Origin of the sequence: Polaromonas sp. SP1, from assembly GCF_003711205.1 — a bacterium.
GTDB lineage: Bacteria > Pseudomonadota > Gammaproteobacteria > Burkholderiales > Burkholderiaceae_C > Polaromonas.
On record NZ_CP031013.1, the window covers coordinates 1,902,501 to 1,959,642 of the forward strand.

General features: G+C 63.1%; 47 protein-coding genes and 2 rRNA genes (1 of these 49 running past the window's edge). 36 read left to right on the forward strand and 13 right to left on the reverse strand.

All coding sequences use genetic code 11. The features are described 5' to 3' along the window. Both DT070_RS09030 and rrf read left to right on the forward strand, forming a co-directional pair. Positions 1-1,886: ribosomal RNA gene (locus DT070_RS09030) — 23S ribosomal RNA — on the forward strand (it extends 994 nt beyond the left edge of the window). 143 nt (positions 1,887-2,029) lie between these two features. Then, positions 2,030-2,142, forward strand: a 5S ribosomal RNA gene (rrf, locus tag DT070_RS09035). A 226-nt stretch (positions 2,143-2,368) separates the two neighbouring features. Here the strand turns inward: rrf and DT070_RS09040 are convergent. The 3 genes from DT070_RS09040 to DT070_RS09050 all read right to left on the reverse strand — a co-directional run bounded on the left by DT070_RS09040 (position 2,369) and on the right by DT070_RS09050 (position 5,814). Continuing rightward, positions 2,369-3,289 carry an MBL fold metallo-hydrolase gene (locus tag DT070_RS09040; protein ID WP_194965940.1) on the reverse strand — a complete coding sequence of 307 codons (921 nt, stop codon included), beginning with the start codon at positions 3,287-3,289 and terminating at the stop codon, positions 2,369-2,371. A 24-nt stretch (positions 3,290-3,313) separates the two neighbouring features. Then, positions 3,314-4,999: an AMP-binding protein gene (locus DT070_RS09045; protein WP_122955085.1), complete on the reverse strand. Its 1,686-nt coding sequence runs from the start codon at positions 4,997-4,999 to the stop codon at positions 3,314-3,316. A gap of 68 nt (positions 5,000-5,067) precedes the next feature. Beyond that, complete coding sequence (locus tag DT070_RS09050) at positions 5,068-5,814, reverse strand: hypothetical protein (protein WP_122955086.1); 747 nt, start codon at positions 5,812-5,814, stop codon at positions 5,068-5,070. A gap of 67 nt (positions 5,815-5,881) precedes the next feature. On the opposite strand from DT070_RS09050, the gene DT070_RS09055 reads away from it, so the two are divergent. The 5 genes from DT070_RS09055 (at position 5,882) to DT070_RS09075 (ending at position 10,478) form a co-directional block, all read left to right on the forward strand. After that, positions 5,882-6,388: a hypothetical protein gene (locus DT070_RS09055; protein WP_122955087.1), complete on the forward strand. Its 507-nt coding sequence runs from the start codon at positions 5,882-5,884 to the stop codon at positions 6,386-6,388. A gap of 16 nt (positions 6,389-6,404) precedes the next feature. Next, positions 6,405-8,039 (forward strand): GMC family oxidoreductase, encoded by a 1,635-nt coding sequence (locus tag DT070_RS09060; protein WP_122955088.1) that lies wholly within the window; start codon positions 6,405-6,407, stop codon positions 8,037-8,039. Positions 8,040-8,077: 38 nt separating this feature from the next. Then, positions 8,078-8,983: a triacylglycerol lipase gene (locus DT070_RS09065; RefSeq protein WP_122955089.1), complete on the forward strand. Its 906-nt coding sequence runs from the start codon at positions 8,078-8,080 to the stop codon at positions 8,981-8,983. Between the two features lie 113 nt (positions 8,984-9,096). After that, entirely contained in the window at positions 9,097-9,765 is a 669-nt protein-coding gene (locus tag DT070_RS09070; protein WP_122957335.1) for a helix-turn-helix transcriptional regulator, read from the forward strand. Between the two features lie 53 nt (positions 9,766-9,818). Beyond that, a complete protein-coding gene (locus DT070_RS09075) occupies positions 9,819-10,478 on the forward strand; it encodes a Crp/Fnr family transcriptional regulator (protein WP_164483736.1) in 660 nt (219 codons plus the stop codon). A gap of 33 nt (positions 10,479-10,511) precedes the next feature. Here DT070_RS09075 and DT070_RS09080 read toward each other — a convergent pair whose 3' ends face one another. From DT070_RS09080 to DT070_RS09090, 3 genes are read right to left on the reverse strand one after another with little or no spacing between them, the layout of a single operon-like run. Beyond that, positions 10,512-12,461, reverse strand: coding sequence for a S8 family serine peptidase (locus DT070_RS09080; RefSeq protein ID WP_122955091.1), 1,950 nt, complete (start codon positions 12,459-12,461; stop codon positions 10,512-10,514). Then, entirely contained in the window at positions 12,458-13,615 is a 1,158-nt protein-coding gene (locus tag DT070_RS09085; protein WP_122955092.1) for a phosphatase PAP2 family protein, read from the reverse strand. Before DT070_RS09085 ends, DT070_RS09080 begins: the two co-directional genes overlap by 4 nt. Positions 13,616-13,634: 19 nt before the next feature. Next, complete coding sequence (locus tag DT070_RS09090; RefSeq protein WP_228778533.1) at positions 13,635-15,386, reverse strand: adenylate/guanylate cyclase domain-containing protein; 1,752 nt, start codon at positions 15,384-15,386, stop codon at positions 13,635-13,637. A gap of 376 nt (positions 15,387-15,762) precedes the next feature. Here DT070_RS09090 and DT070_RS09095 point away from each other — a divergent pair, with 376 nt between their 5' ends. Together DT070_RS09095 and DT070_RS09100 are read left to right on the forward strand one after the other, a co-directional pair. After that, positions 15,763-16,875 carry a response regulator gene (locus DT070_RS09095; RefSeq protein WP_122955094.1) on the forward strand — a complete coding sequence of 371 codons (1,113 nt, stop codon included), beginning with the start codon at positions 15,763-15,765 and terminating at the stop codon, positions 16,873-16,875. Beyond that, positions 16,872-20,249, forward strand: coding sequence for a response regulator (locus DT070_RS09100; RefSeq protein ID WP_122955095.1), 3,378 nt, complete (start codon positions 16,872-16,874; stop codon positions 20,247-20,249). The genes DT070_RS09095 and DT070_RS09100 overlap by 4 nt, the downstream gene beginning before the upstream one ends. Here DT070_RS09100 and phhA read toward each other — a convergent pair. From phhA to hppD, 3 genes are read right to left on the reverse strand one after another with little or no spacing between them, the layout of a single operon-like run. Next, entirely contained in the window at positions 20,246-21,154 is a 909-nt protein-coding gene (gene phhA, locus DT070_RS09105; protein ID WP_122955096.1) for a phenylalanine 4-monooxygenase, read from the reverse strand. The two genes, DT070_RS09100 and phhA, sit on opposite strands and share 4 nt — an antisense overlap. Continuing rightward, positions 21,142-21,945 carry a transporter substrate-binding domain-containing protein gene (locus DT070_RS09110; RefSeq protein WP_122955097.1) on the reverse strand — a complete coding sequence of 268 codons (804 nt, stop codon included), beginning with the start codon at positions 21,943-21,945 and terminating at the stop codon, positions 21,142-21,144. Before DT070_RS09110 ends, phhA begins: the two co-directional genes overlap by 13 nt. A gap of 53 nt (positions 21,946-21,998) precedes the next feature. Beyond that, on the reverse strand, positions 21,999-23,150 hold the full coding sequence (gene hppD, locus DT070_RS09115; protein WP_122955098.1) for a 4-hydroxyphenylpyruvate dioxygenase: 1,152 nt from the start codon (positions 23,148-23,150) through the stop codon (positions 21,999-22,001). Positions 23,151-23,268: 118 nt separating this feature from the next. Between hppD and DT070_RS09120 the strand changes: the two genes are divergently transcribed. The 4 genes from DT070_RS09120 to lnt all read left to right on the forward strand — a co-directional run bounded on the left by DT070_RS09120 (position 23,269) and on the right by lnt (position 28,004). Further along, a complete protein-coding gene (locus DT070_RS09120) occupies positions 23,269-23,742 on the forward strand; it encodes an Lrp/AsnC family transcriptional regulator (RefSeq protein ID WP_122955099.1) in 474 nt (157 codons plus the stop codon). 310 nt (positions 23,743-24,052) lie between these two features. Then, positions 24,053-24,790 carry a GNAT family N-acetyltransferase gene (locus tag DT070_RS09125; protein WP_122955100.1) on the forward strand — a complete coding sequence of 246 codons (738 nt, stop codon included), beginning with the start codon at positions 24,053-24,055 and terminating at the stop codon, positions 24,788-24,790. Between the two features lie 746 nt (positions 24,791-25,536). Then, a complete protein-coding gene (locus tag DT070_RS09130; protein ID WP_369973950.1) occupies positions 25,537-26,319 on the forward strand; it encodes an HlyC/CorC family transporter in 783 nt (260 codons plus the stop codon). Between the two features lie 32 nt (positions 26,320-26,351). Further along, complete coding sequence (lnt, locus tag DT070_RS09135) at positions 26,352-28,004, forward strand: apolipoprotein N-acyltransferase (protein WP_122955102.1); 1,653 nt, start codon at positions 26,352-26,354, stop codon at positions 28,002-28,004. Between the two features lie 117 nt (positions 28,005-28,121). On the opposite strand, the gene DT070_RS09140 is transcribed toward lnt, so the two are convergent. After that, positions 28,122-29,030 (reverse strand): LysR family transcriptional regulator, encoded by a 909-nt coding sequence (locus DT070_RS09140; RefSeq protein WP_122955103.1) that lies wholly within the window; start codon positions 29,028-29,030, stop codon positions 28,122-28,124. Between the two features lie 235 nt (positions 29,031-29,265). Between DT070_RS09140 and DT070_RS09145 the strand changes: the two genes are divergently transcribed. After that, positions 29,266-30,348: an asparaginase gene (locus tag DT070_RS09145; protein WP_122955104.1), complete on the forward strand. Its 1,083-nt coding sequence runs from the start codon at positions 29,266-29,268 to the stop codon at positions 30,346-30,348. A 79-nt stretch (positions 30,349-30,427) separates the two neighbouring features. Here the strand turns inward: DT070_RS09145 and DT070_RS09150 are convergent, their stop codons facing one another. After that, complete coding sequence (locus DT070_RS09150; RefSeq protein WP_122955105.1) at positions 30,428-31,204, reverse strand: SDR family oxidoreductase; 777 nt, start codon at positions 31,202-31,204, stop codon at positions 30,428-30,430. A gap of 152 nt (positions 31,205-31,356) precedes the next feature. On the opposite strand from DT070_RS09150, the gene DT070_RS09155 reads away from it, so the two are divergent. The 9 genes from DT070_RS09155 (at position 31,357) to DT070_RS09195 (ending at position 43,682) form a co-directional block, all read left to right on the forward strand. Then, a complete protein-coding gene (locus DT070_RS09155; protein WP_122955106.1) occupies positions 31,357-32,334 on the forward strand; it encodes a LysR family transcriptional regulator in 978 nt (325 codons plus the stop codon). A gap of 82 nt (positions 32,335-32,416) precedes the next feature. Then, positions 32,417-33,337, forward strand: coding sequence for a glycine--tRNA ligase subunit alpha (gene glyQ / locus DT070_RS09160; RefSeq protein ID WP_122955107.1), 921 nt, complete (start codon positions 32,417-32,419; stop codon positions 33,335-33,337). A 4-nt stretch (positions 33,338-33,341) separates the two neighbouring features. Next, positions 33,342-35,447 carry a glycine--tRNA ligase subunit beta gene (glyS, locus tag DT070_RS09165; protein WP_122955108.1) on the forward strand — a complete coding sequence of 702 codons (2,106 nt, stop codon included), beginning with the start codon at positions 33,342-33,344 and terminating at the stop codon, positions 35,445-35,447. Between the two features lie 27 nt (positions 35,448-35,474). Further along, on the forward strand, positions 35,475-36,035 hold the full coding sequence (gene gmhB, locus DT070_RS09170; protein ID WP_122955109.1) for a D-glycero-beta-D-manno-heptose 1,7-bisphosphate 7-phosphatase: 561 nt from the start codon (positions 35,475-35,477) through the stop codon (positions 36,033-36,035). Between the two features lie 124 nt (positions 36,036-36,159). Continuing rightward, on the forward strand, positions 36,160-36,921 hold the full coding sequence (locus DT070_RS09175) for a 1-acyl-sn-glycerol-3-phosphate acyltransferase (RefSeq protein WP_122955110.1): 762 nt from the start codon (positions 36,160-36,162) through the stop codon (positions 36,919-36,921). A 37-nt stretch (positions 36,922-36,958) separates the two neighbouring features. Then, positions 36,959-37,981 carry a M48 family metallopeptidase gene (locus DT070_RS09180; RefSeq protein ID WP_122955111.1) on the forward strand — a complete coding sequence of 341 codons (1,023 nt, stop codon included), beginning with the start codon at positions 36,959-36,961 and terminating at the stop codon, positions 37,979-37,981. A 179-nt stretch (positions 37,982-38,160) separates the two neighbouring features. Beyond that, positions 38,161-38,604: a response regulator gene (locus DT070_RS09185; protein ID WP_122955112.1), complete on the forward strand. Its 444-nt coding sequence runs from the start codon at positions 38,161-38,163 to the stop codon at positions 38,602-38,604. A 68-nt stretch (positions 38,605-38,672) separates the two neighbouring features. Then, the gene (locus DT070_RS09190; RefSeq protein ID WP_122955113.1) at positions 38,673-42,968 is read left to right on the forward strand and encodes a PAS domain S-box protein; all 4,296 of its coding nucleotides are present in this window, start codon (positions 38,673-38,675) and stop codon (positions 42,966-42,968) included. 126 nt (positions 42,969-43,094) lie between these two features. Continuing rightward, a complete protein-coding gene (locus tag DT070_RS09195) occupies positions 43,095-43,682 on the forward strand; it encodes a helix-turn-helix domain-containing protein (RefSeq protein WP_228778532.1) in 588 nt (195 codons plus the stop codon). A 242-nt stretch (positions 43,683-43,924) separates the two neighbouring features. Here the strand turns inward: DT070_RS09195 and DT070_RS09200 are convergent, their stop codons facing one another. Beyond that, on the reverse strand, positions 43,925-45,043 hold the full coding sequence (locus tag DT070_RS09200; RefSeq protein WP_122957336.1) for an MBL fold metallo-hydrolase: 1,119 nt from the start codon (positions 45,041-45,043) through the stop codon (positions 43,925-43,927). A 112-nt stretch (positions 45,044-45,155) separates the two neighbouring features. Here DT070_RS09200 and DT070_RS09205 point away from each other — a divergent pair, with 112 nt between their 5' ends. From DT070_RS09205 to DT070_RS09245, 8 genes are all read left to right on the forward strand, one after another. Then, positions 45,156-45,563 carry a MerR family DNA-binding transcriptional regulator gene (locus DT070_RS09205; protein ID WP_122957337.1) on the forward strand — a complete coding sequence of 136 codons (408 nt, stop codon included), beginning with the start codon at positions 45,156-45,158 and terminating at the stop codon, positions 45,561-45,563. A 159-nt stretch (positions 45,564-45,722) separates the two neighbouring features. Beyond that, complete coding sequence (locus DT070_RS09210) at positions 45,723-46,166, forward strand: PaaI family thioesterase (RefSeq protein WP_122955114.1); 444 nt, start codon at positions 45,723-45,725, stop codon at positions 46,164-46,166. Positions 46,167-46,184: 18 nt separating this feature from the next. Continuing rightward, positions 46,185-47,366 carry an isovaleryl-CoA dehydrogenase gene (locus tag DT070_RS09215; protein ID WP_122955115.1) on the forward strand — a complete coding sequence of 394 codons (1,182 nt, stop codon included), beginning with the start codon at positions 46,185-46,187 and terminating at the stop codon, positions 47,364-47,366. 23 nt (positions 47,367-47,389) lie between these two features. Beyond that, positions 47,390-48,082: a carbonate dehydratase gene (can, locus tag DT070_RS09220; RefSeq protein WP_122955116.1), complete on the forward strand. Its 693-nt coding sequence runs from the start codon at positions 47,390-47,392 to the stop codon at positions 48,080-48,082. 5 nt (positions 48,083-48,087) lie between these two features. Next, the gene (aceK, locus tag DT070_RS09225; RefSeq protein ID WP_122955117.1) at positions 48,088-49,965 is read left to right on the forward strand and encodes a bifunctional isocitrate dehydrogenase kinase/phosphatase; all 1,878 of its coding nucleotides are present in this window, start codon (positions 48,088-48,090) and stop codon (positions 49,963-49,965) included. 141 nt (positions 49,966-50,106) lie between these two features. Beyond that, positions 50,107-51,291 (forward strand): acetyl-CoA C-acyltransferase, encoded by a 1,185-nt coding sequence (locus DT070_RS09235; RefSeq protein ID WP_122955118.1) that lies wholly within the window; start codon positions 50,107-50,109, stop codon positions 51,289-51,291. 6 nt (positions 51,292-51,297) lie between these two features. After that, positions 51,298-51,981, forward strand: coding sequence for an SDR family oxidoreductase (locus DT070_RS09240; protein WP_122955119.1), 684 nt, complete (start codon positions 51,298-51,300; stop codon positions 51,979-51,981). Positions 51,982-51,997: 16 nt separating this feature from the next. Then, positions 51,998-53,128 (forward strand): acyl-CoA dehydrogenase family protein, encoded by a 1,131-nt coding sequence (locus tag DT070_RS09245; RefSeq protein WP_122955120.1) that lies wholly within the window; start codon positions 51,998-52,000, stop codon positions 53,126-53,128. A 36-nt stretch (positions 53,129-53,164) separates the two neighbouring features. Here the strand turns inward: DT070_RS09245 and DT070_RS09250 are convergent, their stop codons facing one another. Continuing rightward, positions 53,165-53,332 (reverse strand): DUF2256 domain-containing protein, encoded by a 168-nt coding sequence (locus tag DT070_RS09250; RefSeq protein WP_122955121.1) that lies wholly within the window; start codon positions 53,330-53,332, stop codon positions 53,165-53,167. Positions 53,333-53,413: 81 nt separating this feature from the next. Between DT070_RS09250 and DT070_RS09255 the strand changes: the two genes are divergently transcribed. From DT070_RS09255 to DT070_RS09275, 5 genes are all read left to right on the forward strand, one after another. Continuing rightward, positions 53,414-53,836 carry a rhodanese-like domain-containing protein gene (locus DT070_RS09255; protein ID WP_122955122.1) on the forward strand — a complete coding sequence of 141 codons (423 nt, stop codon included), beginning with the start codon at positions 53,414-53,416 and terminating at the stop codon, positions 53,834-53,836. Beyond that, positions 53,836-54,249, forward strand: a complete 414-nt coding sequence (locus DT070_RS09260) for a YchJ family protein (protein ID WP_194965939.1) — start codon at positions 53,836-53,838, stop codon at positions 54,247-54,249. The genes DT070_RS09255 and DT070_RS09260 overlap by 1 nt, the downstream gene beginning before the upstream one ends. A gap of 204 nt (positions 54,250-54,453) precedes the next feature. Further along, positions 54,454-55,125, forward strand: a complete 672-nt coding sequence (locus DT070_RS09265) for an HAD family phosphatase (protein ID WP_122955124.1) — start codon at positions 54,454-54,456, stop codon at positions 55,123-55,125. 101 nt (positions 55,126-55,226) lie between these two features. After that, a complete protein-coding gene (locus tag DT070_RS09270) occupies positions 55,227-55,601 on the forward strand; it encodes a YciI family protein (RefSeq protein ID WP_122955125.1) in 375 nt (124 codons plus the stop codon). 308 nt (positions 55,602-55,909) lie between these two features. Beyond that, positions 55,910-57,070: an aminotransferase class V-fold PLP-dependent enzyme gene (locus DT070_RS09275; protein ID WP_122955126.1), complete on the forward strand. Its 1,161-nt coding sequence runs from the start codon at positions 55,910-55,912 to the stop codon at positions 57,068-57,070. Positions 57,071-57,142: the final 72 nt, after the last annotated feature.

The window sequence follows — 57,142 nt, forward strand, 5'->3', positions numbered from 1 at the left end:
GTCCCTAAAATTGGCTAAGTGGGAAACGAAGTGGGAAGGCTATAACAGTCAGGATGTTGGCTTAGAAGCAGCCATCATTTAAAGAAAGCGTAATAGCTCACTGATCGAGTCGTCCTGCGCGGAAGATGTAACGGGGCTAAGCCAGTTACCGAAGCTGCGGATTTGCAATTTATTGCAAGTGGTAGGAGAGCGTTCTGTAAGCCTGTGAAGGTGGTGGTGTAAACCCTGCTGGAGGTATCAGAAGTGCGAATGCTGACATGAGTAGCGTTAAAGGGGGTGAAAAGCCCCCTCGCCGTAAGCGCAAGGTTTTCTACGCAACGTTCATCGGCGTAGAGTGAGTCGGCCCCTAAGGCGAGGCAGAGATGCGTAGCTGATGGGAAACAGGTCAATATTCCTGTACCGATGTGTAGTGCGATGTGGGGACGGAGAAGGTTAACTCAGCCAACTGTTGGATATGTTGGTTCAAGCCTGTAGTCGTGCCTGGTAGGTAAATCCGCCGGGCTTAGATGAGGGGTGATAACGAGTCTGCTTGCAGACGAAGTGAGTGATACCCTGCTTCCAGGAAAAGCCACTAAGCTTCAGCTACACACGACCGTACCGCAAACCGACACTGGTGCGCGAGATGAGTATTCTAAGGCGCTTGAGAGAACTCAGGAGAAGGAACTCGGCAAATTGACACCGTAACTTCGGAAGAAGGTGTGCCTTTAGTAGGTGAACCATTTACTTGGGGAGCCCAATGAGGCTGCAAAAAATCGGTGGCTGCAACTGTTTATTAAAAACACAGCACTCTGCTAAGACGAAAGTCGACGTATAGGGTGTGACGCCTGCCCGGTGCTGGAAGATTAAATGATGGGGTGCAAGCTCTTGATTGAAGTCCCAGTAAACGGCGGCCGTAACTATAACGGTCCTAAGGTAGCGAAATTCCTTGTCGGGTAAGTTCCGACCTGCACGAATGGCGTAATGATGGCCACACTGTCTCCTCCTGAGACTCAGCGAAGTTGAAATGTTTGTGATGATGCAATCTCCCCGCGGAAAGACGGAAAGACCCCATGAACCTTTACTGTAGCTTTGTATTGGACTTTGAACAGATCTGTGTAGGATAGGTGGGAGGCTTTGAAGTGCGGTCGCTAGATCGCATGGAGCCAACGTTGAAATACCACCCTGGTGTGTTTGAGGTTCTAACCTAGGTCCATTATCTGGATCGGGGACAGTGCATGGTAGGCAGTTTGACTGGGGCGGTCTCCTCCCAAAGTGTAACGGAGGAGTTCGAAGGTACGCTAGGTACGGTCGGACATCGTGCTAATAGTGCAATGGCATAAGCGTGCTTAACTGCGAGACTGACAAGTCGAGCAGATGCGAAAGCAGGACATAGTGATCCGGTGGTTCTGTATGGAAGGGCCATCGCTCAACGGATAAAAGGTACTCTGGGGATAACAGGCTGATACCGCCCAAGAGTTCATATCGACGGCGGTGTTTGGCACCTCGATGTCGGCTCATCTCATCCTGGGGCTGTAGCCGGTCCCAAGGGTATGGCTGTTCGCCATTTAAAGAGGTACGTGAGCTGGGTTTAAAACGTCGTGAGACAGTTTGGTCCCTATCTTCCGTGGGCGCTGCAGATTTGAGGAAGCCTGCTCCTAGTACGAGAGGACCGGAGTGGACGAACCTCTGGTGTATCGGTTGTCACGCCAGTGGCATTGCCGAGTAGCTAAGTTCGGAAGAGATAACCGCTGAAAGCATCTAAGCGGGAAACTCGTTTCAAGATTAGATCTGCCGGGGCCTTGAGCCCCCTAAAGAGTCGTTCAAGACCAGGACGTTGATAGGTCAGGTGTGGAAGCGCAGTAATGCGTTAAGCTAACTGATACTAATTGCTCGTGCGGCTTGACCCTATAACTTTGATTAATTCGAAGTTGTTATGCCAAGTTGACGCATTCAAAAGGCACAGCTCAGCAGCTGTGCGAATCTAAATAAAAGCTGATTTACTCTATGAATTCGATGGATTGTTCTTTGGACAATCTGTCAACAAGTTATGCCTGATGACCATAGCAAGTTGGTACCACTCCTTCCCATCCCGAACAGGACAGTGAAACGACTTAGCGCCGATGATAGTGCGGATTCCCGTGTGAAAGTAGGACATCGTCAGGCTCTTACAGCAAGGAACGCCCGGTTGATTTTTGATCAACCGGGCGTTTTCTTTTGTGCTTCCGGTATTTGATTGGCTCACAAAATGCAAAAAGCCCGCATGGATTCATGCGGGCTTTCTACTTTGTGCGGAGCAGAATATTTGTGACCCTTGCAGGCGCCAGATCGGAGGGTTTGGTAGTGGTAAGAACGAGATAAGGGTCTGAATTTCGACCGAGTGGGCGTTAATTTAAGCGTTCACGATCTGCGCACCTTCCCTTTTGGCTGCGCCGGCGCCGACCAGTTCGCTACTCAGTTGCTCAATCCATGTGCGGGCAGGAATATTCGTAAAAAACTTGGTTTTGATTTGCATGAAATATGGCGTTTCAATGGCCCACTGTGCAAACTCATCGTAATCCTGCCGCTGTGTTTCGAGTAGTTTGAATTTAAGCAGCACCTTTGCTGCATGGTGCGCGTGTCTGGGCGGGTTGTTGATAAATGAGGTCAGCCGTTGGCGTGCTCGCGCAAGCACTTCGGGGCTGTATAAGAACACGCGGCCGTGTCCTGGAATGACAGTCTTCGGATTCAAACGCTCAATCAGATCGAGGGTTGCAGCAACTTCCGAGAACGCATCCGCTCCTTCGAGCTCTGGAAAAACGACGCCGAACCCGTTTTCCCACAAGGCATCAGCAGAAATCAACAACCGGTGCCTGGGCTCGAAGAAAATCAGTGAATGTGGATCATGCCCGGGTGCGGCATGCACTTCCCAGGTCTGCGACCCAAATTGCATGGATGCACCAGATTGAAGGACGTCCGCAAAGCTGAACTGCGGGCAAAGCTGCCCTGTCGGCAGATAAGTCAGCGCCACCGGGTCCCAATTGGCGACCTGGTTTGCATGGCCGGGAGGAATGAGCGTGCGCAAAACTGGGTAACGCGCCTGTAAAACTGCGTTGCCGCCGCAATGATCACTGTGCAAGTGCGTATTGACGAGGATGTCGAGAGGCCGGGAGCCCAAAACAGACTCGACCAATGACAGCGTCTGGGGTGCGTGCGTGCAATAACCGCTGTCTACCAGGAGGGTTTCATCCCCGTCAGTGAAGAGAATATTGTTTGCAGAGAGCCAGCCGCGCTCGAAAACATGCAGCCCGGCGGGTAAGTCCGGCGCTGCCATCAGCAGTTGCCGGCGAAAAATCGCTCAGGCCGCTGTGCGCAGCTCACGCCTGAGGATTTTTCCGACATTGGTTTTGGGTAGGTCATCGCGGAATTCAATGTATTTAGGTCGTTTGTAGCCCGTCAGATGCTGCTTGCAGTAGGCGCTGACGTCGTCTTCAGTCAGTGTAGGGTCGTTTTTGACCACAAAAACCTTGATTGCTTCACCTTGCTTTTCGTCGGCAATGCCGATGGCGGCGCATTCAATGACGCCGGGGCACAGGGAAATGACGTTCTCAAGCTCATTGGGAAATACGTTAAAGCCCGAAACAATGATCATGTCTTTCTTGCGATCGATGATTTTGGTGTAACCACGTTCGTCCATGATGCCGATATCGCCGGTTCGCATGAAGCCGTCTGACGTAAAGGCCTTCTTGTTTTCTTCGGCTTGCCGGTAATAGCCCGTCATGACCTGTGGGCCCTTGATGCAGATTTCGCCGGATTCACCGAGCGCCAGCGACTTTCCATCGTCATCCTTGATGGCCACCTCAATGCTCGGCAACGGCAGGCCGATCGTTCCGGTGAACTCCTTGTTGGTCACGGGATTGTTGGTGCCGATGGCGCATGTCTCGCTCATGCCCCAGCCTTCGATCATGGGGCAACCCGTCACTTCCAGCCAGTGTTTTGCCGTCCCTTCAGACGCGGCCATGCCGCCTGCCTGAGAAACGCAGAGGTTTGAAAAGTCCACGGTCTTGAATTGCGGATGTTGAAGCAGCGCATTGAAGAGGGTATTGACCGCCGGCAACATGTGAAAGGGCCGTTTTTTCAGAACCTCGATGAACTTGCCGAAGTCCCGCGGATTCGGAATGAGCGTCAGGTGAGCGCCCCAGCGTATGGTGAGCAGGCATAGCGTGAGCGCGAAGATGTGATACAGCGGCAACGCCGCGATGTTATTGGTCTTGCTGACGTCGCCGACACGTTTGAGCGCGGGGGTGAACCATTCTTCTGCCTGCAAAATGGCCGCCACGATGTTGCGATGTGTGAGCACGGCACCTTTTGACAACCCGGTGGTTCCGCCGGTGTATTGCAGGAACGCAATCGAATCCAGCGTGGTCTGCGCGGGCCGCAGTGTCAGGCGGCTGCCTTCCGCAACCGCGCGATTAAAGGCCGTCACGGTGCGCCCTTCGCCCAGCGGCAACTTGTAGGCAGGCACCAGCTTGGCGAGATGGCGGACCGCAAAAGTGATCCATTGCCCATACCAAAAGCCGAGCAAATCGCCCATGGCGGCCATCACAACATTTTTCACCTGTGTTCGCTCAATCACTTCGGCCAGTGTGGCCGCAAAGTTTTCAAGGATGACGATGGTCGTTGCCCCGGAATCCCGGAGCTGGTGCTCCAGCTCGCGCGCCGTGTAGAGCGGGTTGACATTCACGCAGGTGTAACCCGCGCGCAAGATGGCGGCCATGGTGACGGCGAACTGCGGCACATTCGGCAACATGATCGCCACGCGGGCGCCAGGCTCGAGCCCCAGGCTTTGCAGCCAGGCCCCGAAGGCCGAGGACAGCTCGTCGAGCTGACCGTAGCTCATCCAGCGGTCCATGCAAACCGAAAACGGTTTGGCTGCGTTCTTCTTGAACGAGTCTTCAAGCAGGTGCGAGAGCGAGTGGAACTGCTCGGTGTTGATCTCGTGCGAGACGCCTTCTGGATAACTCTTGAGCCAATGCTTGTTCATACAAACTCCTTGCGGCCATTGTGAAAGCCGAGCGGCGCAATTCGTATGGGGCTTGTCCTAATGCAGACTCAATATGAGGGGCCGGTGGCCAGCAAATGGCCCAATCTGGTCTCGCAGGTGACAGCATCGTCCTCGAACAGCGAGTGGATCCACGCTGTCTCACGGTCCCTGATCAATCGGAGAAACTCGTCAGCCCCGCGCATGTCGGCAAAGGCGTCGAAGCCGGTCTCCAGAAAATGCTGCAATGAATTCAGGCCGGCGGCTGAGGCCGGCCCGCGCATCATCTTGAGCAGGGTGCGCAGCCCGAACATCCGCGTCAGGCGATTGAGCTCATGCCCCAGATGCAGCACGACTTCAAGCTGCCGGGTTCTTGCCGCGATGTCTCCGACCCGGCGCCAGCAGCGGATATAGCGTGCGCAGTCATCGCTGTCCGGCGTGGCGGCCTGGTCTGCCAACCATTCCCGCGCCATCAGGTCATCAAGCTTCTCGGTGAGGGCATGTACCTCCGCCAGGGCGGCTGCGGTATTGACAACCGGCTGCGGAAAAATTTTGGCGATGGTGCTGGCAATACGTGCGAATTGCTGGTCACGCTCGGCGTAGTCCTTGTCGCTGTACAGCTCCTGCAGAAAGAAGGTAGCCGCTGTTTTGTAGCGCGGACTGTGCAGCAGGTCGGAGTAGGTGACCTGGAAGCGGCGCGCCTGAAAGCGCTTGATCGCCGCGCCGGCTTGCGCCATCGGCGGGTCCGCCGCGTGCTGCTGCCGAAGCAGCGCGACGGCTTGCAGCGCATCGTGAATTTGTTGTGCAGAGGCGTCCATACAAACCCGGAGTTTATCTAGGTACGGTCCCCTATAGAAACTTAAATGCCCATGAGAAACTTCCAGCATGCAAAGAAGAACGCTTCTCAAACTCGGCGCTGCCTCCGCGGCTGTGCTGATTGTTGCCGGGGGCGCGGCGGCTTTGTTGCGGCCGGGCCTCGAAGGCGGCGTGTTGAGCGACTCGGGCCGCGAAGTTTTTTCCGCGATAGGCCGTGCCGTGCTGGATAAAACGCTGCCGGCCGAAGACGGGGCGCGGCAGATCGCGTTGCAAGGCCTGCTCAGCCGCATCGACGTCCTGGTGCTGTCCTTGCCGTCCCACGCGCAAGCCGAGCTTTCGCAGCTGCTGGCCCTGCTTGCAAGCGCTGCGGGGCGGCGCACCCTGGCCGGATTAAGCCAGCCGTGGCCCGACGCCTCCATCGCCGACATCCAGCATTCGCTCCAGGACATGCGCCTGTCTGCGCTCGCATTGCGCCAGCAGGCCTATGCCGCGCTGCATGACATCACCGCGGGCGCCTACTTCTCGGACCCATCCAGCTGGCCTCTGCTGGGTTACCCCGGCCCCCTGAAAATCTGAAGGCACTGAACGCAGCATGAGTCAACTGAAAGACCCGATCCGCGAAGGCCTGGCGCGCGGCTGGAAAGTCATGGGCGGCCCGCATGCCCCTGTGCCTGAAAAAATCACGTGCGACGTGGCCATCATCGGCAGCGGCGCCGGCGCCGGCATCACGGCCGAACTGCTGACCAAGGCCGGCCTGCAGGTGGTGATCATTGAAGAGGGGCCGCTCAAGAGCAGCAGCGACTTCAACCAGAAAGAATCAGAAGCCTATCCTTCGCTCTACCAGGAAAGCGCTGCGCGCAAAACCGAAGACAAGGCCATCAACATCCTGCAAGGCCGCTGTGTCGGCGGCTCCACCACGGTGAACTGGACCAGCTCATTTCGCACGCCGGCCTCCACGCTGCAGTTCTGGCAAGACCGGTTCGGGTTGGGCGGCTACACCGTCGACGCGCTCGCGCCGTATTTTGCGCAAGCCGAACAGCGACTGAATATCACGCCGTGGCTGGTGCCTCCCAACGAGAACAACGACCTCCTGCGCCGGGGCGCGGCCAAGCTGGGGATTCCTGCGTCGGCCATCTCGCGCAACGTCAAGGGTTGCTGGAACCTGGGCTCTTGCGGCCTTGGTTGCCCGACCAACGCCAAGCAGTCCATGCTGGTCACGACCATCCCGGCGGCGCTGGATCTCGGGGCGATGCTGCTGGTCGAAACCCGCGCAGACAGCTTCGAGCTGGCCAACGGAAAAGTCACGGCATTGCTCTGCAGGCGTGTTCAAGGTTTAGAGAAAAAAACGGCTCTAGCCCAGGTACAGCATGGGCGGGTAGCTATAAAAATAGTAGCAAAACACTACGTGCTTGCCGGTGGCGCCATCAACTCGCCCGCGGTGCTCTTGCGTTCGCAGGCGCCCGATCCTCACGGCGTGCTGGGCGCCAGGACTTTTCTCCATCCGGTGGTGATGTCCTCCAGCGTCTTTGACCACAAAGTCGAGGCCTGGAGCGGCGCGCCCCAGACGATTTACTCCGACCATTTTCTGGAAACGCAGGCCATCGACGGCCCCATCGGCTACAAGCTCGAGGCGCCGCCGCTGCACCCGGTGATCTTTGCGTCCACCGTGCCGGGCTTCGGCCAGGGCCAGCATGACCTGCTCAAATCCTTTCCGTACAACCACACGCTGCTGGCCCTGCTGCGGGACGGTTTTCACGATGAGTCTCCGGGCGGTGCGGTCAAACTGCGGGGCGATGGTTCTGCCGTGCTGGACTATCCGCTGACACCTTACGTCATGGAGGGCGGGCGCAAGGCGCTGCTGTCGATGATGGAAATCCAGTTTGCCGCCGGCGCCAAACAGGTGTTACCGCTGCATGAGATGGCTCAGCCTTATACCTCGTGGGAGCAGGCGCGTGACGCCGTCAATGCGCTGCCCATGAAGCCCATGCTGACCCGCGTGGTCAGTGCGCACGTCATGGGCGGTTGCGGCCTGGCGGGCACTGAGCGCCAGGGCGTCACCCGCCCGGACGGCGTGCACTGGCAGCTGGAGAACCTGTCGATCCACGACGGGTCGTTGTTTCCCACCAGCATCGGCGCCAACCCGCAGCTGTCGATCTACGGCGCCGTCAACCGGCTGGCGCAGGGCCTGGCCAAAAAGCTGTCCGGCCGCGATGTCACACTGGCCTGAGATACTGCGGGTTTGACACTCGCCTTTCCCGCTGATCCATGCTGGCCCACCTGCAACGCCTCATCACACTCACGTTGATTGCCGCGGCCTTTGGCTGGCTGGTTTACTTTCGCGGCAGTTCCCCGGCCCTGGCCGTCACCGGTTTTTTTGTCATCGCGCTGGGCTATACGGCTTTCCTGGCGCTTGAATTCCTGCTTCTTCATCACATCAACAAGGCGGATCCGGCGCCCCAGCCGACCTGGAAAGAGCTGCTGCGCGCCTGGGTGGGCGAGACATTGACGGCGCCCCGCGTGTTTTGCTGGCGCCAGCCCTTTCGCACCAACGCGGTCCCGGACCAGCTGGCGCCCGCAGCCGGCCAGGGGCGCCGCGGCGTGGTGTTTGTGCACGGTTTTTTCTGCAACCGCGGCCTGTGGACACCCTGGCTTCAGCGCGTGCGGGCCGATGGGCGCGTATTTGTCGCCGTCAACCTCGAACCCCTGTTCGGCTCCATCGACGACTACGCGCCCCAGATCGACGAGGCGGTCCGGCAAGTCACCGAAGCCACGGGCCTGCCGCCGCTGCTGGTGTGCCACAGCATGGGCGGGCTGGCGGCGCGGGCCTGGCTCAAACGCATGAAGGCGGAAGCCCGTGTGCATCATGTGGTCACCATCGGAACGCCTCACGGCGGGACCTGGCTGGCGCGATTCGGGCACGGCCACAATGGCCGCCAGATGCGGCTGCAGTCCGACTGGCAGTCGCAGCTGGACCATGAAATGCCGGTCGACCGCCACGCGCTGTTCACCTGCTGGTACTCCAACTGCGACAACATCGTGTTCCCGACATCTACCGCCACCCTCGTGGGGGCTGACAACCGGCTGGTTCGCGGCGCCGCCCATGTGCAGATGGCGTTTTTGCCGGAGGTCATGAACGCCACACTGGCCATGCTGGACGGCAAGCCGGCCTGAGCCGGCGCGTGGGGCTTATTCCTGTGAATTTCTCACAGGAATCTTGGGTCATATTTACTATTCAGATGGTCCCGAGTTTCCTATGCTCATCCATTTGTAGGATGGAGCGCCCCGTGACACTGTACGCAATGCAAAACGCCAGCATTCTGGAAGCTGGCCGGCCCATGCCTCTTGGCGAGGCCGAGCCGGACTCCACGCACGCCTTGCTGGCCTTGCTGGTGGATGAGTTGGCTCACGGCGTGCTTGTCGTCACGGCGCAAGGCCGGATCCTGCACGCCAACCAGGCCGCACGCCGCGAGCTTGAGCACGCCGCCGTCCTCAGTGCAGACCGGGGGGAACTGAAAGTCCTCATGCCGGCAGACGCCAAGGCCTTTCAAAATGCCATGGCCAAAGCCGTTGCCGGCAAGCGCAGTCTGATACGGCTGGCCACCGAAAGCGTGGGTTTTTCGCTGGCCGTCATGCCTTTGCAGCGCCAGCCGGGCATCCCCTGCGAGCGGATGGCCCTCGTGTTGTCGCGGCTGGGGGTGAGCGAATCCGGCGTGTTCAGCGCTTTCGCCCGCAACCACAGCCTTACCCAGACGGAGGAGCAGGTGCTGGTTTACCTGTGCCGCTGCCTCAGCACGCCGGAAATAGCCGTGCAGATGCAAGTCGCCGTGTCCACCGTTCGCAGCCATGTGCGCAGCCTGTGCGCCAAGACGGCCTCCAGCGGTGTCCGCGAGCTGGTAAATCGCGTGGCCATCCTGCCACCCATCGCACCCCTGCCACTCGGGCAAATTCACTGAGATTCACCCGGAGATGCCGGCGCGCCCGGCGACGTGCTAGATTACGGGTGATCATGAGTTCGCCTACACCTCCCGACGAGGGCCTATACGCCCATTTGACTCCCGAATTGCGTACGCTGGCCTTGCGCGGCGCCGTGCGAAGTTACCCCAAAAAAACGGTGGTCATCAATGAGGGCGAGATCGGCGACAACCTCTTTGTGCTCCTCAAAGGCAGCGTCAAGGTGTTTTCCATGGACGAAAACGGGCGCGAAATCACTTATGGGCGCATTCATTCCGGCGACTATTTCGGTGAAATGTCCCTGGATGGCGGGCCTCGCTCGGCGTCCGTCATTACCCTGGAGCCCTGCACCTGCGCCGTGCTGAGCCGTTCGGATGTGAGTGAACACTTGGTCGATGAGCCAGGATTTGCCATCAATCTTGTGGTGCAGGTCATTCGCCGCGCCCGCTCGGCCACAGAGGCCGCACGCAATATGGCCCTGCTCGACGTCTACGGCCGGCTGATCGCCGTGCTGGAAGAGCACGATGACGTGACCACCCGCGATACAGGCACGGGCCTTACGCTTGAATCCATTACCCACCAGGACATTGCAAGCCGTGTCGGCGCTTCCCGCGAAATGGTCAGCCGCCTGCTCAAGGATCTGGAAAAGGGCGGGTACATCGAAATGGGTACAAAGCGGATCACCCTGCTCAAGAAACTGCCCAGCCGCTGGTAGGCGCTGAGGGCAGGCAGGCCTGCCGCGTCAGGCTTACAGCGGCAACAATCCATTTCCCGACAGCTGGACATCGTGATCCGGGCCTGGCGTTGGCCCAGGTGGCGGCCGGCCATCTGCGGCCCAGCGTGCCAGTTGAGGTGCCGCCGTGCTGGTGCCAACCAGCCTGACCACGCTGGCGCCCCGCGTGCCCGCCGCCAGCAGACCACGCAGGCTGCGGCTCTGGTCGGTCACCGCCGCGCAATACGGTCCCTGCGCTGCGCCGCGGGTCGGCCCCGCAGATGAATAACGCACGTGTCCGAGATCGCTGTGCCGGTAGCCGGCCGCTGCGAGCGCGCCGCTGCTGGTCGCGATGCCGGTCAGCGTGCCGCGTCGCCGGACCAGCGCCGCGCTGCCCGGCGTATCGTCGGTGGCTGACTTGAGCCAGCGCAGCGGATCGTAGAGCGGATCGACAAAGTGCGACTGCCGACCCCGCACCATCGTGCCAAGGTTGAAGTCGTCGCGGTCTATCCACAGATGTACCGGCCGTGTCAACGCACTGTCCGAATTGTTCCGTACTTCTATCTGCCACAGGCCATGCGGCGCGAGCGCTGTGGTGGGGCGAAACGACGCACACGGCGCCAGCGCCACAAGCGCCATCGCGCCGACGCTGCCGCGCGACGTATGCGGCATGTAGACGATGCCGCACGAAGGTTTCGCCGCATTGGGGCTCACCTGCGCATCGCCGGGGCTCATCCACGGGCTCTCGGCCATTCCGGGTGGCGTCACCCGCAGTTCTACGCCGGTGGCGCCGGCAGGCATCCAGAGCTGGACAAAAGTCGGCGTCTCGTCGCCGGGCATGACATGCCAGTGCAGGGTCTTGGTCGCGTTGGCTTTGAGCTTGAAGCGCGCATGACCGCGCTCCGAGAAGCTGTTGCCGGCTGCCACGGTCAAGGTCAGCTCCGGGTGCTCGGCGCCGAGTTCGTCGAAGGCTTTTTCGAGCATCGCCGTGCCGTCGTTCGGGCCGCGCTGCGGGCCGAAACTCAGGTTGATGATGATCTGTTCGGTCTGCGCATCAGCGCAACTCAGGATGTAGCGCATGGCATCCAGCACGTGCACGTCCAGCCAGGCACCCGAAGGGTCCTGCAGGCAGGCACGCGGCAGCTGCACAAAAACAATGCCGGCATCGTCGCTGGCGGCCGTATCGTCCGCATCCTCAAAAGTCGGCGGCATGGTGCGGCTGCCGACCCTCGAACGCACTGCCATCGCACCAGCCAGCACGTCTGTCACGTGCGCGCCGTGGGTGCGCGCCCGGCTCAACCGGTCATAGGTCGCCGTTGCATAAAGCGCGTCCTCGTTGACGGCGTTGTGGCGGGTCATGCTGTCGATCAGCGACTGCAATTGCTCGCCGTCCACTTCATGCCCGCGGCCGAAGTCCGGCGGTACCTGACCCTGGGCCACAAAAGCGCCCTGGTCTTCCTGGTCCCAGAGGCGGCAGACGCGGGTGTTGCCCGCCGAATCCTGCAGGTGGTATTGCGCGAACGCACAGCCGTCGTCGATCACGCCTATCAAGGTCTTTCTGGCAATACCGCGCGCGACGGCCGGGCCGCAGGCCGGCGCCGAAGGCGGCCTGTATTTGGGGCGTTGTGGCACGACCGGCAGGCTGATCTCTGCACGTGCGACGATGCCCGAGAGCGTGGTCTTCAGGCGCCTGAAAAAAGCGGCTTGCGGCCATGCCGTCAGAAAGCGCGGCTGTGCACCAGGGCCGCGATAGGCGCCGGGTATGTCCGAGAGTTGCAGGCCGCCGCCGGAGTGGCTGACAAGCTCTGCAACGGTTCTGCCGGGCTGCAGTTCTATCAGTGTCGCGATCTTGCCGTTGGCCGGCAGGCCGCCATAGGGCGCAAAAGCCGTGCCGTCGGCCCAGACCAGATAGGGATCGAGGCCGTCCAGCGGATCAGGCTGCGACCAGTTCACGTGCGCCCCATGCGCGATGGCTTGCCAGCTCATTGGAACCTCACGTGTTCCCACTCCTTGAGTGCGCGGTCCCACATGTAGCGCAGCACACCCGTAGCGGCAGCCGAGCTCTTGGCGCCGAAGGGCTTGTAGAAGTCCGGCGCATTGGGACCATCGAGGGGCTGTGTCGGCGGCATCAGGTCTTCCTGGCCAGTCATCACCGGGCCGTCAAAGTCGCGCGGCGTCCATTTTTTACCGGCCTTGTAGCGCGCCACGAAATATTCACCCAGCGTGGTGCCAAGCAGACGTCCCGAGATGCTGTCGACCGGGAAATGCACGCCAGAGACCACGCGGTTGGTTGCGATGCGCGCCGCCTGGCGCTGCAACTGGATGCTGACCGGGTGCGAGTCGGGCAGGTCCAGCAGCGCCTGCAGCACGTGCGCCACGATATAGGCCTGCGTCGCATGGCCGCTGGGCAGGCTGCCGTGGCCGGGCGTTGTGATGATCGGCTGCACCTGGGGCGAGTATTCAATAGGGCGCCAGCAGGCCAGCGCGTGTTTGAACTGCATCTCCACATTCACTGCCAGCAGCATGCACATGTTGATGAGTTCGAGCGTGCGCGGCGTGCGTGACGGATGCAGGTACACAACCGAACCCCAGAAGGCGAACTGGGGGTCGATCTGGGCAATGATTTCGGCGGTTCGCTCTTCGCGCAGGTCGGCCCACGAAAGCACCTTTTTGAGCTGTTCCTTGAAGGCCGGAATCGTTGGGCGGCTCAGCCGGGCGATCGGTTTTGGCGTCACGGTCAGCGCGGGGGGCGCATCAGGCGGCGAGCCTGGGTGAGATTCGACATGCCATATCGCCGCACCTTGCGAGCCGACCTTGTGAAAAGACAGCGGCTCCAGCATCGCTGCCTGGCAGACATAGGCGCGTACCCACGGTTCCCAGCGCTGCATGTTTTCAGGATCATCGAGCGCCGCCGCCACCACCGGGTAAGACCCCAGGTCCAGCGGCACCATCGTTGCGTCGCGGCTCGAGACCAGGGTGTAGGGGTCGGTGGCGAAAATCTGCGGGTTGGTCAGCGGCAAGGTGCCGAACACTCCGGCCACACCACCGGCGCCCCCTGCGCCTCCTGCTCCACCCGCACCGCCGGCGCCACCTGCACCGCCTGCGCCGCCCGCCCCACCCAGAATTGAAAGTATGCTCATTGAAGGTTCTCCGTAAAAATCATTCGGGCAAGCCCGCCTCGCGCAGTGCGGCCACCCATTCCTGGCCGGTTGCGTACAGCATGCTGGGGTTGCGGTTGCGATAGCTCGTTGCCGTCAGTGCCGGATCGAGCAGCAGCAACTTTTGCAGTGTCTGGCTTGCGCTGGCTATCTGCCCGGTCTGGACCTGGGCGATGGTCAGCACGCGCAAGGTTGAGGAATGCAGGCGGTTCGCCTTGAGCGAGCGGTTCGCCAGTTCTATCGCGAGGTCGTAGCGCCGCGCCGACAGTGCCGCCGTCGCGGCCAGCGAATCGTAAAAGTAACGCAGGGGGTCCAGCGGCGAGAGCTGCAGCGCTTTTTCTGCACTGGCGAGTGCGTGCTCGCCCTCGTCGCGAAAGGCGTGCAGCACGCCGTCGAACAGCCATGCCAGCGAATCGTTGGGGTTGACCGCGAGCGCCGCGTCATAGCGCCGCGCCGCGCCGTCGAGGTCCTTGAGCATGTGGCAATGCACAAAGCCCTCGACCGCCAGCGCGAGCGAGCAGGACGGGTCGACATCGAGTGCGCGCTGGGTCTGCTCGAGCGCGCGTTTGGTTTCGTCCTTGCCGCCCGACGACAAGCCCCTCGTCACCTGCAGCACATGCCATTTGGCCAGCCAGGCGCGGGGCGTTGGCAGGCGGCGGTGCCGGTCTATCAGGTACTCGAGCATCTCGCGTACGCGGTCAAACTCACTGCGGGTGGACCGGTGCATCAGCGAGATCGCGCCCAGCAGCAAGGTCGAGCTCTCCAGATTGGGTAGTGGCCGGCTGGCGGCGCGCTGCATTTCCGTGTGAACGATATGGGCGCCGAGTTGCGATACTACTTCCGCGGTGATCCGGTCTTCGCCCTGCAGCACCTCCTGCACAGTGCTTTTCAGGCTGTCGCCCCACACGGCGCGGCCCGAGCGTGCCTCGATCAGCTCAGCGACCAGAATCACCTGGCCCCCTGCGACACGATAGGCGCCCGACAGCACGTAGTTGGCGTTCAGGTGGCTTTGCAGCATGGGCAGGCTGGTGTCCCGCCCGCGCAGTGCCGTTGTCGACAGGCGCGATATGACATTCAGGTCCGGCGCACGAGACAGGGCGGCGATGATTTCTTCGGCGAGTATTTCGCCCAGCACGGCGTCGTCCGGGCCTGAAGTGCGCGCTGTAAACGGGATCACGGCCACCGTGGGCCGCAGCTCGGTCGGGTCAGCCGGCAGCGCCATGAGGACCGCCGCCTTGCCGGGCGGCAACACACGGTAGGCGTGAACCGGTTTTTCAACATGCTTGAGGTAGCACTCGCCCATGTCCTCAACGTCGGCGTCCAGCGCAGGAATCAGCCGGTCGCGCAGCTCCGCGGAAATCACGATGTCGTTAGGGCCGGCCAGCGTGCAAAAGCGTGCCGTGAGGTTGACATCGGTGCCGTAGATATCGTGCTCGTCGGTAACAAAACTGGCGATGTGCCCGCCCATGCGCAAATGCATTTGCGCGTCAGACGGAATGTGGGAGTTGGTGTGTTCACTGAAATGCTGGAGCGCAAATGCGGCCTTCACGCAGCCCTGTGCGTCGGCAAATTCCAGCATCAGGCCATCACCCAGGCTTTTGACAATGCGGCCGCCATGCAGGGGCAGGATTTGCTGCTCTGCATGCTGTACCAGTTGTTGCCACCGCCGTACGAAGTCATCTTGGTCCTGCTCCATGATCCTGACCGACTCCACCACGTCCATTACCAGCAGCACTTTGGTGCTTCTGTTCATGTGGTTGGGCAATTCAATCAGGGAGTGCATCGTAAGCGGTGTAACAAATTTTTACCTCCTCATTTTGTAGGAGGAACTGCGCGGCATAAACACTTGCTGTGCTAAGGGTGGCTCTTGAGCGAAGCACTGTTGTATCAGTGTTGAATTGTGGGTGATTCGCAGGAAGGCGCGCCAATCTTAAGTTCGCCTGGGGGGGGCGGGGACTGCAAACGCGAGCCTCCCCCGGCAGGCACCCAGCGGGCCAACATTCGTGTCAAATGGGCGCTATTGTCGTGTGGCGACAATAGCGGGTGGCGGTTTTCCGTGCGTGCCCGCAGGTAGCCCACGCCGCGCCAGTCGTCGATCTATTTTCTTTTAAAGCAGCGAGAGTTCCGGTATGCCATTGATCGTGGTGATTGAAGATGACGCGGGTACCCGCATGCTCGTGACGCAGGTCCTGAAAAAAGAAGGCCATGAGGTCAAGGCGGCCGAAGACGGCCTCAAGGGCCTCGAACTGATTCGTGAATTCAGGCCCGATGTGGTGGTCAGCGACATCCAGATGCCCAACATGGACGGCTTCGAGGTGCTGGACAAGGTGCGCAACGACGACGCGCTGGCCACCACGGCCGTGATCCTGCTCACATCGTTGCAGGACCGCACCCACATGCGCCAGGGCATGACGACCGGCGCCGACGACTACCTGACCAAGCCCTTTGCCCCGCAGGAACTGCTGGAAGCCGTCAATGCGCAGCTCAACAAGCTCAACCGGGCGAACGCCATGCGCACGCAGGTCATCGACAAGGCCATCCAGCTGGCCCTCTCGGAGCAGGCCCAGAAAATCAGCGACCTGTACGAGTCGCGCCTGGCCAGCTCACTGAGCCAGCAGTGGCCCGAGAGCGGCCCCGTGCGCGACAACGACCGGTTTACCAGCGCCACGGTGCTGTTTGCCGACATGCGCGACTACGGCCTGTGGACCCAGCGCCTTTCGGGGGCGGAGATCAGCGACATCGTCAGGCGGCTTTACAGCAGCGTGGGCGACACGGTTTACCTGTTCGGCGCGCACTACATGCAGTTTGTGGGCGACGGCATGCTGTGCGTGTTTGTGGACGCCAACGACACGCACTCGGTCAACCACGGCCTGCGCGCCATGCGCGCCGCCCTGGGGCTGGCGGACGCCACCAAGCGCATCGATGCCTATGTGCAGCAGCATTTCGGCAGCCAGGACTTGCCCAGCTTTTCGCTGGGCGTGGCGCTGCACAGCGGCCCCGTGGCTTTTGCCGGCCTGGACGGCCTGGTGGGCCGCTCCGGCCAGACCACGCCGATCGGCGACACCGTGGCGGTGGCGCTCAAGCTGTTCCAGGGTGAGCCCCGGCTCGACTGGACGATTGCCGCCAGCGTGCAGGCCTCCCGCCTGGTGACCGGCGCCGTGCGCACCGGCCGGCGCGCGCTGGTGCAGGTGGCGGGCCGCGGCCGGCCGCTGGACACCGTGGAAATCGTGGGCCTGGCATGACGGCGCGCACCTGGTCGCTGCGCACGGTGCTGGTGACCAGCCTGCTGGTGTTTTCCATCGTTCCGGCCGCCACCGTGGGCTGGTTTTTGTACCGTAGCAACCTGCAAAGCGTGCAGACCCTGGCCGAAAAAACCGTGGAGGCCACGGCGCAGCGCATGCAGATCGTCACCGAAGAGCACCTGTCGCAAGCGCACATCGTGCTCAACGGCCTGATCCATGAGCAGCCGGGCGAGGCGGGTGTTGCCCGCGCGCGCCTGCTGATGCAAAAGCCCGAGCTGTTTGAGCAGACCGCGTTTGCCATGACACGCATGACGCCCCGCGTGCCGCAGATGGCCCTGGCCACGCACCGCGGCGAATACCTGGCGGTCGAGGCGCCGGCCCAGGGCGGCAACGGCGCGACGCAGGTCGCCGTGCGCAAAGAGGGCGGCGTGGGCCGCAGCTTTTACGCGGCCGAATACCCCGGCGACCGCCGCCAGAAAACCTCTACCGAAGAAGCGAACCATGAGCCCCGCACCCGCGCGTGGTACCAGGGCGCGATGGAAAACAAGGGCCGCAGCTTCACCGCCGTGTCGCCTTCGGCGGCCCACAACCAGTTGCTCGTCACGCTGGCGCAGCCGGTGTACGGCGCCGACGGCGGCGCGCTGGGCGTGTTCGCGGTCGAGCTGCACCTGGCGCGTCTCAAAGAGCTGCTGCAGACCATGGTCTTCAGCGCCCGCGGCACCGCTTTCCTGCTGGATGAAAACGGCCTGCTCGTCGCCAACTCCACCATAGACCCGCTGTTTGCCGGCGAGGGCGGCAAGCTGGAACGCAAGCGGCCCATGGACAGCCGAAACGCCGTCATTCGCAGCGCCTACAACGAAGTCGCGTCCAGCCTGGGCCGCACGCTGCCCGACAGCGTGCAGCGCATCGCCTTCCTGCACCGCGTGCCCCTGCAGGACGACACCCTGATCGTCGTACTCAGGCCTTTCGGTGAAAGCCTGGGGCTGCGCTGGAGCCTGGTGGTGGCCGCCCCTGAAAGCGATTTCGCCGCGGCCAGCCAGGCTGCCCTCAAAAAGACGCTGGCCGTGATGGCCCTGGCCTTGGTGCTGGGTGCCTTGCTGGCCACCTGGCTGGCGTACCGCCTGAGCCGGCGCTTCAAAGCATTGAGCGTGGCCGCCACGCAGCTGGCGCGGGCCGAGGTGCCCGAGGTGCAGCAAAACGCCCGTATCACCGAGGTGCGCCAGCTCTCGCAGGCCATGCACGACAGCGCCGAAGAAATCGTGCGCAACCGGGCCGCCATCGAAGCGCAAACCCTGGCCCTGCAGGACGCCAACGAAACGCTCGAAGCCCGCGTTGCCAGCCGCACCGCCGAGCTGGCCGCCTCGCGTGAGGAAGCGCTTGCCGCGGCCCGCGCCAAGGCCGCCTTCCTGGCCACCATGAGCCACGAGATCCGCACGCCGCTCAATGGCGTGGTGGGCATGACCACGTTGCTGGCCGACACCACGCTGGACCACGAGCAGCGTGACTACCTGCACACCATGCGCGTCTCCAGCGACCAGCTGCTGGGCGTGATCAACGACATCCTGGACTTCTCGAAAATCGAGTCCGGCAAGCTGGAGCTGGAAAACGAGCCGCTCAACCTCATGGCCACCATCGAGGAAGCCTGCGACATCGGCGCGCCCCGCGCCCGCGAGAAAGGCCTGGAACTGCTGGTCGACCTGGGCGACGAGCTGCCCACCTGGGTGCGCGGCGACGTCACCCGGCTGCGCCAGGTGCTGCTCAACTTCGTCAACAACGCCGTCAAGTTCACCGACAAGGGCCAGGTCATCGTCTCGGCCCATGTGCTGGAAAACGCCACGGCGCAGCAGGGCGGGCTGATTGAGTTTCGCGTCAAGGATTCCGGCATCGGCATCCCGAAAGACCGGCAGTCGGCGCTGTTTCAGTCCTTCACCCAGGTCGACGCCAGCACCACCCGCAAATACGGCGGCACCGGGCTGGGGCTGGCCATCTGCAAGCGCCTGGCCGGCCTGATGGGCGGCAGCGTTGGGCTGGAGTCGATGCCGGGCCAGGGCTCCACCTTCTGGTTCACCGCGCGCCTGGGTTATGCCGACGCGCCTGAAATTGCCCAGCTGTCGTCGCTGCACATGGTGAGCCTGGCCGGCAAGCGCGTGGCGGTGGTCGACGACACGCCCGTCAACCTGCGCATCCTTGACAAGCAGCTGCGCCGCTGGGGCATGGAGCCCGCGCTGTTCGAGCGCGCCGGCGAGGCGCTGGCCTGGCTGCAAACCCACCCGGTCGATGTGGTGGTGACCGACATGCACATGCCCGAGATGGACGGCCAGACTTTTGCCCAGACGCTGCGCGAACGCCACCCCGGCGTCTGCATCGTGCTGCTTACCTCGGGCACCATGCCCACCGGCGAGCAGGCCCGGGTGTTTGACGCGCGTTTGCTCAAGCCCTACCGCCAGTCACAGCTTTTTGAGGCCATAGCCCGCGTCACGTCTGATCCGGTAGCTATTAAAAACATAGCAGAAGCCGGCAAACCCGCGCTGCGCAACCAGTTCATCCTGGTGGCCGACGACAACGCCGTGAATTTGAAAGTGGCGCTCGCCATGCTGGCCAAGCTCGGTTATGAGGCCGCCACCGCGCTCAATGGCCGCGAGGCCGCCGACAGGGTGGCCGCATCGCTGGGCACCGGCGCCGGCACGCGTGACGGCCCGCGGCCCTACGCCGCCGTCCTGATGGACGCCAACATGCCGGTGATGGACGGCTTTGCCTCCTCGCGCGAGATCATCGCCACGCACGGCGAGGCCGCGCCGCCCATCATTGCGCTGACCGCCTCGGTGCTGGAAGAAGACCGCCAGCGTTGCCTGGCCGCCGGCATGGTCGGCTTTTTGCCCAAGCCGCTGCGCATTGACGAGTTGTCCGAAGCGCTGGCCCGTTACGCCCGCCAGCCGGACGGCGAGGGCGCTACAAAAATCATAGCTAAAAGCCAAGACGCTGCCTGGGCTGGAGCCCAAAAAGACCAAAAAACGCCGGTCATCCTGATGGACTGGAGCCGGCTCGAGCAGTTCAAGGAATTTGACGACGACGAGCGCACCATGACGCGCGAAGTGATTGCGCTGTTTACCAGCGACGCGCCGAACCGCATCGACAGCATCCGCGAGGCGCTGGAGGCCTCCGACAGCGCCGAGCTCTCGCGCGCGGCGCACGCCCTCAAGGGCGCGGCATCGAACGTGGGCGCCGAGGCGCTGAGCGACGCCTGCTTTGTGCTGGAGCAATCCTGCCTGCAGGGCCAGTGGCCGGCCGATGCGGCCCAGCAGGTGGCGCGTGTCTGTGAGCTGGCCGACCGGACGCGCCAGGCGCTCAATGACTGGATGGCCGCACCGGGTTAGGCCGGTGCGCCTGTTTTTGCCTGGGCCAGCGTTTTGTAAAACGGCGTGAAGTCCGGCTCCGTCAGCCGCAGCAGCGCCTCAAAGCTGTCGATCACAAAATATTGCTGCTGGAAGGTGTCTATCTTGTAGGTCGACGACATGCAGCGCAGCAGGTCGGCGTTGTTCTGCATCGCAATGCGTTGCGGCTCGGCAGACTCCACGCTCCAGGCCAGCTCGCCGGGGCTGCTCAAAATGCCGGCGCCATAGGCCCGCACTTCGTCGCCGCCCTTTTTGTCGCGCATCAAACCAAACTCAATCGTGTACCAGTACAGGCGCGAGAGCATCTCCACCGCGCCGGGAATCGGCGCTGCGCCGCTCGTGCCGTGCTCCAGCGCATGCGCCTTCAGCGCGCCCTTGCCGTAGGCCTGGATGTGGTCGGCGTAGCTCGGATCGAACAGCAGCGGCACGTGGCCGAAGAGGTCGTGAAAGATGTCGGGCTCGACGATGTAGTCGAACTCCGCCGGCGTGCGAATCCAGTCGGTCACCGGAAACTTGCGGTTGGCCAGCAGCGTAAAAAACGGCACCTCGGGGATCAGCCCCGGCACGCCCACCAGCTCCCAGCCGGTGGCTTTGAAGAGGCGCGCGTTGACGTCTTCAAAACGCGGGATCGCATCGCTCACGCCCAGGCTGGGCAGGGCCTCAATAAAGGCGCTGCAGGCACGCCCGGCCAGCAGGGCCGATTGGCGTGTGTACAGGCGCCGGTAGGTGTCGTGGTCTTGCGCCGTGTAGGCCGCGTAGTTTTGCGGGCAGGTGTAGTCGGCGTTGACTTTGCCGCCGCGCGCGTAGTCGCCCCGCGGCGGCCGGTCGGACTGGCCGTACACCGCCGGCGGCGGCGTGTTGCTCTTGCTGTCTGCTACTTCAGCCATTGGCTCTCCACACGCTGGTAATCACCGCCGGCCCTGGCCAGGTGCAGCCATTGGTCGACGTAAGCCTTGAAAGGCACGTCGCCGCGCGGCAGCAGCCAGGCCATTTCGCCGTACTGCAGCGGTTTGTCGGGGTTGACGGCGCACAGGCCCGGTTTGAGCCTCTGCTGGGTGATGGCCTCGGCCGATTCGGTGACGAAGACGTCGGCGCGGTTGGCCAGGATTTCGTCAAAGATCGTCAGGTTCTCGGGGTTCAGCCGCATCTGTGCCTGCTTGAAGTTGGCGCGTGCAAAACGCTCGTTGCTGCCGCCCGGGTTGAAGATCACGCGCGTCGTCGGTTTGTCGATGTCGGCCACGGTCTGGTACTTGGCGACGTCGGCGCAGCGCGCAATCGGCGTCTTGCCGTTGACCATGTAAGGGGCGCTGAAGAAGGCCTTCTTTTGCCGCTCCGTCGTCACCGAGATGCCGCCGACGGCGATGTCGCATTTGCCGGCCACCATGTCGGGCATCAGGTTGGCCCAGCTGGTCTTGATCCACTCGGGTTTGACGCCCAGGCTGGCCGAGAAAGAGGCCATCAAATCCACGTCGATGCCTTCAAACGCGCCGTCGGGCCGCTGAAAGCTGAAGGGCTTGTAGTCGCCCGGGGTGCAGATGCGCAGCACGCCGGCTTTTTGCACCGCGTCCAGGCTGGAGGCGGGCAGCACGCTGACGACGGTCTGGGCCGAGGCCAGCAAGGAAGCCGAAGCAAGGCCAAGCGCGGCCAGCGCGCGTTGCGATTTCAGGCGAAGGGACATGGCAATCTCCGTAGGGGGTTGATCGGTGGGGCTTTATTGTGCGCCCGCCTGTCTCAGCCCTTTGCCGCCTCTTTGCCTGCCAGCACGCCGCGGCGCATCTGGTCCAGCTCGATGCTTTCAAACAGCGCCTTGAAGTTGCCCTCGCCGAAGCCGTCGTCGCCCTTGCGCTGGATGAACTCGAAGAAGATCGGACCCAGCTGGTTCTCGCTGAAGATCTGCAGCAGCAGCGCGCCCTTTTTGCCGTCCACCAGGATCTTGCGTTTCTTCAAATCGGCCACGCTTTCGCCATGACCGGGGATGCGCTTGTCGACAAGCTCGTAGTAGGTGTCGATGGTGTCCAGCAGCTTCACGCCGCTGGCGCGCAGTGCGTCGACCGTGGCAAACAGCTCGTTGCTGCCCATGGCGATGTGCTGGATGCCCTCGCCCTGGTAGCGGTCCAGGTACTCCTGGATCTGGCCGGCCTTTTCATTGCCCTCTTCATTGATCGGGATGCGAATCTTGCCGCAGGGGCTGGTCATGGCCTTGCTTTTGACGCCGGTGACCTGGCCTTCGATGTCGAAGTAGCGGATCTCGCGGAAGTTAAAGAGCCGTTCGTAAAAACCGGCCCATTCGTCCATGCGGCCGCGGTGCACGTTGTGCGTCAGGTGGTCGATGTAGGTCAGGCCGTGGCCCATCGGGTTGAGCGCGTCGCCGTCCACGCCGGGCAGCGGCTCGAAGTCCACGTCGTAAAAGCCGATGTTGCCGATGTCGCCCGGCTGCGCGCCGTTCTTGCCGCGCCATTTGTCGATGAAATAGATGATGGAGTCGCCGATGCCCTTGATGGCCGGGATGTTCAGCTCGCCGGGGCCGGCGGCTTGCGCATAGCCCCAGGCGCCGAGGGCGATGGCTCGCTCATAGGCAAATTTGGCGTCTTTCACGCGAAAGGCGATGGCGCACACGCTGGGGCCGTGCTGGCGCGCAAAGCGCTGCGCAAACGAATCGGGCTCGGCGTTGAGGATGAAGTTGATGCCGCCCTGGCGGTACAGCGTCACGTTCTTGTGGCGGTGTTTGGCAATCGGCTTGAAGCCCATGCGCTCGAACAGCGCGCCCATGGCGACCGGGTCCGGTGCGGCGTATTCGATGAATTCAAAACCGTCGGTGCCCATGGGGTTGTCCCAGGCCGCGCCTTGTTCAAAGTTCAGGGCGGTGTCGTCGCGTGCGTTCATGCGTGTCTCCAAAGTGGTGTGCGGTATGAAGTGACTTTAGCGGCGCGGGCGGTCAGTTTTACTGCGAAATAGGGCGTCTGGGTTGCTGTTGACGCAGTAAACCTGCAAAATTAGACGAATGGAAACACTCGACAAGCTCGACCGCCACATTTTGCGCAGCCTTCAGGACGACGGCCGCGCCACCTACGACCAATTGGCCGAGCAGGTGGGCCTGTCGCCCAGCGCGGTGCTGCGGCGCGTGAAGCGGCTGGAGGAAAGCGGCGTGATCGACCGCTACGTGGCGCTGGTCAAGCCCGAGTCCGTGGGGCTGGGGCTTACGGCTTATATCAACGTGCGGCTCGAAAAGCACACCGAAAGCCACAAGCGCAACCCCATGGATTTGTTCCGCGCCAGCGTGCAGACCTGGCCCGAAGTGGCCGAGTGCTCGGCGCTGACCGGCGAGATGGACTATTTGCTGCGTGTGGTGGTGCAGGACATGGCGCATTACAGCCGTTTCATCATGGACACCCTGCTCAAGCACCCCAGCGTGCAGGACTGCAAAACCAGCTTTGTGCTGGACCGGGTCAAGGCCACCACGGCCGTGCCGCTCTGAGTTTTCGGGGCAGTCAGGCCTGCGTCAACAAGCGGGTAGCCAATGGCGTGAGTGGTTTTTGGAGGTGTGCTGCAGGACGCCGGCGGACGTAATTCACGAGGGTGGCTTTTGTGTGCTGTTGTTGCGGTGCAACATAAGCTGAATCCGGGCGTTTTCTGCCCCCAAATTGCTATTGATTTAATAGCTGCAAGCCCAGGCAGAGCATGGGCTAGAGCCCGATTTGACCTGAAAGTTTGGCTGGCCTCCCTATTGATGGTGCTGGAGAAGCCCTTAGACTGGTGATTCTAGGGAAAACCCTTATATTGAAGTCATGGTTACCCCAAGCACACTTTTGAAAGCCTCCTACAACGCGAGCAAGGAATTCTTCCGCCCGCCGGCGGAAGAGCGAACCCCCCAGGCGCCCGTTGCGCCCCACGTACCGCCTGTTATGGTCCCAATCCGCTCCATGGGCCCCAGCCACGGGGAACGCATCGCCAAACACCTGCTGGCTTTGGGCGAGCACGACCGCTATTTGCGCTTTGGCTACTCCGCCAACGACGAGCAGATTCGTCGCTACGTGGACGGCCTGAACTTCGACCGCGACGAGATTTTCGGGATTTACAACCGCAAGCTCGAGCTCATCGCCATGGCCCACCTGGCGCACTCGACCGACCCCCAGCTCCAGAGCTGCGCCGAGTTCGGCGTCTCGGTGCTGGCCCAGGCGCGCGGCCGCGGCTACGGCCGTCGCCTGTTCGACCGCGCCGTCATGCACGCCCGCAACAACGGCGTCGACATGATGTTCATTCACGCGCTGAGCGAAAACACCGCCATGCTCAACATCGCCCGCAAGGCCGGTGCGACGATAGAGCGCGACGGCTCCGAAAGCGAGGCGTATCTCAAACTCCCGCCGGCCGACCTCGATTCGCGCATGACCGAAATGGTCGAAGAGCAGATCGCCCAGACCGACTACCGCCTCAAGGTCCAGGCCAAGCAGTTCTGGGATTTGCTGGGGGTGATCCAGGAAGTGCGGCAAGGGGTTCGGGATGGGCGGGACCGGATGCCGATGTAGCTGGTTCTGGCGCCAGTGGCGTGCGCTCCGCTGAGGCTGCTGGCCGGGGGTTGCCTGGCACGCGCCAAAAGTCCTCTCCCGTTCGGGCTGAGGTATCGAAACCCTGTCTCCTCCGTTCGGGCTGAGCTTGTCGAAGCCTCGTTGTTGTATGGGCGCTGAGGTGTTTTGAGTTCCGGGGCCGGGAGTCGCCCGGCATGCGACTCACTTTTATCGAAACCCGCAAAGCGGGTTTTTTTGTTCGCCAAATGCGCGACATGCGCGCGGGGTTTGCTCACTTCGCGCAGCGAAGTTACGCAAACACCAAAAGTAAGCAAAAAAAGGCGACCCTGGCTCCTGCGTCCCTCCGCTTCGCTGCGGGCAACCTGCGGTGCTCGGCCCAGCCGGGGTCAAAAACAACTCGCCTTCGGCTCAGACAAGTTTTTGCCTTGATCCGTCTGGTCCTGCGCTCCTCGGCGCATCCACAAGGGGCAATCGGGAGCGGGAACCGAATACCGAACAGCCGAAGCCTGAGCAAGAACAGCCGATGCTTGCTATCAGTTCCATAGCGGACGGCCCAGATTTCATCTGGGCCAGAGCCCCAAAACACCCAAAAACCAATCCCGCCCAAACCCATCCCCAAACAGTCAACGATTTCAGCTATCCTTACCCCCTTCACAACTACCGACCGCCATCACGTGTCCGACGTTCCCCCCAGTCGGTCTTCAAAACCAGAAGACAAGCGCGGCTTTTTGCAAAAGCTGGCTGAAATGCTCCACCCCGGTCCCGATTCGAAAGACGAGTTGATCGAGACCCTGGTAGAGGCCCAGGACAATGACGTTATCGGCGCCCAGAGCCGCGAAATGCTCGAAGGCGTTATCCGCATGGCCGACATGACGGCCGGCGACGTCATGGTGGCGGCCCCGCGGATGGATGTGATCAACATCGACGCGCCCTTCGACGAGTTGCTGCACCTGGTGATCGACACCGCCCACTCGCGCTTTCCTGTCTACGAAGGCGAAAAGGAAAACATCCTCGGCATCCTGATGGCCAAGGATTTGCTCAAGCTGCAGCGCGCCCCCGAACTCAATATCAAGGCCTTGCTGCGCCCGGCTGTTTTTGTGCCTGAAAGCAAGGGCCTGAACGACCTGCTGCGCGAGTTCCGCGGCAACCGCAACCACCTGGCCATCGTCATCGACGAGTTCGGCCGCGTTGCCGGCCTCATCACGATTGAAGACGTGCTCGAACAAATCGTCGGCGAGATCGAGGACGAGTTCGACATTGCCGAAGACGACGGCGACATCTTCGGCCTGACCGACCACACCTACCGCGTCAGTGGCGACACGTCGATTGAGCGCGTGAACGAGGCTTTCGCCGTGACGCTGCCCGAAACCGACTTCGACACCATTGGCGGCCTGGTCGCGCATGAGATGGGCCATGTGCCCAAGCGCGGCGAGCACTACGCGCTGGCCGGCCTGCAATTCACGGTGCTGCACACCAAGGGTGGTGCGGTGCGCTGGTTCAAGGTCTCGCCGGTTTCCGCCGGCGCCTGACGACAACAACACACAACAACGAGAGGGCAACCATGGCACGGGACTCCATTCACAGCATGATGTCCCATCTGCCGACCTTGCCCGCGCTGCTCGAACACGCGCGCAACCCGCCGCCGCGCAAGGGCATCTCTCCCCTGCAGATCGTGGTGGTGCTGATCGCCGGCTGCGCGCACGCTGCCAGCATTGCCTGGCCGTTTGAATCGGGTTTTGCGCAGGGCCAGCCGGTGTGGTGGCTGCAGCTGCTGGCGCTTTTCCTGTTCTCGGCGCAAATCGACGCCTCCCGCTCCTGGAAGCGCGCGGCCTGGCTGGGCGGCATCTTTGCCACGGCGATGCTCAGCAGCACCTTCTGGTGGCTCTTTATTTCCATGCACTATTACGGCGGCCTGGCCGCGCCGCTGACGGTGCTGGCCGTGCTGTTGCTGGCGGCCTTTTTGGGCCTGTATTACGCCGCGGCGTCGGCGGCTTTTGTGTTTGTCGCGCCTTACGCCAAGTTCCCGCGCGCGGTGGTGTTTGCCTCGGTGTGGCTGCTGGCCGAGCTGGGCCGCGTCGAGTTTTTCACCGGCTTCCCCTGGGGCGAAGGCGGCTACGCGCACGTCGACGGCTGGGCCCGGCCGCTGGCCGCCTGGGTGGGCGTGCACGGCATCACCTTCCTGGCGGCGCTGGCTGCGGCCTGGCTGGCGATGGCCTTGCGCGCAGCGCGCATGCAGTGGGTGACGGCGCTGGCGATCCTGGTTGTCAGTGTGGTCGTGTCTTTCCTGCCGGGGCAGGCCGCCTGGCCCGCCGGGGGCGGCACGGCGCCGGCCGAGCCGCTGCAGGTCACGCTGCTGCAGGGCAACATCCCGCAGAACGAAAAATTCCAGACCGGCACCGGCGTGGTCACCGCGCTGCGCTGGTACGGCGAGCAATTTCGCGATGCCAAAACATCGCTGGTCGTCGCGCCTGAAACCGCCATCCCGCTGCTGCCGCAGCAGTTGCCCGCCGGCTACTGGCAGGCATTGCAATCACGCTTTGCCACCGGGCAGCAGGCTGCGCTGGTTGGCGTGCCGGTGGGCGATTCGCAGGCCGGTTATGCGAACTCGGTGCTGGGCTTCAAGCCCGCCGGGGCTGGGCAGCCGCCGGCCAAAGAGCCCTACCGTTTTGACAAACACCACCTGGTGCCGTTTGGCGAGTTTGTGCCGCCGGGCTTTCGCTGGTTCATCAACATGATGAATATCCCGCTGGGCGACTTCAACCGCGGCGCCGTCGGCCAGGCTTCGTTCGAGTGGAAAGGCCAGCGGCTGGCGCCCAACATCTGCTACGAGGATTTGTTTGGCGAAGAGCTGGCTGCGCGTTTTATCGACCCGGCACAGGCGCCCACGATTTTTGTGAACGTCAGCAACATCGCCTGGTTCGGCAACACCGTGGCCATCGACCAGCATCTGCAGATCTCGCGCATGCGCGCGCTTGAGTTCAGCCGCCCGATGATTCGCGCCACCAACACCGGCGCCACCGTCATCATCGACCACCTCGGCAAGGTCACGCACTCGCTGGAGCGCCACACGCGTGGTGCGCTGGTCGGCGAGGTGGAGGGCCGGGTTGGCATCACGCCGTATGCCTGGTGGGTGTCGCGCTATGGCCTGTGGCCGCTGTGGGCGCTCGGTCTTGGCGTCGCCGTCCTGGCACTGGCGTTTCGCCGTCGCAGATAACTGGTACACCCCTGTTGAGGCTCACTTCGTGTAGCCTCCTCTCCCCTTCCAGGGGACGGCGCTTGCGGCCTGGCAAAGCCAGTTCCGCGGCGCCTGCTGGCTCAAAGGGTGTCGTGCTCAGTGCGTTGTTGCCATCACGCTGTGCAACAGCTCCGGCAGTATGTCGATCATGCGCAGCGCATCCTGCCCCGGCGGGCTGCTGGTCGCAAAGTACATCTGCAGCGGCGCCTGGGCAAACTCATGCAAGGGCACGGCCGTCAGGGTCGCCGGGTCCAGGTTGCTGGCGGTGAGGAAGTCCACCACCGTCCAGCCCATGCCGCGCTTGACCAGCTCCAGCGCCAGCCGCGAGGTCTGCACCTGCAGCACGGCCGGCGCACTCAGGCCCAGGTGGCGCGCCAGCTCGTCGATCGACTGGCACATCGGGTCTTCGCCCACCAGCCGTATCAGCGGCATGCTGGACAAAAACGACATCGGGTTCTGCCGCCGCGCCCGTACGGCGCGCTGCCAGATCTCGCGCGTGACGGCCAGGTACAGCGGCCCGCTCACCAGCGTCGTGCTGGTCAGCAGCGGATGCGGGTGCTCGTAGAAACCCAGTGCGAAATCCACACTGCGCGTGAGCAGCGCCTGCACCATCTGGTCCTGGTGCAGCGTGCGCACCTCAACGCGCACACGCGGGTGGCGCGCCAGGTGCTTTTCCAGCACCAAGGGTAAAAATTCGTGGCTGACCGACGGGATGGCCGCCAGCCGCACCTGGCCGTCGGCGGCCTGCCGCAGGTTGACTGCGATGCGCTTGAGCCCGTCCAGCTTCTGGTGGATTTGGGAGGATTCTTCAAACAGCACACGCGCCTCCGGCGTCGGCGCCAGCGTGCCTTTGCCGCGGGTAAACAGCTTGTAGCCCAGCTGCAGTTCGGTGTGCGCAATGGTTTTGCTGACAGCCGAGGGCGTGATGCAGATCAGCCGTGCGGCGGCGCTCATGTTGCCGGTCTGCATGACCGCCTGGAAGACTTCGAGTTGCCTGAGGTTCATGGGGCCGTGCTGTTGCCGGAGGGTGTCGGAGGGTGTGAATTTTACTCACACCCCTCGTTACATTAAGCATCGCCGGGCGCCAGCCGCGTGGCTACGATGAGCCACCTCCGGCCCCTTGGCCGAGGCAAATCGCGGCACAGGCAGCGAAAGAGGCTGGCAAACGGGACGGCCTCTTTCGGTTTCCGGTGCCCCGACCTGAATCGATTCCATTTCCTCATACCCTGGGAGACATCACATGCCAATAACATCCACCCTCTTGAAACTGGGCGCCGGCCTCGGCTTCGTGGCCCTGACCACGCTGGGCGCGCCCGCGCTGGCGCAAACCGCTGCCAAACCCAATGTCGTGATCCTGGCCACCGGCGGTACGATTGCCGGCGCCGGTGCTTCGGCCCTGAACAGCGCGACCTACGCCGCCGCCAAGGTCCCGGTCGACAAGCTGCTGGCCGGCTTGCCCGAGCTGGCCAATGTGGCCAACGTGAAGGGCGAGCAGGTCTCGCAAATCGCGTCTGAAAGCTTTACCAACGACAACCTGATGAAGCTGGGCAAGCGCATCTCGGCGCTGGTCAAGCAGGCCGATGTCGACGGCATCGTGGTGACCCACGGCACCGACACGCTGGAAGAAACCGCCTACTTCCTGAACCTCGTGATCCGCACCAGCAAACCCATCGTGGTGGTCGGCTCCATGCGCCCGGGCACGGCGCTGTCGGCCGACGGCGCGCTGAACCTGTTTAACGCCGTGAGCGTGGCCGCCAGCAAGGATGCCGCCGGCAAGGGCGTGCTGGTCACCATGAACGACGAGCTGCAGAGCGGGCGCGACGTGGCCAAGATCATCAACATCAAGACCGAGGCCTTCAAGAGCCAGTGGGGCCCGCTGGGCATGGTGGTGGAGGGCAACAACTACTGGTTCCGCGCGCCGGTGAAGCGCCACACCGCGCAGTCCGAGTTCAACATCGACGAATTCGAGGCGCTCGCGCCGGTCGACATCGTCTACGGCTACGGCAACGTGCCGCGCGCCACGGTCGATGCCGTGGGCAAGACGGCCATCAAGGCGCTGATCCACGCCGGCACCGGTAACGGCTCCGTGGCCGACCGTGTGGTGCCTGCGCTGCAGGAAGTGCGCGCCAGGGGCATCCAGGTGGTGCGCTCTTCGCGTGTGCCTGAAGGCTTTGTGCTGCGCAATGCCGAGCAGCCCGACGACAAATACGACTGGGTGGTTGCGCATGACCTGAACCCGCAAAAAGCCCGCATCCTGGCCGCCGTGGCGCTGACCAAAAACCTGGACAGCAAGGAACTGCAGCGCGTGTTCTGGCAGTATTGAGCTTTCCGCTCTTCATGACCAAAAGGCGATGCCGGTAACGGCATCGCCTTTTTTTATGGGCGCGGCAAGGCGGCGCAATTTACAGCTGGCTCATGCCGCCGTCGACGATCAGTTCTGTGCCGACGATAAAGGCAGCGTCGGGTGACGACAGGTAGACCACGGCGCTGGCCACTTCGTCCGGCGTGCCGAAACGCTTGAGCGGAATTTGCGCCTGGATGCCGGCGGCCAGGGCGCCCAGCTGGTCGGCGGGCACGCCCAGCTTGCCGTACAGGGGCGTCGTCACCGGGCCGGGGCTCACCACATTGACGCGGATGCCGCGGCCGACCAGCTCGGCCGACAGCGTCTTGGCCAATGAGATCAGCGCGGCCTTGCTGGCGGCATAGACGCTGGAGTTGGGCATGCCGATGTGCGCGTTGATGGAGCCGTTCAGGATGATGGCGGCGCCCGTGTTCAGCAGCGGCGACAGCGCCTGGATCGCAAAGAAGGCACCCTTCACGTTGACGTTGAAGGTGTCGTCCCAGAGGGCTTCGTCCACGCCCTCCAGCGGGGCGAATTTGGCCAGGCCGGCGTTGATAAACACGGCATCCAGCGTGATGCCTTCAGCCGTCAGCGCGGCGGCCAGCGCCTTGGCTGAGCCCGCAGCACCGGCGTCGTTGCGCAGCGCGATGGCGCCTTCGCCCAGTTGGGCTTTGGCCTGGTCCAGCGTGGCCTGGTCACGGCCGGTGATGACGACGCGGGCGCCTTGTGCGGCGAATTGCAATGCAGTGGCCAGGCCGATGCCGCTGTTGCCGCCCGTGACGAGCACGGTTTTGTGGGCAAAACGGGGTGTGAAAGAGGCGATGTTCGAGGCAGTCATGTCAGTTTCCTTGAGTCGTTTGTTGAAGTGTTTTTTCGTGTCGGCGGGCCGTCTGGCTTGCCGATGACTCCAATGTAGGATTCATCTTTGTTTAGAAAAAGGCCGTAAAAGTGATTTAATCGTTCATCTTTTATGAATTGATGAGGCCAAAAATGGACCGTCTACGCGCCTTTGAAGTGTTTGCCACCGTGGTGGGCCGCGGCAGTTTTACGCGCGCGGCCGACGCGCTGGACACCTCGCCGGCCAACGTCACCCGCTACATCAATGAGCTGGAGGCCCACCTGGGCACGCGCCTGCTCAACCGCAGCTCGCGCAAGCTCTCGCTCACCGAAAGCGGCGAGGCGCTGTACGAGCGCAGCAAGTCCATCCTTGAAGAAGTCGCCGACGCCGAAGCACTGGCCTCCTCTGCCACGCTGCAGCCGCGCGGGCGCCTGCGCATCAACGCGCCCCTGAGCTTCGGCATCCACCAGCTGGCGCCGCTGTGGCCGCGCTTCATGCAAATCCATCCCGAGGTGGAGCTCGACATCTCGCTCACCGACCGCCTGGTCGACATCGTGGAAGAGGGCTACGACCTCGCCATCCGCATCTCGCGCGCGGGCCCCACCACCCACGCGGCGCGCAAGCTGGCCGCCTCCAACAACATCGTCTGCGCGTCGCCCGCCTACCTCAAGCAGCACGGCGCCCCACGGGTGCCCGCCGACCTCGAGGCGCACCGCTGCCTCGGCTACACCTACGCGGCCACCGCCCACGAGTGGCATTTTGTGGACGCCGAAGCGCGCCCGCACATGGTCAGGGTCAACTACGCCATGCACACCAACAACGGCGACACGGCCCGCGCGGCGGCGCTGGCGGGGCAGGGCATCATCTGGCAGCCGGCCTTCCTGATCGGTGAGGATTTGCGCGAGGGCCGGCTGGTGCCGGTGCTGCCCGGCTACCGTATGCCCGACATCGACGTGCTGGCCATCTACCCCAGCCGCCGCCACCTGAGCGCCAAGGTGCGGGTGATGGTGGATTTCCTGGTCGAAGCCTTCAAGGTCGCACCCGTGTGGTATGTACCGCCCAATGCAGCGCCCGACGCGGCAGCGCCCACAGCCGCCCCGGCGCCCGCACGCCGCCGCCGCGTAAAATGAACGGTTTCGCGCCGCCCTGCGGTGCGGTCTTGCTTTCCCGGCGCCGCCTCAGGCGCCGCGCTTTTGTTCTGAACCCATTCCTATGCTCACTTTCCAGCAAATCATCCTGACGCTGCAGTCCTACTGGGACAAGCAAGGCTGCGCCCTTTTGCAGCCTTACGACATGGAAGTCGGCGCCGGCACCTCGCACACCGCCACCTTCCTGCGCGCCCTGGGCCCCGAGCCCTGGAAAGCCGCCTACGTGCAGCCCAGCCGCCGCCCCAAAGACGGCCGCTACGGCGAGAACCCCAACCGCCTGCAGCACTACTACCAGTACCAGGTCGTCCTCAAGCCGGCACCGGCCAACATCCTGGAGCTTTATCTCGGCTCGCTTGAAGCGCTGGGCTTTGACCTCAAGAAGAACGACATCCGTTTTGTCGAAGATGATTGGGAAAACCCGACGCTGGGCGCCTGGGGCCTGGGCTGGGAAGTCTGGCTCAATGGCATGGAAGTCACGCAGTTCACCTACTTCCAGCAGGTCGGCGGCATTGACTGCAAACCCGCCACCGGCGAAATCACCTACGGCCTGGAGCGCCTGGCCATGTACCTGCAGGGCGTGGACAACGTCTACAACCTGACCTGGACCGAAGGCCCGGACGGCGCCAAGCTGAGCTACGGCGACGTGTACAAACAAAACGAAGTGGAACAGTCCACGTACAACTTCGAGCACAGCGACGCCGACTTTTTGTTCACCGCTTTCACGGCGCATGAAAAGCAGGCCAAACACCTCATCGACGTGCAACTGGCCCTGCCGGCGTATGAGCAGGTGCTCAAAGCCGCACACAGCTTCAATTTGCTGGACGCCCGCGGCGCCATCAGCGTGACAGAACGCGCCGCCTACATCGGCCGCATCCGCAACCTGGCCCGCGCCGTGGCGCAAAGCTATTACGAAAGCCGCGAACGCCTGGGCTTCCCGATGGCGCCGCGCGAATGGGTTGAAAACATGACGAAGAAGGCTGCCTGAAAAAATGACAACGAAGAACCTTCTTGTTGAACTGTTTGTCGAAGAGCTGCCGCCCAAGGCGCTCAAAAAACTGGGCGACGCCTTTGCCGGTGTGCTGTTCGAGCAGCTCAAGGCCCAGGGCCTGACGGCTGCCGATTCGGTGCTCACCGCGTTTGCCTCGCCGCGCCGCCTGGCCGCGCATGTCACGGCTGTGGCCGCAGGCGCCGCTGACAAGGCGGTGTCGCAAAAGCTCATGCCGGTGGCCGTGGGGCTGGATGCGTCGGGCAATGCCACGCCCGCTTTGCTCAAAAAACTCCAGGCACTCGGCGCCGATGCGTCGGCCGTTGCAGGCCTCAAACGCGCGCCGGACGGCAAGGCCGAAGCTTTGTTCTACGACAGCACCGTCAAGGGCGCGACGCTGGCTGAAGGCCTGCAAAAGGCCTTGCTCGAGTCCATCGCCAAACTGCCCATCCCCAAGGTCATGACCTACCAGCTGGCCGACGGCTGGAGCGACGTGAAGTTTGTGCGCCCGGCCCACGGCCTGGTTGCGTTGCACGGCAGCAGCGTGGTGGCCGTCGAGGCGCTGGGCCTGAACGCCGGCAACATCACGCACGGCCACCGCTTTGAAGCGGCCGTGGACCCGGTGGTGTTGAAAGATGCCGACAGCTACGCCGCCACGCTGCAAAAAGACGGCGCGGTGATCGCCAGCTTTGCCGCGCGCAAGGCCGAGATCGTCAAGCAACTCGCCGCTGCGGCCACCAAGGTCGGTGGCGGCGTCAAGGCGATTGACGACGACGCGCTGCTCGACGAAGTGACCGCGTTGGTCGAGCGCCCTAATGTGCTGGTGTGCGAATTCGAAACTGAATTCCTCGGCGTGCCGCAGGAATGCCTGATCCTCACGATGAAGGCCAACCAGAAGTACTTCCCGCTGCTCGATGCCGCAGGCAAGCTCACCAACAAGTTTCTGGTGGTCAGCAACATCAGCCCAACGGACGCCAGCGCGGTGATTGGCGGCAACGAGCGTGTGGTGCGCCCTCGTTTGGCTGACGCGAAATTCTTCTTTGACCAGGACCGCAAGAAAACGCTGGCCTCGCGCGTTGAAGGCCTGGGCAAGGTGGTGTATCACAACAAGCTGGGCACGCAGGGTGAGCGCACACAGCGCGTGCGCGCCATTGCCGAAGCCATTGCCAATCGCATCGACGTCGGACGGGTCGCCGATGTGCAGCGCGCCGCCGAGCTGGCCAAGACCGACCTGGTGACCGACATGGTGGGCGAGTTCCCCGAGCTGCAAGGCACCATGGGCCGCTACTACGCGCTCAACGACGGCCTCAGCGCCGACGTGGCCGACGCGATTGAAGACCATTACAAACCGCGCTTTGCCGGCGACGAGCTGCCGCGCAACACCGTCGGCGTCATCGTCGCGCTGGCCGACAAGCTCGAAACGCTGGTCGGCATGTTCGGCATCGGCAACCTGCCCACCGGCGACAAGGACCCGTTTGCGCTGCGCCGCCATGCGCTGGGCGTGATCCGCATGCTGGTCGAGAAAGACCTGCCTTTGGGCCTGCTGGAACTGGTGCAGGGCGCCCAGCCGGTCTTCGGTGACAAAATTCAGGACGCGTCGATCGCGCTGGTCGATTTCATTTACGACCGCCTCGCCGGCTCCCTGCGCGAGCAGGGTTACAGCGCGCAAGAGGTCGACGCCGTGCTGGCGCTCAAGCCCCAGCGCCTGGGCGATGTGGCCAAGCGCCTGGCGGCCGTGCGTGCTTTTGCCGCGCTGCCTGAAGCGCCAGCGCTGGCTGCGGCCAACAAGCGCGTTGGCAACATCCTGAAGAAGGCAGAAGGCACGGTCGAAGCTGCCGTCAAGCCCGAGCTGCTGCAGGAAGCGGCCGAAAAGTCGCTCGCTGATGCACTGAAGACCGTGGCGCCCAAAGCCGAAGCGGCGTTTGCCTCCGGCGACTACGCGGCTTCGCTGCAGGCACTGGCCGCCCTCAAGGCGCCCGTCGATGCCTTCTTTGATGGTGTGATGGTGAATGCCGAAGATCCCGCGCTGAAGGCCAACCGCCTTGGCCTGCTCGCCACGCTGCACCAGGCCATGAACCGGGTAGCTGACTTGTCCAAGCTCGCGGCGTAAGCTCACAGTCTCAGCCAGGGCCACCACATGAAACTCGTCATCCTCGACCGCGACGGCACCATCAACAGCGACAGCGACGACTTCGTCAAGACGCCGGACGAATGGCTGCCGCTGCCGGGCTCGCTGGAGGCGATTGCGCGGCTTAACCATGCGGGCTGGCATGTGGTGATCGCGTCCAACCAGTCGGGGCTGGGGCGGGGCCTCTTTGACGTGGCTTCGCTCAACGCCATGCACGCCAAGATGCACAAAATGCTGGCGGCTGTCGGCGGGCGGGTGGATGCGGTGTTTTACTGCCCGCACAGCCCGGAAGAAAGCTGCAACTGCCGCAAGCCTTTGCCGGGCCTTTTTGAACAGATTGGTGCGCGCTTCGGCGTGCCGCTCAAGGGTGTGCCCACGGCCGGCGATTCACTGCGCGACCTGCAGGCCGGCGCCGCGGCTGGTTGCGAGCCTCACCTGGTGCTGACGGGCAAGTCAGCCAAAGGGCAGCCCGACGGCCTGCCGGCAGGCACCACGGTGCATGCCGACCTGGCGGCGTTTGTGGATTTTTTGCTGGAGCGCGCAGCCCGCCCGCTGGCGGTGGCGATATAAAAATGATAGCGGCATGCCCTTGTAGCGGCTGGGCTGCAGCCTGAAATGCCTTAAAACTGCGAACAGAACACTTCGCGCCTTTCTCCGATTTCCCAGATTCCCAGACAGCCACGGAAACCTTCACATGCCTTTTATCCGCTCCGTCCTGCACCTTCTCTGGATGGCCGTCACGGTGATCCCGTGGGCCATCTTCGTGATCATTGCCTCGATTTTTGTCAGCAGCACCACCATGTACTGGATGTGCGCGGGCTGGCTGCGCGTGGCGGTCAGCGGCGGCACCTTTTTGCTGGGCATCCAGAACCGCGTCACCGGCATGGAAAACCTGCCCACCGGCAAAACCAGTGCCGCGGTGCTGCTGGTGAAGCACCAGAGCACCTGGGAAACCTTTTGCATGCCCACGCTGATGCCGCACCCGCTGGCTTACGTGTTCAAGAAAGAGCTGCTGTATGTGCCGTTCTTCGGCTGGGCCATGGCGCGCATGGACATGATCCACATCGACCGCAGCCAGCGCGCGCAGGCCTTCAGCAAAGTGGTGGCGCAGGGCAAGCGCCTGATGGCCGAGGGCACCTGGGTCATCATGTTCCCCGAAGGCACGCGCATCCCGCGCGGCCAGAAGGGCGTCTACAAATCCGGCGGCACGCGCCTGGCGATTGAAACCGGCGCGCCGGTGATCCCGATTGCGGTGACTTCGGCCAAATGCTGGCCGCGCAAAGCCTTCATCAAGACGCCGGGCATTGTCGACATCTCCATCGGCAAGCCAATACCCAGCGCGGGCCGCCAGCCGGACGAGCTCATGCGCGAGGTCGAGAACTGGATCGAGGCCGAAATGCGGCGCCTGGACCCCGAGGCCTATGTGGGTGAAACCGCCGCCGCGCCCAATACCTGAGCGGTTCGCCGACCCATACCGCGAGCGCTAAACTGCCATGATGCAACGGCTTCTTCAGTTCACGCTCGACCTGTTTGATACCGCGCCCGCGCCGCCGCCCAAGGCCGCCGTCGGGTCCAAAGCCAAAAAAACCAAGCCAAAAAGGCCTGTAGCCCAAGCGCCGACTGGGCTCCCAGCTATCGAAAACATAGCGCCACCCGAATTCATCGGCCCCCAGCTTCCGGCCCAAACCCTGCAGCAGGCGATGGCGCCGGCCACTTTCCGCCACCCGCGCGCCTCGCGTGAAACCGTGCTGGACGACATCCTGGTGGCCTATGAATTCCGCCGCAGCAAACGCAAGACCATCGGCTTTTCCGCCGGCGCCGACGGCCTCACGGTGAGCGCGCCCAAGTGGGTGCCGCTGTATGAGATCGACAAGGCCGTGCTGGAAAAGTCCGCCTGGATCCTCGCCAAGCTGCAGGAAACCCGCGCGCGCCACGAGCGCATGGAGTCCGCCCGCATCGAATGGAAAGACGGCACCACGCTGCCCTTCCTGGGCGACCAGGTGATTGTGGTGATCGACCCGCGCCATGCCTTCGGCGGCGTCGGCGCCGAGCTCAAAACCCGCCCGGCCGAAGTGCTCTTGCAGGGCCAGGACGCCGCGGACACCGGCATGCTGCCCGGCGTGGCGCAGCTCACGCTGCATGTGGGCCTGCCGCAAAACGCGTCCCCCGAGCAAATCCGCGACGCGGTGCAGGCCTGGCTGATGCGCCAGGCCAAGCGGGTGTTTATCGAGCGCCTGAACCATTTCGCGCCGCAGCTCGGTGTGCAGTGGCACAAGCTGAGCCTTTCCAGCGCCGGCACGCGCTGGGGCAGCGCCAGCGCGGACGGCTCCATTCGCCTGAACTGGCGGCTGATCCACTTCAAGCAGTCGGTGATCGACTACGTGGTGGTGCATGAACTGAGCCATTTGCGCGTGATGGACCACAGCCCGCGGTTTTGGGACACCGTGCGCACCGTGGTGCCCGATTACGCCGAACTGCGCGGCCAGCTCAAGGACGAGGCTATCCCGCGCTGGTGAGCGCGCGGGTGCGTTTGCCGCCCAGGCGCCTGCCAGCTGCGTGAACCCGGTCCGGGTGGATGGATACGCGGGGTCAAAGCCGTACAAGGGGTGGGTTACTTGGTAATATGACAAAAACAATAAAATCATCAAAACCACCAGGGAATCCGGGGAATTGATGCCTCATCCAAAGAGCAACCATGAATGACAACAAGCTGATACTCGTCGTTGAAGACAACCCCGACCACCTGGAGCTGACGGTATTGACGCTGGAGGAGCAGGGCGTGACCGCCGAGATCGCCGTGGCGCGCGATGGTGTGGAGGCGCTCGAATTCCTGTTCGGCCGCGGCGCCCATGCCAGCCGCGATACGCAACGCCAGCCTTCTTTTGTGTTGCTCGACATGAAGCTGCCCAAGCTGTCCGGGCTGGATGTGCTGCGCAGCGTGCGCAGCAACCCCCTCACGGCGCTGGTGCCGGTGGTCATGCTGACCTCGTCCAGCGAGCGCTCGGACATCGTGGCCTGCTACCAGAACGGCGCCAACGGTTTTGTCCGCAAACCGGTGGATTTCGGCGACCTGACCGAAAAGCTCAACCGGCTGCAGGCTTACTGGCTGGGTGTCAACGAATCCATTGCGACCCCCTGAACCCGCTCATGCCCAGTGATGCCCCGGGAGTCCCACATCACCTGGCGCGTTCCTGAAAGACCGGTGCGATGAAGGTTCACATCACGCTGCGGACCCGTCTCGTCATGCTGGTGCTGGCCGCCATTGTTCCGCTGTTCGGCCTGTCCATCATCAAGGCCGTCTACAGCGCCAACACCGCCGTCGAGCGCGCCACCACCAATCTGGAATTCGCCGCCTCGCTGGCGGCCTCCAGCCAGCAGCGCCTGGGCGAGACGGCGCGGCAGGTGCTGACAGCCATCGTCCACGCGCCCGAGCTGCGAAAGGAAGGCCGGGCCCGCTGCGACCTCTACCTGCGCGAGATGGTCCGGCAGTTTCCCCTGTATGCCAACCTGGGCGTCATCAACGCCGAAGGCCAGTCCATCTGCAGCGGCATTGAGAGCCCCCAGTTGGGCTACCTGGGCGACCGCGCCTACTTTCGCGATGCGGTGGCGCAGCGCAAGATGGTGGTCGGTGAGTACATCGTGGGCCGCGCATCGGGCAAGCCCTCCATCACATTTGCGCTGCCGCTGATAGACAGCGACGGGCGCGTTTCCATCGTGGCCTACGCCTCGGTCGATCTGGCCGAGATGGCGAAGTCGGCGGTTGAAATCCAGCTGCCGCCGGGTGCGGCGCTCGGCATTCATGACCGCCAGGGTGTACTGCTGGCCAGCAAACCCGACCTGCCCATCCGCATCGGCCAGAAGGTCGCCAGCCCGGTGCTCCAGAGCGCGATCCAGTCCATGAGCCGGGGCACCAGTGACGGGCCGGATGCAAGAGGGCAGCGCCGGCTCTGGGCCTTCATGCCCAGCAGCCCCGACGTGCGCCAGGCCTTTTTCGTGGCCGTCAGCCTGGACCACAACCTGGTCGTCGGCGGAACGCGCCGGCAACTGGGGCTTGAGCTGGCGGTGCTGGCCCTGCTGGCTTTTCTTGGCGGCTTTCTGGCCTGGCTGATCGGCGGGCGTGCCATTGTGGTGCCCACCCGCAACATCCTGGAGGCGACCAAGCAGATCCAGGACGGCCGGCTGGACGTGCGCATCCCGGCCGGCGCGCCGGACGACCACGGGGAGTTCGCCCGGATATCCAGCGGCTTTAACCGCATGGCCGAGTCCCTGCAAAAACACCGCAGTGCGCTGGAGGGTGAGCTGGCCAACAGCGAGGCCATCCAGCGCAGGCTGCAGGACGCCCAGCGCCTTGGGCGCATCGGTTATTGGCAACTGGACCTGGACACCCACCAGACCTGGTGGTCCGACGAAATCTACGATGTCCTTGGTGTGGATCCGGGCAGTTTCGACAAAAGCCGTGACGGGTTTTTGAACCTGATCCATCCGGCGGACCTCCAGGGTTTCGTGGCCGAGCGCGACATCGCTGTTGAGTCCGGCCAGCCGCTGGACACGGAATTTCGCATTCTTACTGCCGCCGGCGAGATACGCTGGATTCACCTGATCGGCCGGGCGATGAAAGACCAGGAAGGCAGCGACGGCCAGGCGCACCGCCGCCGTTCCGGCGTGCTCCAGGAGATCACCGACCGCAAACATGCAGAGCTGGCCATCGCCCGCAGCACCGAGCTGCTCAACCGCACCGGCGCCCTGGCAAAAATCGGCGGATGGGAGCTGGCGGAGGGTGCCGTCGAGCCCTATTGGTCTGAAGAGATTTACCGCATCCACGACCTCGAGCCCGGAACGCCCTTGAAGCTGGACGAGGCTTTCAACTTCTTTGAGCCGGACGCCCAGGCGACGATCCGGGCCGCGGTGCAGGCGGCTTTCCGCGACGGCACGCCCTGGGACCTTGAGCTGCCGATGACCACCGCCGCCGGCCGGCGCATCTGGGTGCGCATACAGGGCCAGGCGCTGCATGAAAGCGGCAAGAACGTCAAACTCGTCGGCGTGCTGCAAGACGTGACCGGGCAGCACGAGGCGCAGGCTCACCTGCGCCTGCTGGAAGCCGCCGTGGGCCGCCTTAACGACATCGTGCTCATCACCGAGGCCGAGCCCTTCGACGAGCCGGGCCCGCGCATCGTTTTTGTCAATGACGCCTTCGAGCGCCGCACCGGCTACACCCGCGCAGAGGTGATAGGCCAGTCGCCGCGCATTCTTCAGGGGCCGAACACCCAAAGGGCCGAACTCGACCGCATACGGGCGGCGCTGCAAAAGTGGCAGCCGGTGCGCGCCGAACTCATCAACTACACCAAGGCCGGTGACGAGTTCTGGCTGGAGCTTGACATCGTTCCGCTTGCCGACGCCAAAGGCTGGTTCACGCACTGGGTGGCGGTGGAGCGCGACATCACGCAGCGCAAGCTGGCCGAGCAGGCGCTGGTGCAAAGCGAGCAGCGTTATGCGGCCCTGTTTGAAACGGCGCCGGTGCCGATGTGGGTGTTTGATGCCGATACCGCCCGCTTCCTGAACGTCAACAAGGCGGCCGTCGACAGCTACGGCTACCCGGCCGAAGAGTTCCTCTCGATGTCCTTGTTCGACATCCGGCCGGAGTCCGAGCATCCGCGCCTGGTGCGCCAGCTGCAAGACGATTCGGTCGAGCGGCGCGGGCAGTGGAAGCACAAGAGGAAGGACGGCTCGCTGTTCCCGGTGAGCGTGATGTCCCGGCCCATCCAGTACGCCGGCAAACCGGCGCGCTTTGTGGTGGCGCTGGACATCACGGCGCAGCTCAAGGCCGAGCGCGATGTGCAGGAGCACCTGTTTATCCTGCAGCGCGCGGCCGACGCGGCCCAGGCTATCACCTGGCACCAGACGCTGGAAGGCACGATGCACGAAGTGGCCGAACAGGCCAGGGGCGTGGTCGGCGCGCACCAGGCCATCGTCAGCCTGACGGTGAGCAACGACTGGGCGCAGGCCATCAATGCGCTGTCGCTGTCCGACAAATACGCGAAATACCGCGACCTGATCGAGCCGCCCGACGGCACCGGCATCTACGCGCTGGTCTGCCAGTCCAACCGCTCCATGCGCATGACGCAGGCCGAGCTGGAAGCGCATCCGCGCTGGCGCGGCTTTGGCAGCTATGCCGACAAGCACCCGGCGATGCGGGGCTGGCTGGCTGTGCCGCTGACCGGGCGCGACGGGAAAAACATCGGGGTGATGCAGCTCTCGGACAAATACGAAGGCGAATTCACGCAGCAGGATGAATACGTTGCGCTGGAGCTGTCCCAGCTTGCGTCCATCGCCATTGAAAATGCCCGCCTGCTGGAGGAAGTCAGCGAACTCAACACCGGGCTGGAGCAGAAGGTGGCAGAGCGCACCGTCGCGCTGGAGCGCCAGCAGGCCCTGTTCCAGGCCCTGGCCGAGCAGGCGCCCCAGGTGGTGTGGACGAGCGACCCCAACGGTGCGGCCACCTACTTCAACCGCGCCTGGTTTGACCTGGTGGGCGGCGAATTCGCCGACTGGGCGGGCAATGGCTGGTTCGCCGTCATCCACCCGGACGACCTGCCGGACGTACGTGAAAAATGGAAGGCGGCTTTGGCCGCCCAAGCCCCTTATGCCGGCATACGGCGCTTGCTGGCCAAGGACGGCAGTACCCACACCATGTCCTACCGGGCGTCGCCGGTGCTCGACGAGCAGGGTGGGGTGGCGTTCTGGGTCGGCATCGATGCCGACATCACGGAGGTCAAGGCGATTGAAGCGGCCTTGCGGCTGTCCAACCAGGAGCTGGAGGCATTTTCCTATTCCGTCTCCCATGACCTGCGCTCCCCGCTCAACACCGTGGACGGTTTCAGCCGCCTGCTGGCCAAGCAGCTGCAGGGCCGGCTGGAGGGCGGTGCGGGTGAAAAGGTCGCGCATTACCTCTCGCGCATCCAGGCCGGTGTGGGCCAGATGGGGCAGCTGATTGAAGACCTGCTGTCGCTGGCGCAGGTGTCTCGCGCGCCGCTGACGCATAAAGAGGTCGTCGACCTCTCGGCCCTGGCCCGCAGCATCCTGGACGAATGGCAGGCGCGCCATCCCGACCGCAAGGCGGTGATCCATATCGAAAAGGGCCTGAAGGCCAACGGCGACAGCCGGCTGCTGCGCGTGGTGATGGAAAACCTGCTGGGCAATGCCTGGAAGTTCAGTGCCCAGCAAGCCGTCACCGAGATCACCGTGGGCCGCCAGCTGGATGCGGCCGGCCTTCCCGAATTTTTTGTCCGTGACAACGGCGCCGGTTTTGACATGGCGTATGCCGACAAGCTCTTTGTTCCCTTCCAGCGCCTGCATGCCGCTGCGGAATTTCCCGGCACCGGCATCGGGCTGGCCACCGTCAGCCGGGTTGTCAAAAGGCATGGCGGCCGGCTGTGGACCGAGGCGGCGCCCGGCAAGGGGGCGACGTTTTTCTTTACCCTGCCCAAGGCGCCGAAGGCCCCATGACACCGCGCAAGAAGGTTTTTTTCAAGGCATTTGTCCCCTGTTTGAGGGACAGACAGAACACCCCCTTTCAGGCATAACTGATTAAAATGAGAAAAATGAAAAAATCAATTCGCCTTGCTATTTGCCATGCCGCGTGAACCCCGGTCCTTTGAGGCTGCAATCACGGCGGCGGATTTCTCGAGTGAGGACTACTGCGGCACGAGCTATGCGGCCAAGCTGCTGGGGCTTTCCGTGGCCACGGTGCAGTCCCTGGTCGAAAAAGGCGAGATCGAGGCGTGGAAGACGCTGGGCGGCCACCGCCGCATCGCGCTGAAGTCCATCAACGCCTACCTGGCCAAAAACAGCCCGCAACTCAACCGCGTCGACACCGACCCCAAGCACCGCCTGCGCGTGCTGATGGTCGAAGACGACGAAGCCACCCGCGAGTTGTACCGCTGCCAGTTTGAAGACTGGGACCTGCCCGTCGACTGCACCTGGATGCCATCCGCGCTGGAAGCCATGATGGACATTGCCAGCATGCGGCCCGACCTTTTGATCACCGATTTGTCGATGCCCGGCGTAGACGGCATCGAAATGCTCAAGACCCCTCAAGCGCAATCAGCAACTGGCCGACATGCAGATCGTCGTGATCAGCGGCCTGGCGCCCGAAGCCGTGGCGGCGCGCGGAGGCCTGCCGCCGCATGCGCACCTGCTGCAAAAGCCGGTGAATTTTGATTGGCTGCACGGCTACCTGACGGCGCTGTTAACGGCAAATCGCAAATGGAGACACTAGATGTTGGCCCCCACGGTCGCTCACTGCGTGTAGCTCCCTGCCCCCCCGAGGTGGCCGCCCGCCCTCCGGCCCGGCAAAGCCGGTTCCGGGGCTCATGCTGGGTTTAAGAGTTCTTGGTGTTTCGGGGATTATTGGTCAAATCGGGCTCTAGCCCAATAACCACGTACACTGACCGCTATCAAAATCATAGCGTCCGTTGTGGCTGCTGCTTTGCCACGCTGCTAAAGCGGTAGATCCCGTCCGAATCCAGCCGCCGCTGCAGCTTCCCCCCAAACCACAGCGCATGCAGGTGCGCCATGGCCTCGCCCATGGCGAAGGTGGTTTGGTGCAGGTCGAGTTTGCGGGGAAACATGATGGGCAGGATGTCGGCGGCGCTGCAGGGCTTGGCTGCGCAAGCCTCCGTCACTTCGGCCAGCCGGTCGCGGTGGTGGTCGTGCAGTTGCCCTATGCGGGTATGCAGGCCGCGAAAGGGTTTGCCGTGGGACGGCAGCACCAGCGTGCCCTCTTTCAGCGGCAGGAATTTGTCGATGGACTCAAGAAACAGCGTGAGTGCGTTCGACTCCGGTTCCATGTCGTAGACGCTCACATTGGTCGAGATGCGCGGCAGCACCATGTCGCCGCTGATCAGCGTCTCCAGTTCTTCGCAATGCAGCGCGATGTGCTCGGGCGCGTGGCCGTAGCCGCTGATGCAGCGCCAGTCGCGGTTGCCGATGCGCACGGTTTTGCCGTCCATGATGCGCACATAGCTTGCCGGCACGGCCGGCACCATGCCGGGGTAGTAGCTGGCGCGGCCGCGTATCTTTTCGATGGCTTCCGGGTCGACCAGACCGTGCGAGGCAAAAAACAGCGCCGCGCTTTCGCCGCCGAAGCCGGTGGTGCTTTGCGAGCCGATGCGCGCCGAGTGGTAATCCGTGGCGCTGATCCACAAACGGCATACATGTTTTGGCGTAGTCCAGCGCTCGCACAGCCAGGACGCCAGCCCGATGTGGTCTGGGTGCATGTGCGTCACGATGACGCGCAGCACCGGCATGCCTTCCAGCTGGGTGGCAAAAATCGCCTCCCACTGGGCCTTGGACTCTTCGCGGCTGATGCAGCAGTCGACGATGGTCCAGCCCTGGATTTTGGCGCCCGGCACATCCGGGTCGTCGATCTCATCGCGCAGCAGCCACAGGTTGATGTGGTTTAACGCAAAGGGCAAATCCATACGGATCCACTTCACGCCGGGCGCCACTTCCAGCGTCGTGCCCGAGGCCGGCAAGGTGTCGCCGAAGGGGTAATCCAGTTGCTGCTCGAGGAGGTTCATGTCATCATTCGCGGTATATTTGACGTTTACGTAAACGTCATGCAGAACCATTGTAGGGACCGCGCCCCGTTTGCGCTGTCCCATGCGTTTGCAAGAAAAAGACTTCACCACCATGGCCACCACCTACACCATCAGCGATCTGGCAAAAGAGTTTGACCTGACCACGCGCGCCATGCGTTTTTACGAAGACATGGGCCTGCTGCAGCCCCAGCGCGAAGGCGCGGGCGGCCGCAACCGCGTCTACACCGCGCGCGACCGCACACGGCTCAAGCTCACCCTGCGCGCCAAGCGCCTGGGCCTGTCGCTGGTCGAGGCCAAGGAAATCATCGACTCCTACGACAGCCCGCGCGACACCGCGCCGCAGCTGAAAAAATTCCTGGCCATCCTGACGGAGCACCGCAAAAAGCTCGAAGCGCAAATGCTGGACCTGCAGGCCAACCTGGACGAAATCCGCACCCACGAAAAAGAAGCCAAAGCTTTGCTCGGCAAGACCGAAAAAGCCAAAGCCGGCAAATCCTGAGGCGCGTTCGCCGGGAGGCTGATTGCCCCCGGGCCGGACTGGGTCAAACCACCCCGGGCGGCAAATACGTCATAATTGACGTTTACGTAAACGTCAATCAAGGCGTGAACCCAAAACCCGGCGGAAACCGTCTTCCGCACCGTTCAAAAGGGCTTCTTCATGGACGCACGCACCCCACCGTCAGCCTTGTTCCAGCGCATCGAAGCCAGCTTCCTGCGCCAGGGGATGATGCAGCACCTCGGCGCGCGCCTGCTGCGCGTGGAGCCGGGCCTTTGCGAGGTGGCGCTGCCGTATTCAGACCGCGTGACGCAGCAGCAAGGCGGCTTCCACGGCGGCGCCATGGGCGCGCTGGCCGACATCGCCGGCGGTTATGCCGCACTGACGGTGGCCGCGCAAGACGCCGAAGTCACCACGGTCGAATACAAGATCAACTTCATGGCCGGCTTTAAAGACGGCGAGCTGCGCGCCGTGGGCCGCGTCGCCAAAGCCGGCAAGCGCATCATCGTCACCACCGCCGAAGTGACCCATGTCGCCGCCGACGGCAAAGAAAGCGCCTGCGCCCTGATGCAGCAAACGCTGGTGCCCGTGCCCAAGACTTACTAAAACCCCAGAAAGCCCACCATGACCAACATGCCCGGACTCAACTTCATGCTCGGTGAAGACATCGACGCGCTGCGCGATGCCGTGCGCGAATTCGCGCAAGCCGAAATCGCCCCCCGCGCCGCCGAGATCGACCGCAACGACCAGTTCCCGATGGACCTGTGGCAAAAAATGGGCTCGCTCGGCGTGCTCGGCATCACTGTGGGAGAAGAATACGGCGGCGCCAACATGGGCTACCTGGCCCACATGATCGCCATGGAAGAAATCAGCCGCGCCAGCGCTTCGGTGGGGCTTTCATACGGCGCGCACAGCAACCTGTGCGTCAACCAGATCAAGCGCAACGGCACCGACGAGCAGCGCAAAAAATACCTGCCCAAGCTCATCAGCGGTGAGCACGTGGGCGCGCTGGCCATGAGCGAGCCCGGCGCCGGCAGCGACGTCATCAGCATGAAGCTCAAGGCTGAAGACAAGGGCGGCTATTACCTTCTCAACGGCAGCAAGATGTGGATCACCAACGGCCCCGACGCCGACACGCTGGTTGTCTATGCCAAGACCGAACCCGAGCTCGGCGCGCGCGGCGTCACCGCCTTCCTGATTGAAAAAGGCATGAAGGGCTTTTCCGTCGCGCAAAAGCTCGACAAGCTGGGCATGCGCGGCAGCCACACCGGCGAGCTGGTCTTCAACAACGTCGAAGTGCCCGCCAGCCAGATCCTGGGCGGCCTCAACAGCGGCGCCAAGGTGCTGATGAGCGGGCTTGATTACGAACGCGCGGTGCTCACCGGCGGCCCGCTCGGCATCATGCAGTCCGTCATGGACAACGTCGTGCCCTACATCCACGACCGCAAGCAGTTCGGCCAGAGCATCGGCGAGTTCCAGCTGATCCAGGGCAAGGTCGCCGACATGTACACCGTGCTGCAGGCCGGCCGCTCGTTTGCCTACACCGTGGCCAAAAACCTCGACATGCTGGGCACCGAGCACGTGCGCCAGGTCCGCAAGGACTGCGCCTCCGTCATCCTCTGGTGCGCCGAAAAAGCCACCTGGATGGCCGGCGAGGGCGTGCAGATCTACGGCGGCAACGGCTACATCAACGAATACCCGCTGGGCCGCCTCTGGCGCGACGCCAAACTCTATGAAATCGGCGCCGGCACCAGCGAAATACGCCGCATGCTCATAGGGCGGGAACTGTTCGCCGAGACGATGTAACCAAGGCAGGCGAAAATACGGCCATGACCGCATCCATCCAAGACCTCTTCGCCCACAACCGCGCCTGGGCCGCGCAGATGGAAGCCGAGCGCCCCGGCTTCTTCACCAGCCTCGTCAAGCAGCAGACGCCACGGTACATGTGGATAGGCTGCTCCGACAGCCGCGTGCCGGCCAACCAGATCACCGGGCTGGAGCCGGGTGAGGTGTTCGTGCACCGCAACGTGGCCAACGTCGTGGTGCATTCCGACCTCAACGCGCTCTCGGCCATCCAGTTCGCCGTCGAGCGCCTGAAGGTCAAGGACATCATGGTGGTCGGCCACTACGGCTGCTCCGGCGTGCAGGCCGCGCTGGAAGGCGCGCGCATTGGTCTCGCCGACAACTGGCTGCGCCATATCCAGGACGTGCGCCATCGCCACCGCCAACTGCTCGACAGCCTGCCCGAAGACGTGCGCGCCAAGGCCCTGTGCGATATCAATGTGATCGAGCAGGTGGTCAATGTCTCCGTCAGTACCGTCATGGTCGACGCCTGGGCGCGCGGCCAGGAAGTCACCGTGCACGGCTGGGCCTTCGGTGTGCACGACGGCCTGCTGCAGGACCTGCAGATGAGCGTGTCGTCTCCCGAAGAGCTCGACAAGCTCTACAGCAAGGCGGTCGACCGTGTGTGGGACGCCTGGAACTCGCGCGCCGGCGGCGGCACCCAGCAGCAACTGGTTTAGTCAGCATGTTTCCCCAGCGCCTGGACTCCAGCGTCGCCTACGACATCGCCAAGGCGATGATGGACGGCTTCAACCGCCACTACCAGCTGTTCCGCACCGAGTCCGCGCGCGCCAAGCACCGCTTTGAAACGGCCGACTGGCACGGCCAGCAGCGCGCCCAGCGCGAGCGCATCGAGTTTTACGACCTGCGCGTGCGCGAGGCTTCCATGCGCCTGGAGCGCGAGTTCAAGGCCGGCGACCAGCCCATGGACGTCTGGCAACAGGTCAAGCTCCATTACATCGGCTTGCTGGTCAACCACCACCAGCCTGAGCTCGCCGAAACGTTTTTCAACTCGGTCACCACCAAGATACTGCACCGCAGCTACTTCCAGAACGACTTCATCTTTGTGCGCCCGGCCGTCAGCACCGAGTACATCGAAAACGAAGAGCCGACAGCGCAGCCGACCTACCGCGCCTACTACCCCACGCGCGACAACATGCGGGACATCATCGTCAAGCTGGTGAGCGACTTTGACCTGCGCCTGCCCTTTGAGGACCTGGAGCGCGATGCCGGCTATGTGCTTGAGGCCTTCAGCGAGCGGCTCACCGACGTCAAGCTGCGCGCCAACTTCCAGATCCAGGTGCTGTCGGGGCTGTTCTTTCGCAACAAGGGCGCTTACGTCGTCGGCAAGATCATCAACGGCTTCAACGAAATCCCGTTTGCCTTGCCGGTGCTGCATGGCAAGGCTGGCAAGCTGGTCATCGATGCGGCGCTGTTTGGTGAAGACGACCTGCTGATTCTCTTCAGCTTTGCACGCGCCTACTTCATGGTCGACATGGGCATTCCGTCAGCCTATGTGCAGTTTTTGCGCAGCATGATGCCGCACATGCCGCGCGCTGAAATCTACAACGCGCTGGGCCTGGCCAAGCAGGGCAAGACGCTGTTCTACCGCGACTTCCTGTACCACCTGCGGCATTCCACCGACAAATTCCGCATTGCGCCCGGCATCAAGGGCATGGTCATGCTGGTGTTTGACTTGCCATCGTTTCCTTACGTCTTCAAGGTCATCAAAGACTACTACCCGCCGCAAAAAGACACGACGCGCGAGCAGATCAAGGGCAAGTACCTGCTGGTGAAGCAGCACGACCGCGTAGGCCGCATGGCCGACACGCAGGAATACAGCGAAGTGGCCTTCCCGCGCGAGCGCTTTGACGACGAGCTCATTGCCGAAATCGAAAAGTTCGCGCCCAGCCAGCTCGAGATCAGCGACCGCGACGCCGACGGCGCGACCGAAGTCATCATCAAGCACGTGTACATCGAGCGCCGCATGATCCCGCTCAACATCTACCTGCAGGAAGCCTTTGACGCCGGTGTGCAGGAGCCCGCCGCCAAAGACCAGATCGAGCGCGCCGTTGTCGAATACGGCAACGCCATCAAGGACCTGGTGGCCGCCAACATCTTCCCCGGCGACATGCTGTGGAAGAACTTCGGCATCACCCGCCACGGCAAGGTCGTGTTCTACGACTACGACGAGATCGAATACATCACCGACTGCAACTTCCGCAAGGTGCCTACGCCGCGCAACGAAGAAGAAGAGATGAGCGGCGAGGTCTGGTATTCCGTCGGCCCCAAAGACGTGTTCCCCGAAACCTTCGAGCCCTTTTTGCTCGGCAACGACGCGGTGCGCGAAGTCTTCATGAAGCACCACGCCAACCTGCTCGACGCCGGCTTCTGGCAAAAACACCAGGCCCGCATCCAGGCCGGCCATGTGCACGATGTGTTTCCCTACGAGCGCGAGAAGCGTTTTATTGCACTGCACAGCCCCGGAGAAATCGGCGACGAAGTGCTGACGCAGCTTCCACCCGATCCCGTATTAACAGGCCTCAGCGGCCTGAACCCCTAGAAATGTTGGCCCCCACGCTTTTCACTTCGTGTAATGCGCTGCCCCCCGAGGGGGCTGAGCTTGCTCGGGGCGGCTCTTCGCGGCGCTCGCTCATTTCCACCAACACACGCAAATCGTTTAACCTCTGAAAGGACAGCTCCCATGTCAAAAGATTCCATCGTTATCCTCGGCGCAGCCCGCACCCCCATGGGCGGCTTCCAGGGCGACTTCGCCAGCCTGTCGGCCCATGACCTGGGCGGCGCCGCCATCAAGGCCGCCATCGAGCGCTCGGGCGTCGCGCCTGAAAAAATCGACGAAGTGCTGTTCGGCAACTGCCTGATGGCGGGCCAGGGCCAGGCGCCTGCGCGCCAAGCCGGCTTCAAGGGTGGCCTGCCCTCCAGCGTGGGCGCAGTCACGCTGTCCAAGATGTGCGGCTCCGGCATGGAAGCCACCATGCTGGCGCACGACCAGCTCGTGGCCGGCAGCCGCGACGTGATGGTCTCCGGCGGCATGGAGAGCATGACCAACGCGCCGCATCTGCTGCTCAAGGGCCGCAGCGGCGTGCGCATCGGCCACGACCGCATCTATGACCACATGATGCTGGACGGCCTGGAAGACGCCTATGAACCCGGCCGCGCCATGGGCACCTTCGGCGAGCAGTGCGCCGACAAGTACACGTTCACGCGCGAGGCGCAGGACGCCTTTGCCACCGCCAGCGTCAACCGAGCCAAGGCCGCCACCGAGTCCGGCGCCTTCAAGGCCGAGATCACGCCCGTCACCGTCAAGGGCCGCAGCGGCGACACCGTGATCTCCATCGACGAAGGCCCGGGCAAGGTCAAGCTCGACAAGATTCCCACGCTCAAGCCCGCGTTCAAGAAAGACGGCACCATCACCGCCGCCTCCAGTTCGTCCATCAACGACGGCGCCGCCGCGCTGGTGCTGGCACGCGAATCGACCGCCAAGGAACTGGGCGCCAAACCCATCGCCCGCATCCTCGGCCACGCCACTTTTGCGCAAGACCCCGAGTGGTTTACCACCGCACCGGTGGGTGCGGTCAACAAGCTGCTCAAGAAAATCGGCTGGAGCGTGAAAGACGTGGACCTGTGGGAAGTCAACGAAGCCTTTGCCGTGGTGCCCATGGCCGCGATGAAAGAGCTCGGCATCAGCCACGACATCGTCAACGTCAACGGCGGCGCCTGCGCGCTGGGTCACCCCATCGGCGCGTCCGGCGCCCGCATCATCGTCACGCTGATCCACGCACTGAAGGCGCGCGGCCTCAAGAAGGGTGTTGCCACCTTGTGCATTGGCGGCGGTGAAGGCACGGCCTTGGCTGTTGAATTGGTCTAATTTGCGATGAAGGTTCTCGTCATAGGCGCATCGCGCGGCATCGGCCTCGAGTTCGCCAGCCAGTATGTGGCTGACGGCGCTGAAGTCATTGCCACCGCGCGCGACGACGAGGGCCTGCAGCGCCTCAAGGTCCTGGGCGCCAAGGCCTTGCGGCTGGACGTGGCCCAGCCCGCCAGCATCAGCGGCCTGGCCTGGCTGCTGGACGGTGAAGAGATCGACATCGCCCTCTACGTGGCCGGTGTCTTTCCGCAGGGTGATGCCCTGACGCCACCAACCCGCGAGGTGTTCGACCAGGCCATGCACACCAACCTGCTGGGCGCGATGCAGGCCATTCCGCTGGTCGCGCCCATGGTGGAGGCCTCAAGAATGGACGGCGGCGGCAAGGGGCGCTTTGCGTTCATCAGCAGCGGCATGGCAAGGATTGGCGGCGTGGAAAGCAGCCGCGGCTGGGTTTACCGCGCCAGCAAGGCCGCGCTCAATATGGTGGTCGCCTCGGCCCAGCATGACTATCCCAGGGCCATCATGGTCGCCATGTCGCCCGGCTGGGTGCAGACCGACATGGGTGGCGCCGGCGCGTCGCTGACGGTGAGCGAAAGCGTCGCCTCCATGCGTGCCGCGCTGGCCGGGCTCACGCCCGCGCACAAAGGCGCGTTTCTCAATTACGACGGCCAACCCTTCACCTCATGGTGATCACCAAGGTAATGCAATGCTTTTGAACCAGGACCAGGAAATGATTCGCGACGCTGTGCGCGAATTTGCGAAGGCAGAACTTTGGCCCCACGCCGCACGCTGGGACAAAGAGCACCACTTCCCCGTCGAGGCGCACAAGGGCCTGGCCGCGCTGGGCGCTTACGGCATCTGTGTGCCTGAAGAATTCGGCGGCGCCAACCTGGACTACCTCACGCTCGCGCTGGTGCTGGAAGAAATCGCCGCCGGCGACGGCGGCACCAGCACCGCCATCAGCGTGACCAACTGCCCGGTCAACGCCATCCTGATGCGTTATGGCAATGCGCAGCAGAAAAAGCACTGGCTCACCAAGCTGGCGCAGGGCGAAATGCTGGGCGTGTTCTGCCTGACCGAGCCACATGTGGGCAGCGATGCGTCGTCGCTGCGTACCACTGCTGTCAAAGACGGCGACGACTATGTGATCAACGGCGTCAAACAGTTCATCACCAGCGGCAAGAACGGCCATGCGGCCATCGTGATCGCCGTGACCGACAAGGGCGCGGGCAAAAAAGGCATGAGCGCCTTCATCGTGCCGACGGATGCGCCCGGCTACCAGGTGGCCAGCCTGGAAGACAAGCTGGGCCAGCACTCCAGCGACACCGCGCAGATCAACTTTGACAACTGCCGCATCCCCGCCGAGAACCTGATCGGCAACGAAGGCGAAGGCTACAAGATCGCGCTGGGCGCACTTGAAGGCGGGCGCATCGGCATCGCCGCGCAAAGCGTGGGCATGGCGCGCAGCGCGTTTGAGTTTGCGCTCAGCTACGCCAAAGAGCGCCAGAGCTTTGGCACCGCCATCTTCAACCACCAGGCCGTCGGCTTTCGCCTGGCAGATTGCGCCACAAAAATCGAAGCGGCCCGCCAGCTCATCTGGCACGCCGCCAGCCTGCGCGACGCCGGCCTGCCTTGCCTGAAGGAGGCCGCCATGGCAAAGCTCTTTGCCAGCGAGATGGCCGAAGAAGTTTGCAGCGCGGCCATCCAGACGCTGGGCGGTTACGGCTATGTGAGTGACTTCCCGGTGGAGCGCATTTACCGTGACGTGCGGGTGTGCCAGATCTATGAGGGCACCTCCGACGTCCAGAAAATCATCATTCAACGCGCACTGGCCTGAGTAGTGCGCCGCAGCCGGGGCGGCTCTACAAAGCCTTCAGCCGGGACTGGGCTTTTCGCTCTTCCTGGCGCGGCAGGCGTCTGAGCAATACAGCACCGAAGCCCAGTTTTTCGCCCAGCTTTTGCGCCAGGTCATGGTGCGGCCGCACACGGCGCAGGGTTTGGAGGGCAGCGATTGCTTGTTGCCTTTGAAGTCGTTTTTCATGGGTGTTGAATTAAACCAGACCGACATCGATGGGGCCTCGTAAACTGGGCGATTCAGTCCGCATTCACCGCAGGAGACAACATGCCGATTACCAAAGGATTCCGAGCCTTGGTCGACGAAGCCATGGCGCAGGTCAAGACCTACAGCGTTGCTGAGGCCAAGGCCAAGCTCAACGACCCCAAAGTGCAGATCGTCGATATCCGTGACATCCGTGAGCTGACACCCGGCACCGTGGTCGATAGCTTCCACGCACCGCGCGGCATGCTGGAGTTCTGGGTCGACCCGGAGTCGCCGTACCACAAGCCCCTGTTTGCCGATGAAGGCAAGGAGTTCATCCTCTTTTGCGGCGCAGGCTGGCGCAGCGCTCTGGCCACCAAAACCCTGCAGGACATGGGCATGCGCAATGTGGCCCACATCGATGGCGGTTACGCCGAATGGGTGAAGCAGGGCGCGCCCACCGAAACGCTGGAAGAGCGCAAGGCCGGAGCCAAGGGCTGCGGTTGATGCCCCATTTGCTGCCGTCCCAGCCCTGCCCCTGCGGCCGCCAGGCCAACAAGCGCCCATTGGCCTATGCCGCCTGCTGCGGCCGCTACCTCGATCATTTCGACGCCACGCCCGCACCGGACGCCGAGTCCCTCATGCGCTCGCGCTACACCGCCTTTGTGCTGGAGCGCGCCGACTACCTGCTCGCCAGCTGGCACGCCGGCCACCGCCCGGCCTCCATCGAGTTTGACCGCGGCGTGAAATGGCTGGGCCTGGAAGTGCGCGGCCATCGCCAGGTCGACGAGGCGCATGCCGAAGTCGAATTCGTCGCCCGCCAGAAAAGCCCCGGCAGCCCGGCCGTGCGCCTGCATGAGCGCAGCCGCTTTGTGCGCGAGGCCGGCCGCTGGTTCTATGTCGACGGCGACGTTACGTAGCGGCCCGCCCCGGCTTCCCGCCCATTCGTTACCGGCGCGTTACCGCACACCGGCGGCTGCGTTGCTACCATGCAGAGGCGGCGGGCTTTTGGCCGCCCCAATCGCTTCCTGCCCCCTGCACCCAAAAATCAAGCCAAATCGGCATCCGGCCAAGGTGGGATATAGGCATGTAGCTCCTGAATTGATAGCAATGAAAGGCTCCCGGTGAAATTCGACGCGGTGTTATTTGACTGTGACGGCGTGCTGGTAGACAGCGAGCCCATTACCAACGGCGTGTTGCGCGACATGCTGGAAGAGCAGGGCTGGAAGCTCAGCTCGGCCGAGTGCATGCGCCTGTTTGTCGGCAAGGCCGTGATCGACGAGGCGGCCACCATCGAGGCCAACACCGGCAAGCCCGTGACCCAGGCCTGGCTCGAAGAGTTTCGCGGCCGCCGCAACGAAGGGCTGGTTGAGTCCCTGCTGGCCGTGCACGGCGCCGTCGAGGCCGTCAGCCAGATCCACACCACCTACCAGGGCCGCATCGCCTGCGCGTCTGGCGCCGACCGCTTCAAGGTCGAGCTGCAGCTCAAGAAATGCGGGCTCATGCCCTTCTTTGAAGACCGTATTTTCAGCGGCCATGAAATGCCGCGTTCCAAGCCTTTCCCCGATGTCTACCTGGCTGCTGCCAAGGCGTTGGGCGTAGACCCGAGACGCTGCGCCGTGGTCGAAGATACCGTTACCGGCGTCAAAGCCGGCGTGGCGGCGGGCTGTACCGTCTTCGGCTTCAGCCCGCCTGAGCTCGGCCACGATGCACCCAAGGCCCTGCTGGCCACCGGCGCGGTGCATGTGTTTACCGACATGGCGGATTTGCCGGCTTTACTGACGCTGAAGGGCTGATCCGCGGAGGAGGGGCAAAAATCTTTTGCCGCAGGCGTGTCGATTTGGGCCCAGGCCGTTCGTCGTAGAGGTGTCATCAACCACTTTTTGAAGGAATCACCGTGAAATACCTCTGCCTCGCCTATTACGACCCCGCCCAATTCGCCGCCATGCCGCCTGCCGACATGAAAGCCCTGGTCAGCCAGTGCCCGCCCAAAGACGCGCAGCTCAAGGCCACCGGCCAGCTGCGCGTCAGCGCCTCGCTCGGCGAGCCCGCCATCCGCCTGCAGCCGCGCGGCGGCAAGACGCAAAAGATCGACGGGCCGTTTACCGAAACCAAGGAGGTGGTCGGCGGCTTTTTCATCATCGACGCCGCCAATGCCGAAGAGGCCGTCAAAACCGCCTCGCTCCACCCGGCTGCCACGCTGGGCGAGCAGGCCAGCTGGCGCATCGACATGCACCCCATCGGTTTTTTTGAGCAGTACGACGGCAAGTGAAGGCCGGCCGGCCCAAAGAGGCCCAAATCCATGATGCGGAACGGGCGTGGATAGACCTGAGACCCGCATGGCATTGACCCGGGATTGACCCGGGTCAACTTTTGCAGATAAAAAAAGGCCTCCAGCCCAATCACCATATGGGCTTATAGCTATCAAATCAATAGCAAGCAAGGCCCGCCGGGGGCACCACCACGCCATCCCCGGCCGCCGTTGCGCCGCCCCCGCGCCCCATATCCCCCACTGCCAAAAAGCCCTCATCCTGTTAAGCTGGCTGCCCGCCTTTTAATAACGATTTGAGAGACAAAACCATGCCCGGACTCCTTCCCAACGTTGACCCTGACGGCCTGCTCGAGTTTTCGGTGGTCTACACCGACCGCGCGCTCAACCACATGTCCAGAAGCTTCCAGGGCGTGATGAGCGACATCTCCCGCATCCTCAAAGACGTGTACAAGGCCCACGCCGTGGCCCTGGTGCCCGGTAGCGGCACTTACGGCATGGAGGCCGTGGCCCGCCAGTTCGCCGCCGGCAAGCACGTCATGGTCATCCGCAACGGCTGGTTCAGCTACCGCTGGACGCAGATTTTTGACATGGGCCACATCCCCGCCTCGCACACCGTGCTCAAGGCCAAACAGACCGGCCCCGGCGCGCAAGCCCCTTGGGCGCCCGCGCCCATTGCCGACGTGGTGGCCGCCATCGCCAAAGAAAAGCCCGCACTCGTTTTTGCCCCGCACGTTGAAACCGCCTCCGGCATGATCCTGCCCGACAGCTACCTGCAGGCTGTGGCCGCTGCGGTGCATGCGGTGGGCGGCCTCTTTGTGCTCGATTGCATCGCCTCCGGCGCCATGTGGGTCGACATGAAGGCCACCGGCGTTGACGTACTCATCTCCGCCCCGCAAAAAGGCTGGAGCAGCTCACCCTGTTGCGCCATGGTCATGCTCAGCGAGCGCGCCCGCGCCGCGATTGACGGCACCACCAGCTCCAGCTTTGCCTGCGATTTGAAGAAGTGGATGCAGATCATGGAGACGTATGAAAACGGCGGCCATGCTTACCACGCCACCTTGCCCACAGACGCCCTCACACGTCTGCGCGCCGCGATGAAAGAAACGCAAGACTACGGTTTTGCCAAAGTCAAAGCCGAGCAGGAAGCCCTGGGTAGCAAGGTCCGCAAACTGTTTGAAAGCCGCGGCCTGCCCAGCGTCGCCGCCGAAGGCTTCAAGGCCCCGGGCGTGGTCGTCAGCTACACCACAGACCCCGACATCCAGTCCGGCAAAAAATTCCTTGCGCTGGGTTTGCAAACCGCCGCCGGTGTGCCGCTGCAGTGCGACGAAGGCGCAGACTTCAAGACCTTCCGCGTCGGCCTCTTCGGCCTCGACAAATGGCACCAGTCTGACCGCACCGTCAGCCAGCTCGCCGCCGCACTCGACGAAATCGGCCTGACCGAGAAGGCGCGCCAGCCTGTCGCGGCCTGAGCGATCATTTTTTATCGGGAGCTTCGGCTCCCTTTTTTTTGTTTACGCTTCGATTCTTTTTCAATCAACTCA

What these genes read in the sequence shown, in the direction of transcription:
- DT070_RS09040 (WP_194965940.1), bottom strand. Translation starts at nt 3,289, where the DNA reads ATGGCAGCGCCGGACTTACCCGCCGGGCTGCATGTTTTCGAGCGCGGC.
- DT070_RS09045 (WP_122955085.1), bottom strand. Translation starts at nt 4,999, where the DNA reads ATGAACAAGCATTGGCTCAAGAGTTATCCAGAAGGCGTCTCGCACGAG.
- DT070_RS09050 (WP_122955086.1), bottom strand. Translation starts at nt 5,814, where the DNA reads ATGGACGCCTCTGCACAACAAATTCACGATGCGCTGCAAGCCGTCGCG.
- DT070_RS09055 (WP_122955087.1), top strand. Translation starts at nt 5,882, where the DNA reads ATGCAAAGAAGAACGCTTCTCAAACTCGGCGCTGCCTCCGCGGCTGTG.
- DT070_RS09060 (WP_122955088.1), top strand. Translation starts at nt 6,405, where the DNA reads ATGAGTCAACTGAAAGACCCGATCCGCGAAGGCCTGGCGCGCGGCTGG.
- DT070_RS09065 (WP_122955089.1), top strand. Translation starts at nt 8,078, where the DNA reads ATGCTGGCCCACCTGCAACGCCTCATCACACTCACGTTGATTGCCGCG.
- DT070_RS09075 (WP_164483736.1), top strand. Translation starts at nt 9,819, where the DNA reads ATGAGTTCGCCTACACCTCCCGACGAGGGCCTATACGCCCATTTGACT.
- DT070_RS09080 (WP_122955091.1), bottom strand. Translation starts at nt 12,461, where the DNA reads ATGAGCTGGCAAGCCATCGCGCATGGGGCGCACGTGAACTGGTCGCAG.
- DT070_RS09085 (WP_122955092.1), bottom strand. Translation starts at nt 13,615, where the DNA reads ATGAGCATACTTTCAATTCTGGGTGGGGCGGGCGGCGCAGGCGGTGCA.
- DT070_RS09090 (WP_228778533.1), bottom strand. Translation starts at nt 15,386, where the DNA reads ATGAACAGAAGCACCAAAGTGCTGCTGGTAATGGACGTGGTGGAGTCG.
- DT070_RS09095 (WP_122955094.1), top strand. Translation starts at nt 15,763, where the DNA reads ATGCCATTGATCGTGGTGATTGAAGATGACGCGGGTACCCGCATGCTC.
- DT070_RS09100 (WP_122955095.1), top strand. Translation starts at nt 16,872, where the DNA reads ATGACGGCGCGCACCTGGTCGCTGCGCACGGTGCTGGTGACCAGCCTG.
- phhA (WP_122955096.1), bottom strand. Translation starts at nt 21,154, where the DNA reads ATGGCTGAAGTAGCAGACAGCAAGAGCAACACGCCGCCGCCGGCGGTG.
- DT070_RS09110 (WP_122955097.1), bottom strand. Translation starts at nt 21,945, where the DNA reads ATGTCCCTTCGCCTGAAATCGCAACGCGCGCTGGCCGCGCTTGGCCTT.
- hppD (WP_122955098.1), bottom strand. Translation starts at nt 23,150, where the DNA reads ATGAACGCACGCGACGACACCGCCCTGAACTTTGAACAAGGCGCGGCC.
- DT070_RS09120 (WP_122955099.1), top strand. Translation starts at nt 23,269, where the DNA reads ATGGAAACACTCGACAAGCTCGACCGCCACATTTTGCGCAGCCTTCAG.
- DT070_RS09125 (WP_122955100.1), top strand. Translation starts at nt 24,053, where the DNA reads ATGGTTACCCCAAGCACACTTTTGAAAGCCTCCTACAACGCGAGCAAG.
- DT070_RS09130 (WP_369973950.1), top strand. Translation starts at nt 25,537, where the DNA reads ATGCTCCACCCCGGTCCCGATTCGAAAGACGAGTTGATCGAGACCCTG.
- lnt (WP_122955102.1), top strand. Translation starts at nt 26,352, where the DNA reads ATGGCACGGGACTCCATTCACAGCATGATGTCCCATCTGCCGACCTTG.
- DT070_RS09140 (WP_122955103.1), bottom strand. Translation starts at nt 29,030, where the DNA reads ATGAACCTCAGGCAACTCGAAGTCTTCCAGGCGGTCATGCAGACCGGC.
- DT070_RS09145 (WP_122955104.1), top strand. Translation starts at nt 29,266, where the DNA reads ATGCCAATAACATCCACCCTCTTGAAACTGGGCGCCGGCCTCGGCTTC.
- DT070_RS09150 (WP_122955105.1), bottom strand. Translation starts at nt 31,204, where the DNA reads ATGACTGCCTCGAACATCGCCTCTTTCACACCCCGTTTTGCCCACAAA.
- DT070_RS09155 (WP_122955106.1), top strand. Translation starts at nt 31,357, where the DNA reads ATGGACCGTCTACGCGCCTTTGAAGTGTTTGCCACCGTGGTGGGCCGC.
- glyQ (WP_122955107.1), top strand. Translation starts at nt 32,417, where the DNA reads ATGCTCACTTTCCAGCAAATCATCCTGACGCTGCAGTCCTACTGGGAC.
- glyS (WP_122955108.1), top strand. Translation starts at nt 33,342, where the DNA reads ATGACAACGAAGAACCTTCTTGTTGAACTGTTTGTCGAAGAGCTGCCG.
- gmhB (WP_122955109.1), top strand. Translation starts at nt 35,475, where the DNA reads ATGAAACTCGTCATCCTCGACCGCGACGGCACCATCAACAGCGACAGC.
- DT070_RS09175 (WP_122955110.1), top strand. Translation starts at nt 36,160, where the DNA reads ATGCCTTTTATCCGCTCCGTCCTGCACCTTCTCTGGATGGCCGTCACG.
- DT070_RS09180 (WP_122955111.1), top strand. Translation starts at nt 36,959, where the DNA reads ATGATGCAACGGCTTCTTCAGTTCACGCTCGACCTGTTTGATACCGCG.
- DT070_RS09185 (WP_122955112.1), top strand. Translation starts at nt 38,161, where the DNA reads ATGAATGACAACAAGCTGATACTCGTCGTTGAAGACAACCCCGACCAC.
- DT070_RS09190 (WP_122955113.1), top strand. Translation starts at nt 38,673, where the DNA reads ATGAAGGTTCACATCACGCTGCGGACCCGTCTCGTCATGCTGGTGCTG.
- DT070_RS09195 (WP_228778532.1), top strand. Translation starts at nt 43,095, where the DNA reads ATGCCGCGTGAACCCCGGTCCTTTGAGGCTGCAATCACGGCGGCGGAT.
- DT070_RS09200 (WP_122957336.1), bottom strand. Translation starts at nt 45,043, where the DNA reads ATGAACCTCCTCGAGCAGCAACTGGATTACCCCTTCGGCGACACCTTG.
- DT070_RS09205 (WP_122957337.1), top strand. Translation starts at nt 45,156, where the DNA reads ATGGCCACCACCTACACCATCAGCGATCTGGCAAAAGAGTTTGACCTG.
- DT070_RS09210 (WP_122955114.1), top strand. Translation starts at nt 45,723, where the DNA reads ATGGACGCACGCACCCCACCGTCAGCCTTGTTCCAGCGCATCGAAGCC.
- DT070_RS09215 (WP_122955115.1), top strand. Translation starts at nt 46,185, where the DNA reads ATGACCAACATGCCCGGACTCAACTTCATGCTCGGTGAAGACATCGAC.
- can (WP_122955116.1), top strand. Translation starts at nt 47,390, where the DNA reads ATGACCGCATCCATCCAAGACCTCTTCGCCCACAACCGCGCCTGGGCC.
- aceK (WP_122955117.1), top strand. Translation starts at nt 48,088, where the DNA reads ATGTTTCCCCAGCGCCTGGACTCCAGCGTCGCCTACGACATCGCCAAG.
- DT070_RS09235 (WP_122955118.1), top strand. Translation starts at nt 50,107, where the DNA reads ATGTCAAAAGATTCCATCGTTATCCTCGGCGCAGCCCGCACCCCCATG.
- DT070_RS09240 (WP_122955119.1), top strand. Translation starts at nt 51,298, where the DNA reads ATGAAGGTTCTCGTCATAGGCGCATCGCGCGGCATCGGCCTCGAGTTC.
- DT070_RS09245 (WP_122955120.1), top strand. Translation starts at nt 51,998, where the DNA reads ATGCTTTTGAACCAGGACCAGGAAATGATTCGCGACGCTGTGCGCGAA.
- DT070_RS09250 (WP_122955121.1), bottom strand. Translation starts at nt 53,332, where the DNA reads ATGAAAAACGACTTCAAAGGCAACAAGCAATCGCTGCCCTCCAAACCC.
- DT070_RS09255 (WP_122955122.1), top strand. Translation starts at nt 53,414, where the DNA reads ATGCCGATTACCAAAGGATTCCGAGCCTTGGTCGACGAAGCCATGGCG.
- DT070_RS09260 (WP_194965939.1), top strand. Translation starts at nt 53,836, where the DNA reads ATGCCCCATTTGCTGCCGTCCCAGCCCTGCCCCTGCGGCCGCCAGGCC.
- DT070_RS09275 (WP_122955126.1), top strand. Translation starts at nt 55,910, where the DNA reads ATGCCCGGACTCCTTCCCAACGTTGACCCTGACGGCCTGCTCGAGTTT.